The sequence below is a fragment of the Pseudomonas sp. UBA6315 genome, from assembly GCF_002438125.1.
Lineage (GTDB): Bacteria > Pseudomonadota > Gammaproteobacteria > Pseudomonadales > Pseudomonadaceae > Aquipseudomonas > Aquipseudomonas faucium.
On sequence record NZ_DJTF01000176.1, the window covers coordinates 1 to 41736 of the forward strand.

At 65.3% G+C, this 41736-nt stretch carries 36 protein-coding genes; 19 read left to right on the forward strand and 17 right to left on the reverse strand.

Annotated elements, in window-relative coordinates:
- Nucleotides 1–125: 125 nt before the first annotated feature.
- From B3E94_RS20455 to B3E94_RS20475, 5 genes are all read left to right on the forward strand, one after another.
- Nucleotides 126–719, forward strand: a complete 594-nt coding sequence (locus tag B3E94_RS20455) for a septation protein A (RefSeq protein WP_219824845.1) — start codon at nucleotides 126–128, stop codon at nucleotides 717–719.
- A gap of 1 nt (nucleotide 720) precedes the next feature.
- Nucleotides 721–1020, forward strand: coding sequence for a YciI family protein (locus B3E94_RS20460; RefSeq protein WP_008091826.1), 300 nt, complete (start codon nucleotides 721–723; stop codon nucleotides 1018–1020).
- Nucleotides 1021–1099: 79 nt separating this feature from the next.
- Nucleotides 1100–1777: a response regulator transcription factor gene (locus B3E94_RS20465; protein WP_176511321.1), complete on the forward strand. Its 678-nt coding sequence runs from the start codon at nucleotides 1100–1102 to the stop codon at nucleotides 1775–1777.
- A gap of 115 nt (nucleotides 1778–1892) precedes the next feature.
- The gene (locus B3E94_RS20470; protein ID WP_176511322.1) at nucleotides 1893–2309 is read left to right on the forward strand and encodes a Spy/CpxP family protein refolding chaperone; all 417 of its coding nucleotides are present in this window, start codon (nucleotides 1893–1895) and stop codon (nucleotides 2307–2309) included.
- 63 nt (nucleotides 2310–2372) lie between these two features.
- A complete protein-coding gene (locus tag B3E94_RS20475) occupies nucleotides 2373–3710 on the forward strand; it encodes a sensor histidine kinase (protein ID WP_286914931.1) in 1338 nt (445 codons plus the stop codon).
- 114 nt (nucleotides 3711–3824) lie between these two features.
- On the opposite strand, the gene B3E94_RS20480 is transcribed toward B3E94_RS20475, so the two are convergent.
- Nucleotides 3825–4382 carry an NAD(P)H nitroreductase gene (locus B3E94_RS20480; RefSeq protein ID WP_286914932.1) on the reverse strand — a complete coding sequence of 186 codons (558 nt, stop codon included), beginning with the start codon at nucleotides 4380–4382 and terminating at the stop codon, nucleotides 3825–3827.
- 102 nt (nucleotides 4383–4484) lie between these two features.
- Between B3E94_RS20480 and B3E94_RS20485 the strand changes: the two genes are divergently transcribed.
- A complete protein-coding gene (locus B3E94_RS20485) occupies nucleotides 4485–5939 on the forward strand; it encodes a TrkH family potassium uptake protein (RefSeq protein ID WP_176511325.1) in 1455 nt (484 codons plus the stop codon).
- Here B3E94_RS20485 and B3E94_RS20490 read toward each other — a convergent pair.
- On the reverse strand, nucleotides 5896–6960 hold the full coding sequence (locus tag B3E94_RS20490) for an AraC family transcriptional regulator (protein ID WP_286914933.1): 1065 nt from the start codon (nucleotides 6958–6960) through the stop codon (nucleotides 5896–5898). The two genes, B3E94_RS20485 and B3E94_RS20490, sit on opposite strands and share 44 nt — an antisense overlap.
- A 155-nt stretch (nucleotides 6961–7115) precedes the next feature.
- Here B3E94_RS20490 and B3E94_RS20495 point away from each other — a divergent pair, with 155 nt between their 5' ends.
- Nucleotides 7116–7427 (forward strand): DUF962 domain-containing protein, encoded by a 312-nt coding sequence (locus tag B3E94_RS20495; RefSeq protein ID WP_286914934.1) that lies wholly within the window; start codon nucleotides 7116–7118, stop codon nucleotides 7425–7427.
- Between the two features lie 6 nt (nucleotides 7428–7433).
- Here B3E94_RS20495 and B3E94_RS20500 read toward each other — a convergent pair whose 3' ends face one another.
- On the reverse strand, nucleotides 7434–8246 hold the full coding sequence (locus B3E94_RS20500) for a UDP-2,3-diacylglucosamine diphosphatase (RefSeq protein ID WP_236238390.1): 813 nt from the start codon (nucleotides 8244–8246) through the stop codon (nucleotides 7434–7436).
- 126 nt (nucleotides 8247–8372) lie between these two features.
- Here B3E94_RS20500 and B3E94_RS20505 point away from each other — a divergent pair, with 126 nt between their 5' ends.
- A complete protein-coding gene (locus B3E94_RS20505; RefSeq protein ID WP_286914935.1) occupies nucleotides 8373–9146 on the forward strand; it encodes a helix-turn-helix domain-containing protein in 774 nt (257 codons plus the stop codon).
- Between the two features lie 159 nt (nucleotides 9147–9305).
- On the forward strand, nucleotides 9306–10196 hold the full coding sequence (locus tag B3E94_RS20510) for a DMT family transporter (protein WP_286914936.1): 891 nt from the start codon (nucleotides 9306–9308) through the stop codon (nucleotides 10194–10196).
- Here the strand turns inward: B3E94_RS20510 and B3E94_RS20515 are convergent, their stop codons facing one another.
- Complete coding sequence (locus tag B3E94_RS20515) at nucleotides 10197–10478, reverse strand: SelT/SelW/SelH family protein (protein WP_236238387.1); 282 nt, start codon at nucleotides 10476–10478, stop codon at nucleotides 10197–10199.
- A gap of 67 nt (nucleotides 10479–10545) precedes the next feature.
- On the opposite strand from B3E94_RS20515, the gene B3E94_RS20520 reads away from it, so the two are divergent.
- Nucleotides 10546–12732 carry a patatin-like phospholipase family protein gene (locus tag B3E94_RS20520; RefSeq protein ID WP_236238386.1) on the forward strand — a complete coding sequence of 729 codons (2187 nt, stop codon included), beginning with the start codon at nucleotides 10546–10548 and terminating at the stop codon, nucleotides 12730–12732.
- Nucleotides 12733–12798: 66 nt separating this feature from the next.
- Here the strand turns inward: B3E94_RS20520 and B3E94_RS20525 are convergent, their stop codons facing one another.
- Both B3E94_RS20525 and recQ read right to left on the reverse strand, forming a co-directional pair.
- Complete coding sequence (locus tag B3E94_RS20525) at nucleotides 12799–13236, reverse strand: MarR family transcriptional regulator (protein ID WP_176511333.1); 438 nt, start codon at nucleotides 13234–13236, stop codon at nucleotides 12799–12801.
- Nucleotides 13237–13374: 138 nt separating this feature from the next.
- Nucleotides 13375–15519, reverse strand: a complete 2145-nt coding sequence (recQ, locus tag B3E94_RS20530) for a DNA helicase RecQ (RefSeq protein ID WP_286914938.1) — start codon at nucleotides 15517–15519, stop codon at nucleotides 13375–13377.
- Between the two features lie 243 nt (nucleotides 15520–15762).
- Here recQ and B3E94_RS20535 point away from each other — a divergent pair, with 243 nt between their 5' ends.
- Both B3E94_RS20535 and B3E94_RS20540 read left to right on the forward strand, forming a co-directional pair.
- Entirely contained in the window at nucleotides 15763–16350 is a 588-nt protein-coding gene (locus tag B3E94_RS20535) for a YecA family protein (protein WP_176511335.1), read from the forward strand.
- Nucleotides 16351–16357: 7 nt separating this feature from the next.
- Nucleotides 16358–16723, forward strand: coding sequence for a YbaN family protein (locus B3E94_RS20540; protein WP_176511336.1), 366 nt, complete (start codon nucleotides 16358–16360; stop codon nucleotides 16721–16723).
- A 5-nt stretch (nucleotides 16724–16728) separates the two neighbouring features.
- Here B3E94_RS20540 and B3E94_RS20545 read toward each other — a convergent pair whose 3' ends face one another.
- Nucleotides 16729–23676 carry a retention module-containing protein gene (locus B3E94_RS20545; RefSeq protein WP_286914939.1) on the reverse strand — a complete coding sequence of 2316 codons (6948 nt, stop codon included), beginning with the start codon at nucleotides 23674–23676 and terminating at the stop codon, nucleotides 16729–16731.
- A gap of 467 nt (nucleotides 23677–24143) precedes the next feature.
- Here B3E94_RS20545 and B3E94_RS20550 point away from each other — a divergent pair, with 467 nt between their 5' ends.
- From B3E94_RS20550 to B3E94_RS20560, 3 genes are all read left to right on the forward strand, one after another.
- Nucleotides 24144–25517, forward strand: coding sequence for a TolC family outer membrane protein (locus tag B3E94_RS20550; RefSeq protein ID WP_286914941.1), 1374 nt, complete (start codon nucleotides 24144–24146; stop codon nucleotides 25515–25517).
- A 76-nt stretch (nucleotides 25518–25593) separates the two neighbouring features.
- Entirely contained in the window at nucleotides 25594–27729 is a 2136-nt protein-coding gene (locus B3E94_RS20555; RefSeq protein ID WP_176517773.1) for a type I secretion system permease/ATPase, read from the forward strand.
- Nucleotides 27730–27738: 9 nt separating this feature from the next.
- Complete coding sequence (locus tag B3E94_RS20560) at nucleotides 27739–29094, forward strand: HlyD family type I secretion periplasmic adaptor subunit (RefSeq protein ID WP_286914943.1); 1356 nt, start codon at nucleotides 27739–27741, stop codon at nucleotides 29092–29094.
- Nucleotides 29095–29770: 676 nt separating this feature from the next.
- Here B3E94_RS20560 and B3E94_RS20565 read toward each other — a convergent pair.
- The 3 genes from B3E94_RS20565 to B3E94_RS20575 form a co-directional block, all read right to left on the reverse strand.
- Nucleotides 29771–30370, reverse strand: a complete 600-nt coding sequence (locus tag B3E94_RS20565; protein ID WP_286914944.1) for a tRNA-uridine aminocarboxypropyltransferase — start codon at nucleotides 30368–30370, stop codon at nucleotides 29771–29773.
- A 102-nt stretch (nucleotides 30371–30472) separates the two neighbouring features.
- Nucleotides 30473–32038, reverse strand: a complete 1566-nt coding sequence (locus B3E94_RS20570; protein ID WP_286914945.1) for a methyl-accepting chemotaxis protein — start codon at nucleotides 32036–32038, stop codon at nucleotides 30473–30475.
- Nucleotides 32039–32175: 137 nt separating this feature from the next.
- A complete protein-coding gene (locus B3E94_RS20575) occupies nucleotides 32176–33069 on the reverse strand; it encodes a LysR family transcriptional regulator (RefSeq protein ID WP_176517767.1) in 894 nt (297 codons plus the stop codon).
- Between the two features lie 223 nt (nucleotides 33070–33292).
- Here B3E94_RS20575 and speB point away from each other — a divergent pair, with 223 nt between their 5' ends.
- Both speB and B3E94_RS20585 read left to right on the forward strand, forming a co-directional pair.
- A complete protein-coding gene (gene speB / locus B3E94_RS20580) occupies nucleotides 33293–34243 on the forward strand; it encodes an agmatinase (protein ID WP_008090804.1) in 951 nt (316 codons plus the stop codon).
- Between the two features lie 132 nt (nucleotides 34244–34375).
- A complete protein-coding gene (locus B3E94_RS20585; RefSeq protein WP_286914946.1) occupies nucleotides 34376–35755 on the forward strand; it encodes a sodium:solute symporter in 1380 nt (459 codons plus the stop codon).
- A gap of 60 nt (nucleotides 35756–35815) precedes the next feature.
- On the opposite strand, the gene B3E94_RS20590 is transcribed toward B3E94_RS20585, so the two are convergent.
- Both B3E94_RS20590 and ptrR read right to left on the reverse strand, forming a co-directional pair.
- Nucleotides 35816–35944, reverse strand: coding sequence for a PA1414 family protein (locus B3E94_RS20590; RefSeq protein WP_008090807.1), 129 nt, complete (start codon nucleotides 35942–35944; stop codon nucleotides 35816–35818).
- A 124-nt stretch (nucleotides 35945–36068) separates the two neighbouring features.
- Entirely contained in the window at nucleotides 36069–36962 is an 894-nt protein-coding gene (gene ptrR / locus B3E94_RS20595) for a putrescine utilization regulator PtrR (RefSeq protein WP_236237606.1), read from the reverse strand.
- 107 nt (nucleotides 36963–37069) lie between these two features.
- Here ptrR and B3E94_RS20600 point away from each other — a divergent pair, with 107 nt between their 5' ends.
- Nucleotides 37070–38239, forward strand: a complete 1170-nt coding sequence (locus tag B3E94_RS20600; protein ID WP_286914947.1) for a YbfB/YjiJ family MFS transporter — start codon at nucleotides 37070–37072, stop codon at nucleotides 38237–38239.
- A gap of 122 nt (nucleotides 38240–38361) precedes the next feature.
- Here B3E94_RS20600 and B3E94_RS20605 read toward each other — a convergent pair whose 3' ends face one another.
- The 4 genes from B3E94_RS20605 to B3E94_RS20620 form a co-directional block, all read right to left on the reverse strand.
- The gene (locus tag B3E94_RS20605) at nucleotides 38362–39288 is read right to left on the reverse strand and encodes a DMT family transporter (RefSeq protein WP_176517763.1); all 927 of its coding nucleotides are present in this window, start codon (nucleotides 39286–39288) and stop codon (nucleotides 38362–38364) included.
- A gap of 106 nt (nucleotides 39289–39394) precedes the next feature.
- The gene (locus B3E94_RS20610; protein WP_286914949.1) at nucleotides 39395–39790 is read right to left on the reverse strand and encodes a transcriptional regulator; all 396 of its coding nucleotides are present in this window, start codon (nucleotides 39788–39790) and stop codon (nucleotides 39395–39397) included.
- Nucleotides 39791–39865: 75 nt separating this feature from the next.
- Nucleotides 39866–40120 carry a BrnA antitoxin family protein gene (locus tag B3E94_RS20615; protein ID WP_176517761.1) on the reverse strand — a complete coding sequence of 85 codons (255 nt, stop codon included), beginning with the start codon at nucleotides 40118–40120 and terminating at the stop codon, nucleotides 39866–39868.
- Nucleotides 40098–40376, reverse strand: coding sequence for a BrnT family toxin (locus B3E94_RS20620; protein ID WP_176517760.1), 279 nt, complete (start codon nucleotides 40374–40376; stop codon nucleotides 40098–40100). Before B3E94_RS20620 ends, B3E94_RS20615 begins: the two co-directional genes overlap by 23 nt.
- A 225-nt stretch (nucleotides 40377–40601) precedes the next feature.
- On the opposite strand from B3E94_RS20620, the gene B3E94_RS20625 reads away from it, so the two are divergent.
- Entirely contained in the window at nucleotides 40602–40874 is a 273-nt protein-coding gene (locus B3E94_RS20625) for a hypothetical protein (RefSeq protein WP_236237609.1), read from the forward strand.
- A 125-nt stretch (nucleotides 40875–40999) separates the two neighbouring features.
- Here B3E94_RS20625 and B3E94_RS20630 read toward each other — a convergent pair.
- Nucleotides 41000–41736 (reverse strand): helicase-related protein (locus B3E94_RS20630; protein ID WP_286914952.1); only part of this gene is annotated, 737 nt, incomplete at its 5' end.

A 41736-nucleotide genomic window follows, 5' to 3' on the forward strand; every position in this document is an offset into this window, starting at 1 on the left:
CCGTGGGCGACAGGGCGCCGTCGGAGGCCGTGCTGTGACAGTGCAGATCAACATTCATGGAGGAGCGCTTTCGCTGGAATCGATGTTTGTTATTATGCCGTCACATCCCGATTCTGGCTGCCATTGTGAAACAATTCATCGATTTCATCCCGCTGCTGCTGTTCTTCATCGTCTACAAGCTCGACCCACGGCCCCTCGACGTGGCCGGCCACAGCTTCGAGTTCGGCGGCATCTACAGCGCCACGGCGATGCTGATCATCAGTTCGCTGGTGGTGTACGGCGCGCTGTTCCTGCGCCAGCGCAAGCTGGAAAAGGGCCAGTGGCTGACGCTCGTCGCCTGCCTGGTGTTCGGCGGCCTGACCCTGACCTTCCACAGCGAAACCTTCCTCAAGTGGAAGGCGCCGGTGGTCAACTGGCTGTTCGCCCTGGGCTTTGCCGGCAGCCACTTCATCGGCGACCGGGTGCTGATCAAGCGCATCATGGGCCACGCCCTGACCCTGCCCGATGCGGTATGGACGCGCCTGAACCTGGCGTGGATCGTGTTCTTCATCTTCTGCGGCGCCGCCAACCTGTTCGTCGCCTTCACCTTCCAGGCCTTCTGGGTCGACTTCAAGGTGTTCGGCAGCCTGGGCATGACCGTGATCTTCCTGGTGGCGCAAGGCGTGTACCTGTCGCGCCACCTGCACGACGACCCCTCCACCTCCAAGACCAAGGATTGACATGCTCTACGCCATCATCGCCAGCGACGTCGCGAACTCCCTGGAAAAACGCCTGGCCGCGCGCCCGGCGCACATCGAGCGCCTGCAACAGCTCAAGGCCGAAGGCCGCGTGGTGTTGGCCGGCCCGCACCCGGCCATCGACAGCAACGACCCCGGTGAAGCCGGCTTCAGCGGCAGCCTGATCGTCGCCGAATTCGATTCGCTCGCCGCCGCCCAGGCCTGGGCCGATGCCGACCCGTACATCGCCGCAGGCGTTTACGACAAGGTGATCGTCAAGCCTTTCAAGCAAGTCTTGCCGTAATCGATAAAATTTGCGGCGTCTGCTGTATCTTTGCCACTGGCGGACACGTCAGACGCCGTCGATTTGAATTGAGTGAGTCATGAGCGAGCTGTTACTGATTGATGATGACCAGGAACTCTGCGAGCTGCTCGGCAGCTGGCTGACCCAGGAAGGTTTTGCCGTTCGCGCCTGCCACGACGGCCAGAGCGCGCGCCAGGCGCTGGCCGAACATGCGCCGGCAGCCGTGGTACTGGACGTGATGCTGCCCGACGGCAGCGGCCTGGAATTGCTCAAGCAGCTGCGCAGCGAGCATGCCGAACTGCCGGTGCTGATGCTCTCCGCCCGCGGCGAGCCGCTGGACCGCATCCTCGGCCTGGAACTGGGCGCCGACGATTACCTGGCCAAGCCCTGCGACCCTCGTGAGCTCACCGCACGCCTGCGCGCCGTGCTGCGCCGCAGCCACCCGACCGCCACCACCACGCAAGTGGAGATCGGCGACCTGGCCTTCAGCCCGGTCCGTGGCGTGGTCAGCATCGATGGCCGCGAAATGAGCCTGACCCTGTCCGAGAGCCGTATCCTCGAAGCCCTGCTGCGCCAACCCGGCGAGCCGCTAGACAAGCAGGAACTGGCGCAGATCGGCCTGGGCCGCAAGCTGACCCTGTACGATCGCAGCCTGGACATGCACGTGAGCAACCTGCGCAAGAAGATCGGCCCGCATGCCGATGGCCGCCCGCGCATCGTCGCCCTGCGCAGCCGCGGCTATTACTACAGCCTCTGATTGGCCCAGGCCGTCGATCTTTACCGAGCCTTTACCCTCCCCTGACTGCGCCTGACCTTGATCTCCCTAGACTGGGCTCATCCGGTAACCACCGACCTTGGAAAGGAGAGACACCATGCGCAAGACCCTTATCGCCCTGATGTTCGCCGCCGCCCTGCCGACCGTGGCCATGGCCATGCCTGAAGGCGGCCCGCGCCACGACGGCCCGCATCACCGCGGTGATGCGCCTTTCGCCCAGCTGGACCTGAGCCGCGACCAGCGCCAGCAGATCGGCAAGCTGATGGGCGAGCAGATGAAAGACCGCCGCGACATCACCGAGCGCTACCTGGCCAAGCTGCCAGCCGCCGACCAGAAAGCCATGAAGGACGAGCTCAAGGCCAGCCACGACAAGACCGACACCCAGGTCCGCGCGCTGCTCAAGCCCGACCAGCAGAAGAAGTTCGACGAACTGCAGAAAGCGCGTGAAGCACGCAAGGCCGAATGGAAGGAATTCCAGGCCTGGAAAGCTGAAAAAGCCGGCAAGGCCCAGTAAGCTGTCCTTCCCCGATGCCCGGCCCGCCTCCCCAGCGGGCCGGGCTTTTCCCGTTTACAGGAGGTGCTCTTGCGTTCTCTGTTCTGGCGCATCCTGGCGAGCTTCTGGCTGGCCATCACCCTGGTTGCCGGCCTGTCGATCCTGCTCGGCCACATGCTCAACCAGGACGCCTGGATCCTCAGCCGCCACCCGGGCCTCAATACCCTGGCCAGCCATTGGGCCAAGCACTACGAACAAGAGGGCGTGGAGGCGTCCCAGGCATTCCTGGAGCGGCGCAAGGAGCGCTACAAGATCGACGTGCAGGTGCTCGACGACGGCGGCGCGGCCATTGTGCCCGGCACCTTCCCGCGCCGCGCGGCAGCCTTCGAGGCGCGCCAGCACAATGACCAGCGCCGCCTGCCGTGGCGCCGCCTGACCGAGGAATACACCAGCCCCGAGAGCGGTGAAACCTACCTGCTGATCTACCGCATCCCCCACCCCGAACTGGACGCCTGGCACCGCGAAAGCCTGCTCTGGCCGCTGAGTGCGCTGGGCATCGCGCTGGTGGTCCTGACCCTGTTCAGCCTGCTGGTGACCTTGTCCATCACCCGCCCCCTGAGCCGCCTGCGCGGCGCCGTGCACGACCTGGGCCAGGCCACGTACCAGCAGAACAGCCTGGCGCGCCTGGCCGCCCGGCGTGACGAGTTCGGCGTGCTGGCCAAGGACTTCAACAAGATGGGCGCCCGCCTGCAGAGCCTGATCGGCAGCCAGCGCCAGTTGCTGCGCGACGTGTCCCACGAATTGCGCTCGCCCCTGGCCCGCCTGCGTATCGCCCTGGCCCTGGCCGAACGGGCCGAGGCCGAGCAACGCCAGGCGCTGTGGCCGCGCCTGACCCGTGAGTGCGACCGCCTGGAAGACCTGATCAGCGAGATTCTGACCCTGGCCCGGGTCGATGCCGAACAGGCCCATGCCGAACCTGTCGACCTCAACGCCTTGCTCGGCAGCGTGCGCAAGGATGCCCAGCTCAGCGCGCCGGAGCAGGAGGTGAAGCTCGAGGCCCAGCCGGGCTTGACCTTGCAGGGCTGGCCGACGCTGATCGAGCGCGCGCTGGACAACCTGCTGCGCAATGCCTTGCGCTTCAACCCTGCCGGGCAGCCGATCGAGATTCGCGCCGGGCGCGAGGAAGGCCGGATCGTGGTGAGCGTGCGTGACCATGGGCCGGGGGTGGCGGCGGAGCACCTGGCGCAGTTGGGTGAGCCGTTCTTCCGCGCCCCGGGGCAGGAAGCGGCGGGGCATGGCCTGGGGCTGGCGATTGCGCGCAAGGCGGCGGAGCGCCATGGCGGTAGCCTGGTGCTGGCCAATCATCCACAGGGTGGGTTTGTTGCCCGGCTGGAGTTGCCTGTGACGGTTACGACCATTTGATGGCTAGTGGCGGCTGCTGCGCAGCCCATCGTCGGCAAGCTGGCTCCCACAGGTACAACGCTGGCCATGTGGGAGCCGGCTTGCCGACGATGGGCCGCGCAGCGGCCGCATGCATCACTCGCCCCAGGCGCTGACGAACTCTGCAGTTTCCAGCACCGGCGCGGTGCGCGGCTCGGCCATCGGCGTGCCGACATACAGATAACCGATCACTTCCTCGTTCTCGGCCATGCCCAGGCCCTTGTGCACAAAGGCATCGAAGGCCATGTCGCCGGTACGCCATACCGCGCCGATGCCCTGGGCATGGGCGGCGATGAGGATGCCATGCGCCGCGCAGCCCGCTGCCAGGCGCTGCTCCGACTTGGGCACCTTGAAGTGGTCCTGCAGCTTGGCGATCACCACGATCAGCAACGGCGCACGCAACGGCATCGCACGTGCCTTGTCCAGCGCAGCCTGGCTGGCCTCGCCCTTGTTTTGCAGCGCCTGGGCGAACAGCTCCCCGAGTTGCTCGCGGCCCTGGCCTTCGATGGTCAGGAAGCGCCACGGCCGCAGCTGGCCATGGTCGGGCGCGCGCAGTGCGGCCTGAAACAGCGCCTCGCGCTGGGCGGCATTGGGCGCCGGTTCAGTCAGGCGTGGCACGGAAACACGGTTGAGCAATGCGTCGAGAGCCTCCATCGGCTACCCTCCTGGCAGGTAAATGTGCGGCCATTCTAGCGTTTACATCACCAGACCCATAGGTAGAATGGCGCCCTTCCGTTCAGAGTCAGAGCAGATCACATGGCGTTGCCGACCTTAAGGATCATTGGTTTCATCATCGGCATCTTCCTCATCACCCTGGCAGTCAGCATGGTCGTACCCATGGCGACCCTGGTGATCTTCGAGCGCACCGGCGACATGCCGTCGTTCCTCTGGTCGAGCCTGATCACCTTCATCGCCGGCCTGGCCATGGTCCTGCAGGGCCGCCCCGAGCATGTGCACCTGCGCCCGCGCGACATGTACCTGCTTACCGTCAGCAGCTGGCTGGTGGTGTGCGTGTTCGCCGCCCTGCCGTTCCTGTTGACCCAGCACATCAGCTACACCGACGCCTTCTTCGAAAGCATGTCCGGCATCACCGCCACCGGCGCCACCGTGCTCAGCGGGCTCGACAGCATGTCGCCGGGCATCCTCATGTGGCGCTCGATGCTGCACTGGCTCGGCGGCATCGGCTTCATCGCCATGGCGGTGGCGATCCTGCCGCTGCTGCGCATCGGTGGCATGCGCCTGTTCCAGACCGAATCGTCGGACCGCTCGGAAAAGGTCATGCCCCGTTCGCACATGGTCGCCAAGTCGATCGTCGGGGTGTACGTCGGTTTTTCGGTGCTCGGCGCCCTGGCCTTCTGGTGGGCCGGCATGAGCCCGTTCGATGCCATCAACCATGCCATGTCGGCGATCTCCACCGGCGGCTTCTCGACCTCGGACCAGTCCCTGGCCAAATGGGACATCCCGGCGGTGCACTGGGTGGCGGTGGTGGTCATGATCCTCGGCAGCCTGCCGTTCACCCTGTATGTGGCCACCCTGCGCGGCAACCGCAAGGCACTGATCCGCGACCAGCAGGTGCAAGGGCTGCTTGGCCTGCTGGTGGTCACCTGGCTGGTGCTGGGCACCTGGTACTGGGCAACCACCAACCTGCACTGGCTGGATGCCTTGCGCCACGTGGCGCTGAACGTGACCTCGGTGGTCACCACCACCGGCTTCGCCCTGGGCGACTACAGCCTGTGGGGCAACTTCTCGCTGATGCTGTTCTTCTACCTGGGCTTCGTTGGCGGCTGCTCCGGCTCAACTGCCGGCGGCATCAAGATCTTCCGCTTCCAAGTGGCCTACATCCTGCTCAAGGCCAGCTTGAACCAGTTGATTCACCCGCGCGCGGTGATCAAGCAGAAGTACAACGGCCACCGCCTCGACGAAGAGATCGTGCGTTCGATCCTGACCTTCTCGTTCTTCTTCGCCATCACCATTTGCGTCATGGCCTTGCTGCTGTCGCTGCTGGGCGTGGACTGGATGACCGCACTGACCGGCGCCGCCGGCACCGTTTCGGGCGTGGGCCCGGGCCTGGGCGAGGTGATCGGCCCGTCCGGCAACTATGCCTCGCTGCCGGACGCGGCCAAGTGGATCCTGGCCAGCGGCATGCTGCTCGGGCGCCTGGAGATCATCACCGTGCTGGTGTTATGTATGCCGGCGTTCTGGCGTCATTGAGCACCACCGCTTCCGCCCCGCCCAGGCGCGCGCGGTACTCGCTGGGGGTCACATCGAACCAGCGGCGGAAGGCCCGGTAGAAGTTGCTGGGGTCGGCAAAGCCCAGCAGGTAGGCGGTTTCCAGCAGGGTCATGCCCGGTTGCGCGAGGTATTGCTCGGCAAGCTCGCGGCGGGTGTCATCCAGCAGCGCCTGGAAGCTCGTGCCCTCCTCCTGCAGGCGCCGCTGCAAGGTGCGCTGGGACAGGTGCAGGGCCTGAGCCAGGGTTTCACGCTTGGGCTCGCCCTGGGGCAGGATGCGGCACAGTACCTGGCGCACGCGGTGGGTGACCCGGCTTTCGGAAAACCGCGCCAGGTACTCGCCGGCAAAGCGATCGTGCAGCACCGCCATGGCTTCGTTGGCCGTGGGCAGCGGCGCTTCCATGTCGGCGCGTTCGAAGATCAGCGCATCATGAACGGCGCCGAACACCAGAGGTGAATGGAACGCTACCTTGTAAGGCTCGATGTTTTTCGGTTGCGGGCCCTGGATCAGCACCCGCCGGGGCTGAATGGGGCGGCCGCTGAGCCACTTGCTCAGGGCCAGCGCACACGCCAGCGAGGCCTCCGAGCTGTGCCGGGTCGGCGGCAGGTGGTCGCCATGCACGGTAAGAATCAGCGAGTAGCCTTCAGGCCCCAGGCGAAAGCTCAGGTCGGAGCTTTCGGCAATGATGCGCTGGTAGCGCACCAGCCGCTCGAAGCCTTCGGCCAGGGTGCGGCTGGACATCAGCGCATAGCCCACCACATGGAACGAGGCCGGCCGCACCACCCGCGCCATATTCAGGCCGATGGCTTCATTGCCGGACAACTCCACCGCCAACTGCCACAGGCGGGTCATGGAGTCTTGCGGAAACCGTGCGTCGGGGTCGTCGAGGGCGGCAAAGTCGAGCCCTAGCTGCTTGAACATGGCACGGCAATCGAGCCCTTCCAGCTCGAGTGCCTTGACGATCCCTGATGCCCAGCTGGCTGACGTGGTTCTCTCACTCATGACAGGCTTCTTATGCTCTGACCGCATCATGCGGTGAACCTAAGGATACTCATTTGGCGCCCATTGTCACTGGCCGGCTCCGCCAGTGACTCTAGACTCGATTCAGGCTCCACGCCGTGTATCCTGTCAAAAAGTGATAATCCCGGAGCATTGCGATGAACAGCAGCGCGCAGTACCGCAGTTTTGCCGAGTTCTATCCCTATTACCTGGGCGAGCACAGCAACCCCACCTGCCGGCGCCTGCACTTCGTCGGCACCAGCCTGGTCATTGCCCTGCTGGCCTATACCATCGGCAGCGGCAAGTGGCTGCTGCTGCTCGCCGTGCCGCTGTTCGGCTATGGATTTGCCTGGGTCGGGCACTTCTTCTTCGAGAAGAACCGGCCGGCCACCTTCAAGCATCCGCTGTACAGCCTGATCGGCGATTTCGCCATGTTCCGCGACATCCTGCTGGGCAGGATCAGCCTCTAGCGCGCCTCAGGCAGGCTCACGCAGCGCGGCGGCCTGCTCGGCCAGCCGCGCCTGGGCATCGGCCAGCCGGTACAACTCGATGCTACCGTCCCAGTGCTCGATCAGCGCCGTGCACGACTCCACCCAATCGCCACAGTTGAGGTACTCCACCTCGCCGACCTTGCGGATTTCGGCATGGTGGATATGCCCGCACACCACCCCCTGAAAGCCGCGGCGGGTACATTCGTGGGCAATGGCATCCTCGAAATCGCTGATGAAGTTCACCGCACCCTTGACCTTGTGCTTGAGGTACGCCGACAGCGACCAGTAGCCATAGCCGTAGCGCGCTCGCCAATGGTTGAGCCAGCGGTTGAGCACCAGGGTGAATTCGTAGGCGCGGTCGCCAAGAAAGGCCAGCCAGCGGTGGTAGCGGGTGATGACATCGAACTGATCGCCATGGATCACCAGCAGCCGCCGGCCATCGGCCGTGAGGTGCTCGGCCTCGTCCACCAGCTGGATGTTGCCCAGAATCAGCTTGGAATAGCGGCGCAGGAATTCGTCATGGTTGCCGGTGACGTAGATCACCTCGGTGCCGCGCTTGCTCATGGTCAAAAGCCTGCGGATGACGTTGGTGTGCGCTTGCGGCCAGAAGATGCCGCCGCGCAGTTTCCAGCCGTCGATGATGTCGCCGACCAGGTAGATGCGGTCGGCCTGGTAGCCCTTGAGAAACTGCGACAGGTGCTCGGCCTGGCAGTCGCGGGTGCCCAGGTGCACATCGGAAATCCACAACGTGCGCACGCGCTGCTTGCGCGAGGGGCGGGAGAGTTCGGCGTGGGTCATGGGCGGGCTCCGGCGCTGTTTGCTGGAGACTGGCAGGCGCAGATGACAGGTTGGTGGCAGCCATGTGACGGGTGATGGGGCGTGAGGATTGGGGCACAATGGTCGCCTGCCCCGCGAGGACGCCCCATGACCGCCGGCCCGATACTTTCCCTGCGCCACTACCGCCACGACCTGATCGCCCACAGCCACGAACACCCGCAACTGGTGTTCGGCCTGGGTGGCCGCCTGGACTTCGAAGTGCAGGGCCATGAGGCGCGGCTCGACCGCCAGCGCCTGATGGTGGTGCCCGCCGGCACCCATCACAGCTGCGGCAGCGAAACCGGCAGCCACTGCCTGGTGCTCGATGTGCCGGGCGAGCATTGGCTGCTCGAGCAACTGGGTGAGCACGCCGATGCCAGCCGGCGCCTGCTCGACCGCCCTGCGGCCCTGGGCCTGGACAACCGCCAGCAGCAACTGGTGGATTGGCTGGCCAACAGCCCGGTCGACGACCCCTTGATTGCCCGGCAGGGTGCAGTGCTGCTGCTGGCCAGCCTCAGCCCCACGGCTTCGGCCATTGTCACGCCCAGCCAGCGCCTGCCCTATGCCGCGTTCGACCGCTACATCGAGCAGCAGGCGGCGTACCCCCTGCAGGTCGCTGACCTGGCGCGCATCGCCGGGCTGTCCACTGCGCGGCTGCATGCGCGCTTCAGCGCCGAATGCGGGGTAACGCCGATGGACTACATTCGCCAGCGGCGGTTGCTCAAGGCGCGGGAGCTGGTCACCGGCACGGCGCTGCCGCTGGGGGAGATCGCCGCGCAGGTGGGGTACGGCTCGCAGAGCGCGTTTTCGGCGGCGATGCTGCGGGCATTCGGCTGCACGCCGCTGGCGTTGCGGCGAGAGTCTGGCGACAACGGGCGCTAGGTTGGCGACAGATGTTGTTTGCCTGAGCTTTTACACTGTGCCTGTACCGGCCCTATCGCCGGCAAGCCGGCTCCCACAGATGCTTAGCAGACTGTACCTGTGGGAGCCGGCTTGCCGGCGATAGGGCCCGCAACTCCAACGAAGATCGCAAGGACCACCATGAACCACCGCACCGCCCTCGGGGCCCTGCACATCGGCGCACTGTTCTTCGGCCTGACCGGCGTGTTCGGCAAGCTCGCCGCCAGCGCCAGCCCGGCCATCATCGTCTTCGGCCGCGCCGCCTTCGCCGTGCTTGCCCTGGCCCTGTTCGCCAGCTTCACCGGCCCCGGCTGGCAGCGCCTGAGCGGGCGCGACATGCGCCGCCTGTTGCTGGGCGGGGTATTGCTGGCCGGCCACTGGGTCAGCTTCTTCATCGCCGTCAAGGTCGCCGGCGTGGCCATCGCCACCCTCGGCTTCGCCAGCTTCCCGGCGTTCACCGTGATTCTCGAAGGCGTGCTGTTTCGCGAACGCATCCGCCGCAACGAAGCCTTGCTGGTACTGCTGGTGAGCATCGGCCTGGTGCTGGTGACGCCCTCCTTCGACCTGGCCAGCGAGGCTACCGGCGGCCTGCTCTGGGCCCTGCTCTCGGGCTTGCTGTTCTCGCTGCTGTCACTGACCAACCGCGCCGGCTCCGGCCGCCTGCCCGCGGTGCAGGCGGCGCTGTGGCAAAACCTGGTGGTCGGCCTGTGCCTGCTGCCGGTGGCCGCGCCGGGCCTGGCGGCGGTGGCGCCCATGGACTGGCTGTGGATCGGCCTGCTCGGCATCTTCTGCACCGGAGTCGCCCACAGCCTGTTCGTCGCCAGCCTGGCTGTGATCAAGGCGCGCACCGCCGCCGTGGTGTTCGGCATGGAGCCGGTCTATGGCATCGCCGTGGCCTGGGTGGTGTTCGCCGAAACGCCCACCCTGCGCATGCTGGCGGGTGGGGCTTTGATCATCTTCGCCATCGTGCTGTCCAGCCGCCTGGCGGCCGAGCCGCCGAGCAAACCGCGGGCCCTGGCCGAAGGCGCCTGATCAGCGGTCGTTGTGGCCCAGGTCGCGCTGAGGGTCGATCTGGTCACGCACCCGCTGCTTGAGCACCTTGGCCTCGGGGAAGCCGCCGTCGGCCTTGCGCTCCCAGATCTGCACGCCTTGGCAGGTGATGCGAAACACACCGCCGGTGCCAGGCTCCAGGGCCACCCGGCCAAGGTCGTCGGCAAAGGTGCTCAGCAGTTCCTGGGCCAGCCAGGCCGCGCGCAGCAGCCACTGGCACTGGGTGCAATAGGTGATGACAATTTCTGGCTTGCTATCGGCCATGGCCAAGTCTCCTGAGGTATGGGGCCGCTTATACTAGCGGTCTTTGGCCCAGGGTTTGAGACTCACGATGCACCGCCTGCTGTTCTGCCTTTTGCTGACGCTCACCTCCATGACCGCGCTCGCCGCCGAGCCCGCCCGCCCCAAGGTCGGGCTGGTGCTCTCCGGCGGCGCGGCGCGGGGCCTGGCCCATATTGGCGTGCTCAAGGCCCTGGAAGAACAGGGCGTGCGCATCGACGCCATCGCCGGCACCAGCATGGGTGCAGTGGTTGGCGGGCTGTATGCCTCCGGCTACAGCGTCGAGGAGCTGGAAAAGCTCGCCACCACCCTGGACTGGCAACAGGCGCTGTCCGACGCCCCGCCACGCAAGGATGTGCCGTTCCGGCGCAAGCAGGATGACCGCGACTTTCTGGTCAAGCAGAAGCTGAGCTTTCGCGATGACGGCAGCCTGGGCCTGCCGCTGGGCGTGATCCAGGGCCAGAACCTGGCGCTGCTGCTGGAAAGCAAGCTGGCCCACACCGCCGACACCCGCGACTTCGACAAGCTGCCGATCCCCTTTCGCGCCGTGGCCACCGACATCGCCAGCGGCGAAAAGGTGGTGTTCAGCCGCGGCCACCTGCCCCAGGTGATCCGCGCCAGCATGTCGATCCCCGCGGTGTTCGCCCCGGTCGAACTGGACGGCCGGCTGCTGGTGGACGGCGGCATGGTCGACAACATCCCGGTGGACGTGGCCCGCGAGATGGGCGTCGACCTGGCCATCGTGGTCGATATCGGCACCCCGTTGCGCGATCGCAAGCAACTGGCCACGGTGGTCGATGTGCTCAACCAGTCGATCACCCTGATGACCCGGCGCAACTCCGAGGAACAACTGGCCAGCCTGCACCGCGACGATATCCTGATCCAACCGCAGCTGGCGGCCTTTGGCGTCACCGATTTCGGCCGCGCCCAGGACATGATCGACGCCGGCTACCGCGCAGCGCGCCTGCTCGAGCCGCGCCTGGCTGCGCTGCGCCAACCCGAGGGCGATGCCGAGCTGGCAGTGGCCCGCTCACCGCGCCAGCGCACCCCGGTGATTACCGCGATCCGGGTGGAAAACGACTCCAAGGTCAGCGACGATGTGATCCGCTACTACATTCGCCAGCCGATCGGCGAGCCGCTGGAGCTCGACCGCCTGCAGACCGACATGGGTACCCTGTATGGCCTGGACTACTTCGACCGGGTGCAGTACCGCGTGGTGCACAAGGGCGAGGACAACACCCTGGTGATCAACGCCCGCGGCAAACGTGGCGGCACCGACTACCTGCGCCTGGGCCTGAACCTGTCGGATGACCTGCGCGGCGACAGCGCCTTCAACCTCGGCGCCAGCTACCGGGTCAACGGCATCAACCGGCTCGGCGCCGAGTGGCTCACGCGCGCGCAGATCGGTGACCAGCAGGAGCTGTACAGCGAGTTCTACCAGCCGCTGGACGTGGGCTCGCGCTATTTCATCGCGCCCTACCTGGACTTCAGCTCGCAGAACATCGAAGCGACCCTGGACAACGACCCGGTCGCCGAATACCGGCTGGAGCGCTATGGCTTTGGCCTCAACCTGGGCCGGCAGATCGGCACCTACGGCGAAGTGCGCCTGGGCGCGGGCAAGGCCTGGGGGGAGGCCGAGGTGCGCATCGGCGACCAGGATCTGCCGAAAGTCAGCTTCAACGAGGGCTTCTACGAGCTCAAGTACTCGTTCGACACCCTCGACAACGTGTACTTCCCGCACAGCGGCGAAGACATCGGCCTGACCTTGCGCAAGTACGACAAGTCGCTGGACTCCGACGACAACTACCGCCAGTGGCTGCTCAACCTGGACAAGGCGTTCAGCTACGGGCCGAACACCTGGGTGCTGGGCGGGCGCTACGGGCGCACGCTGGATGCCACCGAAGTGGTCACTTCGAGCTTCGTGATTGGCGGCGCGCGTGAGCTGTCGGGGTTCAGGCAGGACTCGGTGTCAGGGCAGAACGTGAGCCTGCTGCGCATGGTCTATTACCGGCGCCTGACGCCACGGGCCTACCTGCCGCTGGACTTCCCGCTGTACATCGGCGGGTCGCTGGAGCGCGGGCGGGCGTGGAACAACGACAATGAGTTCGACAGTGGGTATATCAATGCAGCCAGCGTCTTCCTGGGGCTGGAGACGCCGTTGGGGCCGCTGAACCTGAGTTATGGCGCCAACAGTGCGCATGAGCAGGCGGTGTACCTGAACCTGGGGCATACCTTCTAGGCCGCAATCGCCGGCAAGCCGGCTCCCACAGGGTTTGCTGCAAACCTTGTGGGCGCCCTCGGTAATTCAGGATTTTTCCAGGTTGGCCAGAATCTTCGCATGCACGCGCATGCACACTTCGAGGTCCGCCTCATCCACCCCGGTAAACAGCTCCAGGCGCAAGGCATTGGCGATGGTCTCGATCTGCTCGATCAACGGCTTGGCCGGCGGGCACAGGAGGATCTTCTTGGCCCGGCGGTCTTCCATCACCGCCTGGCGTCGCACCAGGCCCTGGTTCTCCAGGCTGTCGAGCAGGCGCGCCAGGGTCGGGCCTTCGACGCCGACGCTCTGGGCCAGCTCACGCTGGGTCGGCGCCTCTTCGAAACGGGCAAGATGCAACAACACCAGCCAGCGCGCCTGGGACAGGTTGAGCCCGGCCAGGCGGCGGTCCAGCTCGGCGCGCCAGCCCCGGGACATCTGGGCCAGCTGCATGCCGAAGCGGTGTTGGTTGTCGGTCAGGGGCATAAGCAACTCATGAACTAGAACTAATTATTAGTCAGCTAACCATGTCCCGTGGCATCAAGCAAGGCTGCCCGCCGCGCAAACGATCCCTATTCGTCAAAAAGGATGACAAAGGTCAGCAGATGTCCGAAATGTCTTCAATTACAGCTCGAACTCCGCTGCCAATGCTGCGCGAATGCAGTACAGCACGCCTTCTGGAACCCGCGCGCCGAACAACGGGGCAATCGCCGATACCGGCGGCAGCTCCCCTTCGCCGTCGAGGAAGGCGTCCTGCACCTCCATCATCAGGTCTTCCGGCAGGTCCAGTGCCTGGTCCAGGCTCAGCTCCTGGCGGCCAATGGCTTCGGCCAGCAGGCTGTAGACGTTCTTCTCGCTGCAGTTGAGCTGGCCGGCGATCTGCGCCGGGGTCATGCCGGCACGGGCCAGGCTGACCAGTTCGTGGCGCAGGTCGAGCACCACTTTCGGCGCCTCCTCGGTGCCACCGGCGCCATTGAGCACTTCGAGGAAGGCCTGGCCGTAGCGCTCCAGCTTGCGCGCACCCACGCCACTGACCTGGGCCATGTCGCTGAGGCTGGTCGGCTGGCTGCGCAGCATCTCCAGCAAGGTGGAGTCGGGGAAGATGACGTAGGGCGGCACGCTGTGCTCCTCGGCCAGCTTGCGGCGCAAGGTGCGCAGGGCTTCCCACAGTTCGCGTTCCTCGGCGCGCACCAGCTGGCTGGCCGGGCTGCCGCCGCTGGAAGAGGTCTTGGCCACGGTCTGCGGCTTGAGGTCGCGACGCAGCTGCAGGGCCACCTCGCCACGCAGCAGCGGCCGGCAGCTGTCGGCCAGGCGCAGGCCGCCGTAGCCTTCCAGGTCGATGTCCACCAGGCCGCGCGCCACCAGCTGGCGGAACAGCGAACGCCATTCGGCCTCGGCCAGCGACTTGCCCACGCCGAATACCGAAAGCTTCTCGTGGCCGAAGTTGCGCACCTTTTCGGTGTCCTTGCCCAGCAGCACATCGACCAGGTGGCCCACGCCATAGCGCTGGCCGGTGCGGAACACCGCCGACAGGGCCTGGCGCGCAGGCTCGGTGGCGTCCCAGGTCTGGACCTGGTCGACGCAGTTGTCGCAATGCCCGCAGGGTTGCTCGAGCACTTCGTCGAAATAGGCCAGTAGCGACTGGCGCCGGCAACGCGTCTCTTCGCACAGTGCCAGCATGGCGTCGAGCTTGTGCTGCTCGACGCGCTTGTGGCGCTCGTCGCCCTCGGAGTTCTGCAGCATCTGCTTGAGCATCACCATGTCCTGCAGGCCGTAGGCCATCCAGGCGTCGGACGGCAGGCCGTCACGGCCGGCGCGGCCGGTTTCCTGGTAATAGGCTTCCAGCGACTTGGGCAGGTCGAGGTGGGCGACGAAGCGCACGTTGGGCTTGTCGATGCCCATGCCGAAGGCAATGGTCGCGACCATGATCAGCCCTTCCTCGTTGAGGAAGCGGTGCTGGTTGGCGGCCCGCGTTTCGGCGGCCAGGCCGGCGTGATACGGCAGCGCCGGGAAGCCCTGCTCGCAAAGGAAGGCCGCGGTCTCGTCGACCTTCTTGCGCGATAGGCAATAGACGATGCCGGCGTTGCCACGGCGCTCGCCGAGGAAGGCCATCAACTGCTTGCGCGGCGCCTCCTTGGGCACGATGCGGTAGAAGATGTTCGGCCGGTCGAAGCTCGACAGGAAACGCTCGGCGCCCTGCAGGTGCAGGCGCTGGACGATTTCTTCGCGGGTACGCATGTCGGCGGTGGCGGTCAGGGCGATGCGCGGCACATGCGGGAACAGCACGGCCAGTTGGCCGAGCTGCAGGTATTCAGGGCGGAAGTCGTGGCCCCATTGCGACACGCAGTGGGCCTCGTCGATGGCGAACAGGGCGATGTCCAGCCCGCGCAGGAACTCCAGCATGCGCGGCTGCACCAGGCGCTCCGGCGCCAGGTACAGCATCTTCACCTCGCCACGGCGCAGGCGGGCGGCCAGGTCGCGCTGCTGTTCGGCGCTCAGGGTCGAGTTCAGCGCCGCGGCGGCAACGCCCAGCTCGTCGAGGGTGGCGACCTGGTCGTCCATCAGCGCGATCAGCGGCGAGACCACCACGGTCAGCCCCGGGCGCAGCAACCCCGGCACCTGGAAGCACAGCGACTTGCCGCCACCGGTAGGCATCAGCACCAGGGCGTCGCCGCCGCTGGCCACGCATTCGATAATCGCTGCCTGGCGCCCACGGAAACTGTCGTAGCCGAAGATATCCTTGAGAACGCGCTGAGCCTGTTCGAGCATGTGCAACTCCAAATCGCCGTACCATCCTGGACACAGGCTGGACGAAAAAACCGCTCCGCACACGCCAAATGCGTAAGCGGCTTTTGCCAGATGGCCGGGAAACCCTGCCCCTGCATGAAAATCGCGGAGTATACCGCAGAGCCGCTTGGCGCAGGATGCCCGGGTGACAGACGTTCCCTTTGCACCGCCGTCGCCGCAAGGTGCTAGAATTCACTATCGTTTATTCCCCAAGGTAGCCCTGTAATGTCCTTCGCCGAGCAACTGACCCGCCTGCAAGCCTTCCTCGACGCCGATGAGCTGCACGAAGAAGCGCTGGACTACGTCGCCGCCCACGGCTACCTGACCGCGCTGTCGATCTGCTCGGAAGACGTCCCCGAGCGTGAATGGATCGACGCGCTGTTCGCCGAAGAGCCCCATTACGCCAGCGATGCCCAGCGCACCGAAATCGAAGCGACCCTGGTAGCGCTCAAGGGCCACATCGCCCGCCAGCTCGCCAGCGACGAAGAATTCGACCTGCCCTGCGAGCTGGACCTGACCGAAGAACCGGACGATTCCGACCTGCGCGGCTGGTGCATCGGTTTCATGGAAGGCGTGTTCCTGCGCGAGGAAGCCTGGTTCGAGAACGCCGAAGAGGAAGTCAGCGAGATGCTGCTGCCGATCATGGTCGGTTCGGGCCTGTTCGACGAACAGCCAGAGTTCGCCGACATCGCCAGCAACGCCAACTTGCAGGACGACATGATCGTGCAGATTCCGGAGGCGCTGAGCGCGCTGTTCCTGCTGCTGCACGCCCCTGAAGAGAAGCCGGCGCTGCTCAAGCCACGCCACCACTGAGCCCGCCGTGCGCTACCTGTTGCTGGCCATCGGCTGGCTCAGCGTCGCGCTGGGGGTGTTGGGGATCTTCCTGCCGGTGTTGCCCACCACCCCTTTCCTGCTGCTGGCGGCCGCCTGCTTCGCCCGCAGCTCGCCACGCTTTCACCATTGGCTGGTCAATCACCCGAAGCTCGGGCCGTGGATTGGTGACTACCTCAGTGGCGAAGGTATCCCGCTCAAGGGCAAGGTCTACGCCATCGGCCTGATGTGGGCGAGCATCGGCCTGTCGTGCTACCTGGTGCCGCTGTTCTGGGCGCGGGCCTTCATGCTCACCAGCGCGGTGCTGGTGAGCCTGTACATCCTCAGGCAGAAGACCTTGCGCAGGCCTGGCTGATCAGCTCACACGGTGTCCACCTTCAACGAATGATCATTGAGCATGCCGTTGATGATCGTCGCCGTATCATGCCCCGCCGATATCACCCCGCCCGCCCCCGCTGTCACCCCGTAATGCTGGGCCAGATCGACCCCCGCCAGGTCGATGGTCTGCACCGGCGCCGCGCCCGGTGCACTGGCAACCTCGATGGTCGACACCACATTGGTGCCGGTGCCGCTGACCTTGAAGTGCAAGTAGTCATCCAGCGTGGCCGCCGTGGCATGCTCGCTTTGCAGCAGCTGCGACAGGTCCAGCTTGTCGCTGCCCGGGGTGAAGTCAGTGACCGTGTCGTGGCCGCTGTCACCTTTCTGCCAGACGAAGGTGTCGTTGCCGTTGCCGCCGGTCAGGGTGTCGTTGCCCGGCCCACCGATCAGGATGTCGTTGCCATCGCCGCCCTTGAGCACATCGTTGCCCTTGCCGCCATTGAGCACGTTGTCGCCGCTGTCACCGATCAAGGTGTCGCCATAGTCGGAACCGACCAGGTTGTGGATGCCATTGAAGGTCTGCAGGCCGGCACCGCCGGTGTCCTGGGCACCTTCATGGCTGAGGTCGATGGTGACCGCGCCCTTGGCCTGGACGAAATTGGCCGTGTCATGCTCAACCTGGCCAACAGCCCCGTGAGCTTCCAGTGAGGCAACATCCATCAGGTTGGAAAGGCCCGCAGCCGCATGGCTGTCGGCTCCCATATCGTGAGCGGCCGGCTGCTGGGCATTGGCCTGGTCGAGCACCAGGCTCAGCTTGTAGCTCTCCCCTGCCTTGCCATCATTCACCGGGTTGCTCAGGTGAATGCTGTACACCCCGTCGTGGCTGGCCGTGATGCTGTCGCCGGCGGCGATGGCCTGGTAGCTGCCCCCGGCATCCTTCCATTCCATCACCAGGTTGCCATCCTGCGGCTGGTGGTTCAGCTGCAGGGTTTCGCCCTTGTGCAGGCTGACGTTCAGCACCTCCTCGCTGCTGGCCTGGGCGCTGCCCATCGCGCCCAGGTAGCCCAGCACCACCAGCGCCGCCGTCATGCTGCCGGCATCGAAGCTGAACGCACCGCGGTCCACCATCCGCGTCTCCAGGCCGCGGCCGTAGCCATCACCACATTCGGCGATCGAGTTGTCATGCACGTTGATGGTGATGGTCGTGGTGCTCTCGTCGCCGTCGCCATCGCGGAGGGTGTAGACGAACTTGTCGACCGCATCGCGCGGCGCGGCGACGTTGGGGTCGGAGTGGTAGACCGCATTGCCCCGGGCATCCAGGGTCAGGTAGCCGTATTGGCCGTACACGTGAGTACCCAGCTGGCCGATGGCCGAGGTGGAGGTATCGCCACCGGCGCGCACACCGACCACGTACCCACAGTCGCTTGGCACATCGGCACCGATCACATCGTTGGCCAGCACATTGCCGCTGACCTCCTCGCCCTTGGCGACGCTCACGTAGTCGCAGTGGGCCTGGGGCACATCGTCGACGATGGTGATGTTGACGGTGCTGGTGGTCCAGTTGCCGACCGTGTCCTCCACCCGGTAGGTGAAGGATTCCGTCACCGTATTCGCACCGTCGTTGGCATGCACCGGCGAATTGGCCGGCGACGTCAGCGTGTAGGTGTAGGAACCATCGGCATTCAGGTGAATCTGCCCATACTGGCCGACGGCATTGCCGACCAGGGTGTAGGTTAGCGCCCCGACACCACCGCCGACCTGCCCGACCAGGCTGCCGGAAGCGGTTTCCGCAGTCGAGCATGGCTGGCTGCCGGTGACGCTGCCGGGCGCCAGGTCGTGGCCATCCTGGTTCAGGTCCAGAGCTTTCTCGTACACCGCCACACCACCGTCGCCACAAGGGTTCAGCGAGTGGTCGTGGACGTTGACGGTAACGGTCGCCGTGCTCTCGTCGCCGTCGGCGTCGCGGAGGGTGTAGACGAAGCTGTCGAGTGCATCGCGCGGCGCCACGGCATTGGGGTTGGAGTGGTACTCGGCATTGCCCTGGGCATCGATGGTCAGGTAGCCGTACTGCCCATACACCTGCGTGCCCAGCTGGCCGATGGCCGAGGTGGAGGTGTCATGGCCGGCACGCACGCCGACCACATAGGCACCATCGCTCAGGGTGTCGGCGCCGACCACGTCGTTGTACATCACGTTGCCGCGCACCACGTCACCCTTGCCCACGCTGACGAAGTCGCAGTGGGCCTGCGGCACGTCGTCGACGATGGTGATGGTCACGGTGCTGGTGGTCCAGTTGCCTACGGTGTCTTCCACCCGGTAGGTAAAGGATTCCGTCACCGTATTCGCACCGTCGTTGGCATGCACCGGCGAATTGGCCGGCGACGTCAGGGTGTAGGTGTAGGAGCCGTCTGCGTTCAGGTGCATCTGGCCGTAATGGCCTACGGCGTTGCCGACCAAGGTGTAGGTCAAGGCGCCCACGCCGCCGGCAACCTGCCCCACCAGGCTGCCATTGGCAGTCTCGCGCGTAGAGCTCGGGTCGCTGCCGGTGACGGTGCCGGCGGCCAGGTCGTTGCCGTCCTTGTTCAGGTCCAGCGCGCTTTCGTACACCTTGACCCCACCGTCGGTGCAAGGCTGCAGCGAATGGGTGTGCACGTTGATGGTGACGGTGGTGGTGCTCTCGTCGCCATCGGCGTCGCGGATGGTGTAGACGAAGGTGTCGAGCGCATCCCTGGGCGCCACGGCATCGGGGTTGGAGTGGTACTCGGCGTTACCCTGGGCGTCGATGGTCAGGTAGCCGTACTGGCCGTGCACCTGGGTGTTGAGCTGGCCGATGGCAGACGTCGAGGTATCGCTGCCGGCACGCACGCCGACCACGTACTGGCCGTCGCTGCGCACATCGACGCCGACCACGTCGTTGAGCATCACGTTGCCGCGCACCACATCACCCTTGCCGACGCTGACGTAGTCGCTGTTGGCCGTGGGCACGTCGTCGACGATGGTGATGACGATGCTGCTGGTGGTCGAGTTGCCCTGCGAGTCCTGCACCTGGTAGGTGAAGGTTTCGGTGACCGTGTTGGGCCCATCGTTGGCATGGGTCGGGGAATTGGCCGGCGAGGTCAGGGTGTAGGTGTAGGAACCGTCGGCATTCAGGTGAATCTGCCCGTATTGCCCCACGGCATTGCCGACCAGGCTGTAGGTCAGTGCACCGACGCCGCCGCTGGTGGAGCCCACCAGGGTGCCGGAGGCGGTCTCCTGGGTGGAGTTCGGGTCGCTGCCCGTGACACTGCCGGCCGCGAGGTCGTTGCCATCCTTGTGCAGGTCCAGCGCCTTCTCGTAGACGGTGACGTCGTGATCTTCGCAGGCCATCAGTGCCGTGTGCACGTTGATGGTGATGGTGGCGGTGCTCTCGTCGCCATCGGCATCGCGGATGGTGTAGACGAAGGTGTCGACGGCATCGCGCGGCGAATTGATGTTGGGGTTGGAGTGGTACTCGGCGTTGCCCTGGGCGTCGATGGTCAGGTAGCCGTACTGGCCGTTGACCTGCATGTTGAGCTGGCCGATGGCCGAGGTGGAGGTGTCATGGCCGGCACGCACGCCGACCACATACTGGCCGTCGCTGCGCACATCGGCGCCGACCACGTCGTTGAGCATCACGTTGCCGCGCACCACATCGCCCTTGGCCACGCTGGCGTAGTCGCAGTGGGCCGTAGGCACATCGTCGACGATGGTGATGACGATGCTGCTGGTGGTCGAATTGCCGAGCGAATCCTGCACCTGGTAGGTGAAGGTTTCGGTCACGGTGTTCGGGCCGTCGTTGACATGGGTCGGGGAATTGGCCGGCGAGGTCAGGGTGTAGGTGTAGGAGCCATCGGCATTCAGGTGAATCTGCCCATATTGGCCCACGGCATTGCCGACCAGGCTGTAAGTCAGTGCGCCGACACCGCCGCTGGTCGAGCCCACCAACGTGCCACTGGCCGTTTCGCGGGGTGAATCCGGGTTGCTGCCGGTGACGCTGCCGGCGGCCAGGTCGTTGCCATCCTTGTGCAGGTCCAGCGCGTTCTCGTATACGGTGACGTCGCGATCCACGCAGGCCATCAGGCCGTTGTGCACGTTGATGGTGATGGTGGTGGTGCTCTCGTCGCCATCGGCATCACGGATGGTGTAGACGAAGGTGTCGAGGGCATCGCGCGGCGAGGCGATGTTGGGGTTGGAGTGGTACTCGGCGTTGCCCTGGGCGTCGATGGTCAGGTAGCCGTACTGGCCATTGACCTGGGTGTTGAGCTGGCCGATGGCGGATGTCGAGGTGTCGCTGCCGGCACGCACGCCTACCACATACTGGCCGTCGCTGCGCACATCGGCGCCGACCACATCGTTGTACATCACGTTGCCGCGCACCACATCGCCCTTGGCCACGCTCACGTAGTCGCTGTTGGCCGTGGGCACATCGTCGACGATGGTGATGACGATGGTGCTGGTGGTCGAGTTGCCGAGCGAATCCTGCACCTGGTAGGTGAAGGTTTCGGTGACGGTGTTGGGCCCATCGTTGGCATGGGTCGGCGAATTCGCCGGCGAGGTCAGGGTATAGGTGTAGGTGCCGTCGGCATTCAGATGAATCTGCCCATACTGGCCAGTCGCATTGCCGACCAGGCTGTAGGTCAGCGCGCCGACACCACCACTGGCCGAACCGACCAACGAGCCGGAAGCGGTTTCCTGGGTGGAGTTCGGGTCACTGCCGGTGACCGTGCCGGCGGCCAGGTCGTTGCCATCCTTGTGCAGGTCCAGGGCTTTTTCGTACACGGTGACATCACGATCCTCACACGCCATCAGGCCGTTGTGCACGTTGATGGTGATGGTGGTGGTGCTCTCGTCGCCATCGGCATCGCGGATGGTGTAGACGAAGGTGTCGAGGGCATCGCGCGGCGAGGCGATGTTGGGGTTGGAGTGGTACTCGGCGTTGCCCTGGGCATCGATGGTCAGGTAGCCGTACTGGCCGTTGACCTGCATGTTGAGTTGCCCTTGCGCCGAGGACGACGTATCGCTGCCTGCGCGCACGCCGACCACGTAGTGGCCATCGCCGCGGGTATCGGCGCCGACCACGTCGTTGTACATCACGTTGCCGCGCACCACATCGCCCTTGGCCACGCTGACGTAGTCGCTGTTGGCCGTCGGCACGTCATCGACGATGCTCACATGCAGGCTGCCATTGGCCATGCTGCCGTCGATGTCCTGGGCGACCACCTGGAACTGCTCGCTGATGCTGTTGCTGCCCTGGCCTGCAGGGTGCTGTTCGTTGCCCACCAGGGTGTAGCTGTAGCTCACCACGCCCGTGCCGGGGTCATAGCCGGTGATCGTCAGGGTGTTGCCTTCGGCGGTGACGATCGACTGCGGGAAGCCCGCCGCCACGCCGCCGCTGACCACGCTGATGCCACCCACGCTCAGGCTCTGCAGGCCATCCGCTGCGGTCACCTTGAACGTGCCGTGCTGGGTCAGGGCGCTGGCATCGGGGGCGCTGCCGTCGTGCAGGTTCTTTTCGTAGACGGTGAGGCTGCCGCCCTGCGCATCGAGGCCGTCGAGGTGCACGGGGTCGTCGAGGTTGCTGATGTTCAGGGTCAGGGTCGCGCTACTGGTGTCGCCGTCGGCGTCCTTGATGGTGTAGGTGAAGGTTTCCACCCCATGGCCGCCACCGCCCAGGTTCTTGAAGTCCGGGTCGTTGACATCGAGGGTGTAGGTGTAGGAACCGTCCGCGGCCAGCACCAGCGTGCCGTAGGTGCCGGTGAAGGTGCCGGCGATCACCGGGCCGCCCGGCACCCGGTCGGCGCCCTGGATGTCGTTGCTCAGCACATTGCCGGTCAGCTCCACATGCTGCTCGGTGGCCGGCACCGGGTTGCTGTCATCCACTGCCCGGGGTACGTCGTCGCGGATGGTGATCACCAGTGTGCCCTGGGCGGCGTCGCCGTCGGGGTCGCTGGCCATCACCGGCAGGTTCTCGTTCAGCGCATTGGTGCCTGCGCCATCGGGATGCTGCTCGGCGCCGGTGAGGGTGTAGCTGTAGGTCACCACCCCGGTCGCCGGGTCGAAGCCAAGGATGGTCAGGGTATTGCCAAGGCCGGTAGTGATCGAGTGGCCGACACCGGTGACCACACCGCCAGTCACCACGTTGATGCCGCCCACACTCAGGTTGAACACGCCGTCCGGGGCCACCACGGTGAAGCTGCCGTGCTGGGTCAGGGCCGCCGGGTTGCTTGCCGAGCCCAGGGGCAGGTTGGCTTCGTCAAGGCCAGGGTCGCCGGGGTCGAGCGTCAGCCCGTGCAACTCGACCGGGTGGTTTTCATCGATTGGCGTTACTGGTGGGTTGGGGTCCACAGGTGGGTTGGGATCGACCGGCGGCTTGGTGTCCACCGGCGGCGTCGGCTGATCAGGTTGCAGGCCGCTGTCCGGGCCGGTGATCTCGCCGCCGGCCCCGGGCAGCCCGCGGCTGTGGTCACGCAGATCGCCAACTTCACGCTCGACCAAATCGGGGATGCCATTGAAGCCGGCCGTGGGGAAGCCCACCTGCGGGTCGACCCGCGCCGCCACCTCGCTAAGCAGGACAAAACTGTGCCCGCCGCCCAGCGCGCCCGGGGCGCTGCCCGCGTTGGGCCCGGCGGCGGGGGCTTCGCCGACGTCGCTGGGGTCGGCACCGGCGGCAATCGCCTGCTGGATCCGCGCCACATCGCTCAGTTGCGCGTCGCTGGGGGCGCCGTCGTGGGTCTGGGTGTGAGGGGCCTGGCCGGCCAGCAGGTCGGGGGTCATCTGCAGGCTGCTGTCGCGCCCCAGCGTCAGCTCTGCACCATTGTGCAAGTGCACCGCTACCGCACCGGCGGCACCGGTCTGCAACTGCTCGCCCGCGAACAGGCGGTCGCCTTCGATCAACAGGCGGCGAGTGCCGTCCTCGGCAACGGCAAACACCTGACCAACCACCTTGCTGACCACACCGATTAGCTTAGCCATGAGCGCACGCCTCCCCTTACCGATTGGCTTGTCAGCCAATGACGTCGCGGGTGGCGGCTCAGCGCCTGGAAAGCGAGTGTCTCAACACTGAGAATCGGGCTCTCCAGCTACTCCTTCGGCGATAGAGGTAATGTAATTGGGCCATCAGTCGATGCCAAATTATTGTCGCCAAATTACGCTTTTACCTGTTCATCCCGCGTCCTTAGCTGTAAAAAATCTGGAACTCTTGCGGACGCTTGAAAACCGCGTCCTCCAGCGGCTTCCAAATTTACCTGAATGAAACAATGTCTTGGTTTCGATAGACCGCATAAGTTTTTTTTCGCATATCTCTTATGAAAAAATCTTCTTAGCTCGCGCGTTAAATGTTCTTAGCTCTGTTGTTACAAACATGAAACGGTTTGAATGCCTTTTATCGTCACTTTTTTGACGAACAGCAGCACCTTTTAAAGACCAGGGAGAAGTACCCCATGCGCGTTTTCAACCCCATCACCAGTGCAATTCTGTTGGCCATGGCGTGCGCCAACGTTCAGGCGATGTCACTCAACGAAGCCGTCCAGAACGCCGTGGACCATCACCCGGAGATCAGCGCCAGCCGTAACAGCCGGCTGTCGGCCGACGAAGACGTGAAATTCGCGCGTGGCGGTTACTACCCCTCGGTGGACCTGGTTGCCGGCTATGGCCGTCAGCGCTCGGACAACCTCAACACCCGCACCGTGAACCCCGATGGCACCAGCAACCACGGCAAGGAAACCCTCAACTACACCCAGTCGGAGCTGCGCCTGCGGCAGATGCTGTTCGACGGTTTCAACACCCCTAACGAAGTCGGCCGCACCGAAGCGGTGGTCAACTCGCGCGCCTACTACACCCAGGCCACTGCCGAAACCGTGGCCCTGCGCGCCATCGAGGTGTACCTGGAAGTACTCAAGCGCCGTGAGCTGGTAACCCTGGCCAAGAACAACCTGCAAGCGCACATGCGCTTCAACGACCAGATCGGCCTGCGCAGCGAGCGCGGCGTGGGCAGCACCGCCGACCTCGACCAGTCCCGCGCCCGTCGCGCCCTGGCAGAAAACAACCTGGACACCGCCGAAGTCGACCTGGCCGACGCCGAGGCCAACTTCTACAGCGTGGTCGGGCGCATGCCCGACGAGCTGGAAGCCCCGGTCACGATCAAGGGCGAAGTGCCCACCGGCCTCGACCTGGCGCGCCAGGGCATGCTGGAAAACAACCCCTACCTGAAATCGGCCCAGGCTGACGTCAACGCTGCCGAGCAGCAGTACGAAGTGGCCAAGTCGCCCTTCTACCCGCGCCTGGATGCGGTGCTGGCCACCGGCGCCAACAACAACCTGGGCGGCGAGAAAGGCCACAGCAACAACGACTGGCAAGCCGGCGTCGAGCTCAACTACAACCTGTTCCGCGGCGGCAGCGACAAGGCTCGCCTGCAGTCGGACGCCCACAAGATCAACCAGGCCATGGACGTGCGCAACAACGCCCTGCGCGAGCTGACCGAAAACCTCAGCCTGGCCTGGAACGCCATGAACAACGCGCGCAAGCAAACCCCGACTGCCCGCGAATATGCCGAAACCACCCAGCGTGTACGCGCCGCCTACCAGGACCAGTTCGGCCTCGGCCAACGCACCCTGCTCGACGTGCTCGACAGCGAAAACGAGCTGTACAACGCCAACCGCCGCTATACCGAAGTGCGCTACACCGAGGAGTTCTCGATGTACCGGGTGCTGGCGACCATGGGCGAGCTGCTGAGCAAGCAGCGCGTTTCGCTGCCGCCCGAGGCCATTGCCCAGAGTGAAGTGCGCAACCAGGCCAAGCTGCCCGACATGCGCTGATCACCCGGCGCGGCAGGCGCGCGCACCCAGCGTCACACCCCATCCACCGAGGCGGGAGTAGTTCATCGTGACCAGTATGCAAAGTGCGCAGCCGCGCCCCGATGTCGATGACCCGCTGCTCGATGGTTTGCTGATCCTGTGCCGCCTGCATGGCTGCCCGGCCAGCCGCGCCAGCCTCAGCAGCGGCCTGCCCCTGGCCCAGCAACGCCTGGGCGCAGACCTGCTGCCCCGGGCGGCCGCCCGCGCCGGCCTGCAAGGGCGCGTGCTGGCCCGTGAGCTGGAGGCCATCTCGGCGCTCAACCTGCCGGTACTGCTGCTGCTCAACGATGGCCGCAGCGCCGTGCTGCAGCGCTGGGGCGAGGATGGCCGGGCGCTGGTGCTGCCGTGCGAGGCCGGCGGCGGCGAGCAGTGGCTCGAACGCGAGGCACTGGCCCAGGCCTACAGCGGGCACGCCTTGTTCGCACGGCCACGGCACACCCTGGAGAACCTGCGCGCACCGCTGCTGCCGCGGGTCGATGCCTGGTTCCGCGACACCCTGCGCCATTCCCGCTGGCTGTACGGCGATGCCCTGCTGGCCAGCCTGCTGATCAACCTGCTGGGCCTGATGGTGCCGCTGTTCGTCATGCAGACCTACGACCGCGTGGTGCCCAACCAGGCACTCTCGACCTTGTGGATGCTGGTCGCCGGCCTGTTCATCGGCACCGCCTTCGAACTGGTGCTGCGCATGGTCCGTGCGCACTTGCTGGACCAGGCCGGCAAGAAGACCGACCTGATCCTCTCCGCCACCCTATTCGAGCGCATCACCGGCATGGCCATGAAGGCCAAGCCCGCCACCATCGGCGGCTTCGCCCAGAGCATCCACGACTTCCAGGGCCTGCGCGAATTCCTCACCGCCGTGACCCTGACCAGCATCATCGACCTGCCGTTCGTGGCCCTGATGCTGCTGGTGATCGGCCTGCTCGGTGGCTGGCTGGTGCTGATCCCGCTGATCGCCTTCCCCCTGGCGGTGGGCTTTGCCCTGCTGATCCAGGCGCGCCTGCGCGACACCGTGGAAAAAAGCCTGAGCCTCGGCGCCGTGCGCCAGGCGCTGCTGATCGAAACCCTCGGCGGCCTGGAAACCCTCAAGGCCTGCGGCGCCGAGAGCGAGCGCCAATACCAGTGGGAACACACCAACGGCGCCATCGCCCGGCTCGACGCCCACGCCCGCAACCTGTCGTCGCTGGCCAGCAACGGCACCTTGTTCATCCAGCAGTTCTGCGGCATGGCCACCATCGTCGCCGGGGTGTACAGCATCATCGCCGGCAACCTCAGCGTCGGTGCCCTGGTTGCCAGCTACATGCTCGGCAGCCGCGTGCTGGCCCCGCTTGGCCAGATCGCCGGGCTGATCACCCGCTACCAGCAGGCGCAACTGACCATGCGCAGCACCGACGCGCTGATGGCCCTGCCCCAGGAGCGCCAGGCCGAACAACAGGCGCTGGAGCACACCGCGCTCAAGGGCGGCCTGGCCCTGAGCCATGTCAGCTTCCGCTACCCCGGGCAAACCAGCCCGGCGCTGCAGGACGTGACCCTGGCCATCAAGCCTGGCGAGCGCATCGGCATCATCGGCCGCAGCGGCTCGGGCAAGAGCACCCTGGGCCGGCTGCTGATGGGCTTTCATCACCCCGATGACGGCCAGGTCCTGCTCGACAACCTCGACCTGCGCCAACTGGACATCGCCGACCTGCGCAGCCAGCTCGGCTACGTCGCCCACGACCTGCCGCTGCTGGCCGGCAGCCTGCGCGACAACCTGACCCTGGGCGCCCGCCACATCAGCGATGCGCGCATGCTCGAAGTGGCCGAGCTGACCGGCGTCAGCGAGCTGGCCCGGCAGCACCCGCACGGCTTCGAGCGCCCGGTGGGCGAGCGCGGCCAGCTGCTATCCGGCGGCCAGCGCCAGGCGGTGCTGCTGGCCCGGGCGCTGCTGCTGGAGCCGCCGATCCTGATCCTCGACGAACCCACCAGCCACATGGACAACAGCAGCGAAGAACAACTGCGCCAGCGCCTGTCGGCCTGGGTGCCGGGCAAGACCCTGCTGCTGGTGACCCACCGCACCTCGATGCTCAGCCTGGTGGACCGGCTGCTGGTGCTGGACAACGGCAAGATCGTCGCCGACGGGCCGAAGGATTCGGTCATCGACGCCCTGCGCAAGGGCCGCATCGGCGCGGCGCTCTAGGAGGTTTGCATGTCCATCGGCCACAACGTGCGCAGTACCCATACAGGCTCCGACAAGCGCGCCGAGCGCGACTACATGCCGGAGCTGGCCGGCGCCACCCTGCAGGACTCGCCACGCCTGTCGCGCCTGACCGTGTGGCTGGCGGCGGCGCTGCTGCTGGTGGCGCTGGTCTGGGCGAGCCTGGCGAGGCTCGACGAGGTTACCGTCGGCGAAGGCAAGGCGATCCCTTCGAGCAAGGTCCAGGTGGTGCAGAACCTGGAGGGCGGCATCGTCACCGAAATCTTTGTGCGCGAAGGGCAGATGGTGGAAAAAGGCGCCACCCTGCTGCGCCTGGATGACACCCGCTTCAAGTCCAACAAAGGCGAAAGCGAAGCCGACCGCTATGCCTTGACCGCCCAGGTGGAGCGGCTGTCGGCCGAAGCCGAAGGCCGCCCGTTCGTGCTGTCTGACGAAGTGCGCGCCAAGGCGCCGCAGGTGGCCGAGGACGAAACCTCCCTGTACGACTCGCGCCAGCGCCGGCTGGCCAGCGAGAAGCAGACCCTCAACGAACAGCTGCGGCAAAAGACCCAGGAGCTGGCCGAATTCCGCTCCAAGGTCGATCAATACCGCTCGGCGGTGGGCCTGCTGCAGCAGGAGCTGGACATGTCCTCGCCGCTGGTGAGCAAGGGCGCCATCTCGCCGGTGGAGATACTGCGCCTCAAGCAGCGCACCGTCGAAGCCCGCGGCCAGCTCAACGCCACCAGCCTGGCCATCCCCCGGGCCGAGGCGGCGGTGGCGGAGATCCGCAGCAAGATCCAGGAGTCCGACGCGAGCTTCCGCTCCGACGCGGCCAAGGAACTCAACGACAAGCGCACTGAGCTTTCCAAGATCACCGCCACCAGCATCGCCATCGACGACCGGGTCAACCGCACCACGGTGGTGTCGCCGGTACGCGGCATCGTCAAGCTGCTCAAGGTCAACACCATCGGCGGCGTGGTGCAGCCGGGCAGTGACCTGGTGGAGATCGTGCCGATCGAGGACAACCTGCTGATCGAGGCCAAGGTGCGCCCGCAGGATGTGGCGTTCCTGCACCCGGGGCAGCCGGCGATGGTCAAGTTCAGTGCCTACGACTACACCATCTACGGCGGGCTCAAGGCCAAGCTCGAGCTGATCGGTGCCGATACTGTCACCGACGACAAGGGCAATGCGTTCTACCTGATCCAGGTGCGCACCGAGAAGAACCACCTGGGTGGGGATAACAAGCCGCTGCTGATCATCCCGGGGATGGTGGCCACGGTGGATATCATCACCGGGCAGAAGAGCGTGCTGGATTACCTGCTCAAGCCGGTGCTCAAGGCCCGGACCGAGGCACTGCGCGAGCGCTGAGTGGTCTGTACCGGCCCTATCGCCGGCAAGCCGGCTCCCACAGGTTTACCGCTGCTCGCGAGCGCGTGTGGGAGCCGGCTTGCCGGCGATGAAGCCAGTACTGCCGGCTAATCTGGCCCAGCCTCCCCCTTCAGCTGATCCAACTTCCCACACTGCTCACTCGCCAGGCGGCTGATGATCCTGATGGCCTGATGAATTCCGGCAGTGTTGCGAAAGCTCAGATGCAAAGCTCGAGGTAAGCATGCATGAAACTCCAAGTTAAGTTGGAGCTGCCACGCATCGTCGCCAAACAATTGGGTGGCAGCTGTACGCAGGTTGGCGAACCGGGAACTTGGAACCCGGCAGACCCGAAGGTCTCCCACGCACAGCCGCCATGGCACGAGGCTGCGGGCGCAAAAAAAGCGCCTGCAATCGTGTGGGGCGCTGTTGCGCCAAGTTATCCGGGTCGCCAAACCCGATCGCGGAATTTGCCGCGACGGAGGGAATTTATCTGCGTATGGCAACTATCGCAAGAATTAAGGCTATAGGAGATTTCATCTTGAGCACTCTGTAGCTGCGCTGGCCCTTTCGCGGGGCAAGCCCGCTGCCACAGGTTCACCACCTTCCTTGGGAATTGTGCTGTGCCTGTGGGAGCGGGCTTGCCCCGCGAAAGGGCCTGAACGGGTGTAATCACCCTTTAGCCTTCACCATGATTGCGCTCGAACGTCTCCACGCCCATGGCCTTGATCTGCCCCTCGATCAATGCCTCGAACGGCCGCAGCAGCGCATCGAAACTGGCGGGCTGCTCCAGCACATTCAACGCCTGCACCACCGCCTCCAGGGTCGACACCGCCCCCGGCTCCGGCGCCTTGCGCAGTCGATAGCGCGAGGGTGCCACCTGGCCCAGCGTCACCCTGGGCAACGCCGCCAGCAGCGGGTTCAGATACAGCATCTTGCGCGCCTTGCGCCAGGTGCCATCGGGCACGATCAACAGCAGCGGGGTGTCATCCGCTTCGCCATAGGCGGTCAGCGCCTGGGCTTGATCGCCTGGGAATAGCACTACCGGCCGATATCCCGGGGTGCCCAGCAATTCGTCGAGATCATCGAAAACCTCGCCGATGCGCAATTGGGCATTGACCAGGCCAAGCGCGGCCAGGCGGGCGGTGTTCAGGGCGTGGGCGGTTTCACTGGGGTGCTGCAACAGGACCACGCGGGTGCGGCTGTCGAGGGTGGGGATCAGTGGGCAAAGGCAGTGATCGAGCGGGCGCTGGCAGCGTTCGCAGCGGGGTCTGGGCATGGGGCTCTCCTTACGGGGCGCAGTTTGCCACAGAGCGGTGGGGCTGCGGGGGCTCGGCTTGTGTGCGATGTCGAGATCAACACCAAACCCCCGCCTGACCCCTCAGCGATTGAACCGCTCCGCCAGGCTGTGCAGGTACTCGGCCATGCGCTCGAGGTCCTGGCTGATTTGCGCCCCTTGCTTGGCCTGCCCCGCACTCTGATCGCACAGCTGGGCAATGCGCACGATCTGCTGGTTGATGTCTTCGGCCACGTGGCTCTGCTGCTCCGAGGCGGTCGCCATCTGCTGGCTCATGCCGGTGATGCGGCTCACCGCCTGGGCGATACCCGCCAGCGCCGATTGCACCGCCTCGACACTCTGCACGCTGTCGCGGGAAATCTGCTCGCCGCGGTTGGCCGTGCTCACCGCATGCTCGGCACCGCTGCGCAGCGAGGCGATGATCTGGTGGATTTCTTCGGTGGAGGTGCGCGTGCGCTGGGCCAGTGAGCGCACCTCGTCGGCCACTACCGCAAAGCCCCTGCCCTGCTCACCCGCCCGCGCCGCCTCGATCGCGGCATTGAGCGCCAGCAGGTTGGTCTGCTCGGCGATCGAGGTGATGGTATCGACCACGCTGCCGATCGACTGGGTCTGCTCGGCCAGGGCATTGACCGCCTGGCCGATGTCGTTCACCGCCTCGCTCATGCTGCCCATGGCCTTGAGGCTCTGCTGCGCCAGCTCGCTGCCGTGCTGGGCGAGCTGGTCGGCATCGCCTGCGGCATGCGCCGTGCTCTGCACGTTGTGCGTGACTTCCTGGATGGTCGCCGCCATTTGCGCGATGGCCGTGGCCGATTGGTCGGTCTCGCTGCGCTGGCGGTCGAGCATCTGGGCCTGGGCATCGGACAAGCCGGCCGACTGCGCAGCCCGCGATTTCACCCCGATACCCGCATCCACCAGGCGGGTCAGCGCCGTTTGCAGGCGGGCTTCCTCGCTGATGATCGCCAGGTCGAGCTGGCCGCGCAGGCCCGGGTTGTCGCTGTAGGTCAGGGCCACCAGCGGGCTGGTGAAGGCCTTGGGGTGTTCGGCGAGGGTGCGGCGGATGGCCTGGCTCTGGCGGTTCTCGACCAGGTACCAGGCCACCAGCAGGCTGGCCATCAGCACGCCCAGCGCCGCATAGGCCGGCAACCACAGGTAAGCTGCAGCAGACAGCAGCCCGGCGCCGATCAACGGCCAGCCCTGCCCCAGGCCATGCCCCACGCGGGCCGCCCATGGCACTGCCGGGCGCCCGCCGCGCAACCGCGCATACAGCGCTTCGGCGCGGCGGATCTGCTCGCGGCTGGGCACCGACCGCACCGACTCGTAGCCGCTGATGCGGCCGTTCTCGTAGATGGCGGTGACGTAGGCGCTGACCCAGTAGAAGTCGCCGTTCTTGGCGCGGTTCTTGACCACGCCCATCCACGGCTTGCCCTGCTTGATGGTCTCCCACATATGGCCGAACACCGACGGCGGCATGTCGGGGTGGCGCACCAGGTTGTGGGTTTGGCCGACCAGCTCGTCGTAGGTGAACCCGCTGATGGCCACGAACGCGTCGTTGCAATAGGTGATGCGGCTGTTGAGGTCGGTGGTGGAAATCAGACGCTGGTCGCTGGAAAACGTTCTTTCGTGCTCCGTGACAGGCAAATTCATGCGCATCTGGGCTGTCCTTGCTTGTATAGATGAGGGGAAAAATCATCAAGGCAAGTAAAGGTTTAGCAGAACGCCAGTACGAATGAGGTCAGGTTTTGTCGCGTAGTGGGTTCTCCCGACGGAATGCCCACTACCGGCCCAAGTCAGCCGACGTTGAGCTGGCTCTTGAGCAGGTCGCGGAAGGTCTGGATCAACGGTTCACGGCTACGGCCGCGGCGGATGATCAAGGAAAATGGCGCCTGATAGCCGAAAGTCGCCGGAGAAAGCACGCGCAAGTCGCCCTTGTCGACCCAGGCCTGGGCGTAGTGTTCGGGCAGGTAGCCGATGTAGGCGCCGGACAGGATCAGGATCAACTGCGCCTCCATGCTCTCCACCGTCGCCGCGCTGTGCTTGAAGCCGTGCCGGGCCAGCTCCGCCTGGCTCCAGTAACCGCGCCCGACCATGCGCTGCTGGGTGACCACAGGCTCCGGGATGCGCCGCTCGGCGTACAGCGGGTGGCGGCTGCTGCAGTACAGCCAGTGCTGCTCGCGGTACAGCGGCTGGTAGACCAGGCCGCTCATGCGCGAGGAGAACGCACCGATGGCCAGGTCGAGGCGGTTGTCCTGCACGCCGAGTTGCAGTTCGTAAGGGCTGGACACCGACAGGTGCAGGTGCACCGCCGGGTGTTCCTGGCTGTAGGCGCCGATGGCCTCGGCCAAGGGCAGCGCCCGGTCGCCGACCGTGGAGTCGATCACCCCGAGGTTGAGCGTGCCGCGCAACTCGCCCTTGAGCGCGGCGGCGTACTGCTCGAAACCATCCAGCTCGGCCAGCAGGCGCAAGGTCTCCTGGTGAAACAGCTCGCCCTTGCTGGTCAGGCTGAAGCCGCCGCGCCCGCGGTGGCACAGGACAATGCCCAGCGCCCCTTCGAGCTGGCTCATGTAGGTGCTGATGGCCGAAGTCGACAGGTTGAGCTCGCGCTGGGCATTGGCGAAGCCCTGGTGGCGCACCACGCTGATGAAGATGCGCAGCAGTTTCAGGTCGGGCAGGGTCGAGGCCATGGTGCAACGGTTCCGCAGGGTGGATTGCGCGCAGTCTAACCGCATCGGCGGCGGTTAGTTTAGAAATTCATGAAGTAAGTATTTGCCTGTAGCGATTTGTCGCAGGCACTACCTTGCGCAGACTTGGCCGAAATGTCCCTGCCCGCCGGCTGAACCACACTCGAGGCGCGCGGCGGCACAGGTTCGAACAAACAAAACAATCGACCGACTGATGAGGCCCACCGTGGACAAAGTTCTCCACCAACCACTGGGCGGCAACGAAATGCCGCGTTTCGGCGGCATCGCCACCATGCTCCGTCTCCCCCACCTGCAAAGTGCCCAAGGCCTGGACGCCGCGTTCATCGGCGTGCCCCTGGACATCGGCACCTCGCTGCGCTCCGGCACCCGCTTCGGCCCACGCCAGATCCGCGCCGAATCGGTGATGATCCGCCCGTACAACATGGCCACCGGCGCCGCGCCGTTCGATTCGCTGTCGGTCGCCGACATCGGTGACGTGGCGATCAACACCTTCAACCTGCTCGACGCCGTGCGCATCATCGAAGAAGCCTACGACGAGATCGTCGAGCACAACGTCATCCCCATGACCCTGGGTGGCGACCACACCATCACCCTGCCGATCCTGCGGGCTCTGCACAAGAAGCACGGCAAGATCGGCCTGGTGCACATCGACGCCCACGCCGACGTCAACGACCACATGTTCGGCGAGAAGATCGCCCACGGCACCACCTTCCGCCGCGCGGTGGAAGAAGGCCTGCTCGATTGCGACCGCGTGGTGCAGATCGGCCTGCGCGCCCAGGGCTACACCGCCGACGACTTCAACTGGAGCCGCCGCCAGGGTTTCCGCGTGGTCCAGGCCGAAGAGTGCTGGCACAAGTCGCTGGAGCCGCTGATGGCCGAAGTGCGCGAAAAAGTCGGCGGCGGCCCTGTGTACCTGTCGTTCGACATCGACGGCATCGACCCGGCCTGGGCCCCTGGCACCGGCACCCCGGAAATCGGCGGCTTGACCACCATCCAGGCGATGGAGATCATTCGCGGCTGCCACGGCCTGGACCTGATCGGTTGTGACCTGGTCGAAGTCTCCCCGCCTTACGACACCACCGGCAACACCTCGCTGCTCGGTGCCAACCTGTTGTTCGAAATGCTCTGCGTGCTGCCGGGCGTCGTGCGCCGCTGACACTGCTACACCCGGGCAGGAGCCATCTGGGAGGGCCACTGAGGCCCGCCAACACAAGACAAGACCGCCTGGCGCCGTGAACGCGCCCGGGCGGTCGATCTCGCCATAATAAAGATAATCGGGAGACCCCCAATGGCCTTGGACATCATCGTTGTAATGATCTATGCCGCCGGCATGCTCGGGCTGGGCTGGTATGGCATGCGTCGGGCAAAAACCCACGAAGATTACCTGGTAGCCGGGCGCAACCTCGGCCCGACCCTGTACATGGGCACCATGGCCACCACCGTACTGGGCGGTGCTTCCACCGTCGGCACCGTGCGCCTGGGCTATGTCCACGGCATCTCCGGCTTCTGGCTCTGCGCAGCCCTGGGCCTGGGCATCATCGCCCTGAACCTGTTCCTCGCCAAACCGCTGCTGCGCCTGAAGATCTTCACCGTGACCCAGGTACTGGAGCGCCGCTACAACCCGATGGCACGCCAGGCCAGTGCGGCGATCATGCTCGCCTATGCGCTGATGATCGGCGTGACCTCGACCCTGGCCATGGGCACCGTGCTGCAAGTGCTGCTCGACCTGCCATTCTGGATGTCGCTGCTGCTTGGCGGCGGTGTGGTGGTGGTGTACTCGACCATCGGCGGCATGTGGTCGCTGACCCTGACCGACATCGTCCAGTTCGTGATCAAGACCGTGGGCCTGATGTTCATCCTGCTGCCGGTGTGCCTGTACAAGGCCGGTGGCTGGGACACCCTGGTAGCCAAGCTGCCGGCGGCCAGCTTCGCCTGGACCAGCATCGGCTGGGACACCATCATCACCTACTTCCTGATCTACTTCTTCGGCATCTTGATCGGCCAGGACATCTGGCAGCGGGTGTTCACCGCCCGTGACGAGAAGGTCTGCCAGCGTGCCGGTACCACCGCCGGTGTGTACTGCGTGCTGTACGGCCTGGCCTGCGCCCTGATCGGCATGGCTGCGCACGTGATCATGCCGGACCTGGTCAACCCCAACAACGCCTTCGCCGAGATGATCAAGACCCAGCTGCCTGAAGGCATCCGTGGCCTGCTGATGGCTGCCGCCCTGGCCGCGATGATGTCGACCGCCAGTGCCGGCCTGCTGGCTGCATCGACCACCCTGACCGAAGACCTGCTGCCCAAGCTGCGTGGCGGCAAGCAGTCGAGCCTGGGCATCAACCGCCTGTTCACCCTGCTCACCGGCCTGGTGGTGCTGGCTATCGCCCTGGCGGTGAACGATGTGATCAGCGCCCTGACCCTGGCCTACAACCTGCTGGTGGGCGGCATGCTGATTCCGCTGATCGGCGCGATCTTCTGGAAGCGTGCGACCACCGCAGGGGCCATCTGCAGCATGTCGCTGGGCTTTGCCACCGCGCTGCTGTTCATGTTCAAGGACGGCCTGGATGCCAACACGCCGATCTACTACAGCCTGGCAATTGGCTTGGTGAGTTTCGTAGTGGTGAGCCTGCTGTCGCGCAAGGAAGTCGGTGCCGTGAAACTGGCCTGATAACCTGCACAAACGAAAAGGCCGCTGCATCGAAGCTGATGCGGCGGCCTTTTTGCTTTTTCAGCGGCGACGCGGCTGGCGCCGGCGCTGCTCTTCATCAGTCGGGATCGGCACCGGCTGCAGGGGTGGTGGTATGAGCCCCAGCGCGACAGCCAAGTCATGGAGCCAGTTGAACATTTGGTTTTTCATAGTGCCCCCTTGACGGGTCAGCCTCACGGTCAATCAATCCTGCGATGTTTCATACAGATCATAGCCCTATGTCCTGTATTACGCATGCCCTTGTTCCTACAGATGGGGTCGAGTTTGACGCGGATCAAGCCGAAACGGCGCATTCCGACGATTGGTTAATCGTTTCGCTTTGTTGCAAATCGATCCACGCCTGCAAATTCGCCCCGCACATGCCCTGGCGCCACATCAACCAGGTTTGCGCATGATCGAACGGCGCCTGCAGGCGATGGGCGCGTACCCGGTCGCGGCCTGGCAGGCTGTCGAGCATTGATTGCGCCATCAGCGCCACCCCTGCGCCAGCGATCACGCAGGCCAACATGCTCTGGTACGACTCGATTTCCATCACCCGGCCCATGGGCGTGTGGGCATGGGCATACCAGGCCTCCAGGCGCATGCGGTAGGAGCAGCCCTGGCGGAAGGTGAACACCGCCTTGCCGGCCACCTCGCGGGCACTGTGCACCGCCGGGTGCTCGGGGCTGGTGATCAGCACCAATACCTCGTCGCACAGGCGCACCCCATCCAGCCCGGCCAGGCTCGGCGGGCCATCCACCAGGGCGGCATCCAGGCGATGGCTGAGCAGGCCTTCGAGCAGTTCGCCACTGGGCGCCGCCTGCACTTGCAGGTTCACCGCCGGGTACGCCTGGTGGTAGCGGGCCAGCAGTGCCGGCAGGTGGATGGCCGCCGTGCTGTACATGGTGCCGAGCACGAAGTTGCCGGCCGGCTGGCCACCCTGCACCGCCGCCACCGCTTCATCATGCAGCGCTTGCAGGCGGTTGGCGTAATCCAGCAAAACCTTGCCTGCAGGCGACAACTGCAGGCGCTGGCGCTCACGCAGGAACAGCTCGACGCCCAGTTGCTCCTCGAGCTGGCGCAGGCGCGTGGACAGGTTCGACGGCACCCGGTGCAGCCGCTCGGCGGCGCGGGTCACCGAACCTTCCTCGGCGACAGCCTGGAAGATGCGCAGTTGGCTGAACTCCATGGCGTTCTCCTAAACTGAATAACTTCATCATCATTATTCAATTTTACTGAAAGTCAATCCGCCCTACCCTGCCATCCATCGCTCAACGTTTGCGCAGGAGTATTCCCATGTCGCCGCTCGTACAACTGCTGGCCAGCGCCGTGGCCTTGATGATGGCCATGGGCATCGGCCGCTTCGCCCTCACCCCGCAACTGCCGCAGCTGATTGCCGAGGGCCAGTTCGACCTGACGGCTGCCGGCCTGGTGGCGGCCGCCAACTACCTGGGCTACTTCATCGGCGCGGCCGATGCCATGTTCGCCCGCCGGCCCAGTCAGGTCAGGCTGCGGCTGCAGGGCGGGCTGTGGCTGTGCGTGCTGCTGACCCTGGCCTCCTGGGCCGCCGATGGCTTCTGGAGCCACCTGCTGCTGCGCTTCGGCACCGGCGTGGCCAGCGCCTGGGTTTTGGTGATGATCACCAGCCTCAGCCAGCAGATCGCCAATGCCAGCCAGCGCCAACGCCTGGGTGCCCTGGTGTTCGCCGGGCCCGGCGTGGGCATCGCCGTTACCGGGCTGCTGGCACTGGCAGCGCACCTGCTGGGGCTGAGCTCGGCGGCGTTGTGGTTGGTATACGCGGTGGCGGCGCTGGCCATGCTGCTGGCCGTGCGCCCATGGCTGCCGCGTGCGCTGGAGCCCGCCGTAGTGCCCAGCAGCGGGCAACCGGGGGCGACACGCAGCGTCGGCATTGGCCGCCTGGCCCTGGTGTATGCGTTGTATGGCGTGGGTTACATCCTGCCGGCCACGTTCCTGTCGCAAATGGCCAACCAGCAGTTTCGCGGGCAGTGGATGGCTGACCTGTTCTGGCCGGCATTCGGCGTGGCTGCGGCGCTCGGCGTGGTGCTGGTGAGTGCGCGGCGCTCGGGCCGCACGTCCACCTGGTTGACGGCCACCTTGTGGCTGCAGGGGCTGGGCGTGCTGGCCTGCCTGATGGGAGGCGGGCTTGGCCTGGCGCTGGGTGTGGTGCTCTGCGGCACACCGTTTCTGGCCTGCATGCAGCTGGTGATGCAGCGCTCGCGGGAGCTGGCGCCGCATGCGACGCAGCGCAATGCCGGGCTGCTGACGGCCTGCTTTGCGCTGGGGCAGTTGAGTGGGCCGCTGCTGGCTGCCTTGAGCAACCATTACAGCGGGGGCTTGCAGCCGGCGCTGGTGTTGGCGGCTGCTGGGCTGGGGCTGGCGGGGGTGCTGGTGCTTGTGGGGAGCCGCAACCCCAATGCTTCCCTGGTTACCGGTCGGGTAGCTTGATGAACCGGGGTGCCTGAACCGGCCCTATCGCCGGCAAGCCGGCTCCCACAGGCTGCCCACAATGCTCAAGCGTTGTGAGTGACCTGTGGGAGCCGGCTTGCCGGCGATGAGGCCAACACTGATCAACCGACAAACCTGCGCAATTGCTGCCGCACCCAGGGCTCGGCGCTGACCAGGATCACCCCCAGCAACACCATCACCGCCCCGAGCACAAAGTTCACGCTCAACGGTTCATCCAGCAGCAACACACCAAAGGTCACCCCGAACAACGGCGTGATGAACGAAAACACCGCCAGGTTCGAGGCCAGGTACTTGCGCAGCAACCAGAACCACGTCAGGTAGCTGACGAACGACACCATGATCCCCTGGAACAGCACGCTGCCCACCGCCAAGGGCGTCATCGCCACCTCGCCGATCTGCCCGCTGAGCAAGGCAATCAGCAACAGCCCGGCAAAGCCCACCGCCAACTGGTAGAACAGCGTCAGCGTCACCGGCGCCTCCGACAGCCGCGAGCCGCGCACCACCACGGTGGTCGCGCCCCACGCCAGGCCAGCCAGCACGCCCAGGGCATCGCCGAGCAGCATGCGCCCGTCCATCTGCTCGAACGACACACCCCCGGCGAACGCGGTAGCAATGCCGCCGAACGCCAGCAGGATGCCCATCCACTGCAGCCAGCGCAGGCGCTCGCTGGGCAACATGAAGTGCAGCCCCAGGGCGGTGAATACCGGCGCGGTATAGAGAAACACCGACATATGCGCCGCCGAGGTCAGCTTCAGGCCCTCGGCGATGAACAGAAACTCCAGGCCAAACAACCCACCGGCCAGCAGCCCGGCGCGCCAGGTCGTGCCCACTTGCCCCCAGCCACCGCGCCAGCACAAGAGCAGGCCCACCAGCACGGCGGCCAGGCCATTGCGCAGGGCGGCCTGCATCACCGGGGCGATATCGACCGCCGCGGTCTTGATCAGGACTTGCTGGCAACCCCAGAGCAGGCACAGGCCCAGCATCACCTGGAAGGCAAAGGCGTCAGGGTTCTTGCGGGCCGCGCTCATGGGCGGCCCTCCAGGGTGATCGATGGCATGGGCAAAGGCTCGGCAGTGTTCAGGAAAGACCGATTATCGGTTTTCCTGGCCCACCCTTGCCAGTCTCAAAACGACTTCAAGCGATCTGCGCCTTGGCAGACACCCGGTCGAAGGTGGCTTCATCCAGGCCATCTTCCTGTTCGTCCAGCACCTGGCGCGGGTGTTCGAAGCCCGGAATGCTGCTGTCCAGCAGGCTCAGCAGCCGCGAACCGCGCTCGGTGAGCACGAAATTCTCGCCATTGCCGCCGTCCTCCGGCGCCCGACTGTCAATGAAACCGCGCTCAAAAAGTAACTTTTCGTACTCGCAGGCGCGAGTTTTCAGGTGGTCGATGTCCCCCACCGGCTGCCCTTCGGCGGCCAGCGCCGCAGCGTGCTGCTCGGCATAGGGGCGAGGCGTGAAGTTGTGACCGGCACCGTTCTGCACCTCGTGCAGCAAGCGCTCGATCAGGTCCCAGTCGTAAGTGGTGCTCATGGCGATGGCCTCTTGCTGTGGACGAAGGGGTACACAGCTTGGGACACATGGGGGATCGGCGGCGTTCCGAAAGAATCAGCGATCTCGCTGCTGGGCTTGCATGTACTGGCGCAGCAACTGGTTTATCCGTGTCTGATACCCCGCCCCTTGCGCCTTGAACCAGGCGAGCACATCGGCGTCGAGCCTGATCGTCACCGTTTGCTTGGCAGGTACGCGCAGCTCAGCCTGCCGGAAAAAGTCTTCACCCAGCTCGGGGATATCCGAGGTATCAATATCCTTGTCGTCCTGCCGGGCCAGCCGCGCCCAGTCAGTTTTCGATGTATTGGTCATAATGTTTGGCCTCCCATTTGGTGGCTTTGCGTGCGGAAATGATCCGAATGATTTCACCTTGCCGTTCCGTGTAAACGACCACGCCTATCAGTGACTTCAACCAGCCAAGGCTGACCCAGCGTTCCTCTCCATATTCCACGCAACTATCTCGGCGAATCAGCATGGGGTGGTTGAACATGTCCGGAACATCGCTGAAGTCGATGCCATGCTTGCGGATATTGATCTGGTTTTTCGCCTCGTCCCACTCAAAGAACATGGGACGCTCCGTATTTACACTTGTACATACGATACCTCCTGTTTGACAGCGAGGCTAGTGAAGGGCGGTCCAGGCATCAAGATCGCCACACGGCTTTTCAGTGCCGTTCAGAAAAGGACTACGACAACGCGCGATTTCTTCTCGGCCACCATCGGTCGCGAGCACTGAACTTGCCGGCCCACGCACACCTCCACCGGGCATACCCACTGCCGGAGGTAGTTAAGGATGAAACCGCTGCTGCGCATCGCCTGTGCCACTGCCCTGTTCTGCGCCCTGCCCGCCTGGGCCTGCACGCCGGAAGAAGCGACACAGAAACGTGAGGAGCTGGCTGGGCTGGTCAGTCAGCTCACCGAGCAGAACCCGCAGAAGGCCAAGGAGATCAATGATGAGCTCCAGGGGATGGAGCTGGGGACGGCCAGCAAGGACTTGCCCGACAAGTGTCAGCTGATCGATCAGCGGATCAAGGAATTGAAGACGGCGGAGAAGAAGGCTGAATAGTTGATGTGAGTGGCGGCCTCTTCGCGGGGCAAGCCCGCTCCCACAAAGTCACCACAGCCATTGAAGCCTGTGGTGTACCTGTGGGAGCGGGCTTGCCCCGCGAAGAGGCCGGCACCGATTAAGCCTTACTCAGCCGCAGGCTTGCGCTTCTTCAGCGGCGCCAGGCCGTCGGCGCTGGCCAGTGGTGCGTTGGCCTTGGGCTTGGCGGTGGGCTTGCGCTTGGCCGTGGCCTTCTTGTCGCCGCCCTTCTTCTCGACCTTCTTCTTCTTGGTGCCGGCAGCCTTGCCCGACGCCTTGACCTTCTTCGGCCCGTTGTAGGTGCCTTTGACTTCCTTGATCACCCGGCGCTCGAACTGCTGCTTGAGGTAGCGTTCGATGCTGGACATCAGGTTCCAGTCATTGTGGGTGATCAGCGAAATCGCCAGGCCTTCGCCGCCCGCACGGCCGGTACGGCCGATGCGGTGCACGTACTCGTCGCCGCTGCGCGGCATGTCGAAGTTGATCACCAGGTCCAGGCCGTCGATGTCCAGGCCGCGGGCGGCCACGTCGGTGGCCACCAGCACCTTGGAGCTGCCCTGCTTGAAGCGCTCGATGGCCAGCTTGCGGTCCTTCTGGTCCTTCTCGCCGTGCAGCACGAAGGCCTTCACGTCCTTGGCCACCAGGTGGCCGTAGATGCGGTCGGCCAAGGCGCGGGTGTTGGTGAAGATGATCGCCTTGTCGAAGGTCTCGTTGGCCAGCAGCCACTGCACGAGCGCTTCTTTATGCTGGTCGTGGTCGGCGGTGATGATCTGCTGGCGGGTGCCTTCGGCGGGCTGCGAGAAGCTGTTGAGCATCACGTGCTCAGGGGCTTTTAGCACCCTGC

Excerpts from the sequence above, each read along its gene's own strand:
- B3E94_RS20515 (WP_236238387.1), bottom strand. The coding sequence starts at position 10,478 with ATGGCCGATAGCAAGCCAGAAATTGTCATCACCTATTGCACCCAGTGC.
- B3E94_RS20600 (WP_286914947.1), top strand. The coding sequence starts at position 37,070 with ATGTCGCCGCTCGTACAACTGCTGGCCAGCGCCGTGGCCTTGATGATG.
- B3E94_RS20575 (WP_176517767.1), bottom strand. The coding sequence starts at position 33,069 with ATGGCCTCGACCCTGCCCGACCTGAAACTGCTGCGCATCTTCATCAGC.
- B3E94_RS20565 (WP_286914944.1), bottom strand. The coding sequence starts at position 30,370 with ATGCCCAGACCCCGCTGCGAACGCTGCCAGCGCCCGCTCGATCACTGC.
- recQ (WP_286914938.1), bottom strand. The coding sequence starts at position 15,519 with ATGCTCGAACAGGCTCAGCGCGTTCTCAAGGATATCTTCGGCTACGAC.
- B3E94_RS20460 (WP_008091826.1), top strand. The coding sequence starts at position 721 with ATGCTCTACGCCATCATCGCCAGCGACGTCGCGAACTCCCTGGAAAAA.
- B3E94_RS20585 (WP_286914946.1), top strand. The coding sequence starts at position 34,376 with ATGGCCTTGGACATCATCGTTGTAATGATCTATGCCGCCGGCATGCTC.
- B3E94_RS20550 (WP_286914941.1), top strand. The coding sequence starts at position 24,144 with ATGCGCGTTTTCAACCCCATCACCAGTGCAATTCTGTTGGCCATGGCG.
- B3E94_RS20525 (WP_176511333.1), bottom strand. The coding sequence starts at position 13,236 with ATGCCCCTGACCGACAACCAACACCGCTTCGGCATGCAGCTGGCCCAG.
- B3E94_RS20555 (WP_176517773.1), top strand. The coding sequence starts at position 25,594 with ATGCAAAGTGCGCAGCCGCGCCCCGATGTCGATGACCCGCTGCTCGAT.
- B3E94_RS20610 (WP_286914949.1), bottom strand. The coding sequence starts at position 39,790 with ATGAGCACCACTTACGACTGGGACCTGATCGAGCGCTTGCTGCACGAG.
- B3E94_RS20495 (WP_286914934.1), top strand. The coding sequence starts at position 7,116 with ATGAACAGCAGCGCGCAGTACCGCAGTTTTGCCGAGTTCTATCCCTAT.
- B3E94_RS20485 (WP_176511325.1), top strand. The coding sequence starts at position 4,485 with ATGGCGTTGCCGACCTTAAGGATCATTGGTTTCATCATCGGCATCTTC.
- B3E94_RS20465 (WP_176511321.1), top strand. The coding sequence starts at position 1,100 with ATGAGCGAGCTGTTACTGATTGATGATGACCAGGAACTCTGCGAGCTG.
- B3E94_RS20605 (WP_176517763.1), bottom strand. The coding sequence starts at position 39,288 with ATGAGCGCGGCCCGCAAGAACCCTGACGCCTTTGCCTTCCAGGTGATG.
- B3E94_RS20490 (WP_286914933.1), bottom strand. The coding sequence starts at position 6,960 with ATGAGTGAGAGAACCACGTCAGCCAGCTGGGCATCAGGGATCGTCAAG.
- B3E94_RS20505 (WP_286914935.1), top strand. The coding sequence starts at position 8,373 with ATGACCGCCGGCCCGATACTTTCCCTGCGCCACTACCGCCACGACCTG.
- B3E94_RS20520 (WP_236238386.1), top strand. The coding sequence starts at position 10,546 with ATGCACCGCCTGCTGTTCTGCCTTTTGCTGACGCTCACCTCCATGACC.
- B3E94_RS20510 (WP_286914936.1), top strand. The coding sequence starts at position 9,306 with ATGAACCACCGCACCGCCCTCGGGGCCCTGCACATCGGCGCACTGTTC.
- B3E94_RS20620 (WP_176517760.1), bottom strand. The coding sequence starts at position 40,376 with ATGTTCTTTGAGTGGGACGAGGCGAAAAACCAGATCAATATCCGCAAG.
- ptrR (WP_236237606.1), bottom strand. The coding sequence starts at position 36,962 with ATGGAGTTCAGCCAACTGCGCATCTTCCAGGCTGTCGCCGAGGAAGGT.
- B3E94_RS20545 (WP_286914939.1), bottom strand. The coding sequence starts at position 23,676 with ATGGCTAAGCTAATCGGTGTGGTCAGCAAGGTGGTTGGTCAGGTGTTT.
- B3E94_RS20480 (WP_286914932.1), bottom strand. The coding sequence starts at position 4,382 with ATGGAGGCTCTCGACGCATTGCTCAACCGTGTTTCCGTGCCACGCCTG.
- B3E94_RS20590 (WP_008090807.1), bottom strand. The coding sequence starts at position 35,944 with ATGAAAAACCAAATGTTCAACTGGCTCCATGACTTGGCTGTCGCGCTG.
- B3E94_RS20560 (WP_286914943.1), top strand. The coding sequence starts at position 27,739 with ATGTCCATCGGCCACAACGTGCGCAGTACCCATACAGGCTCCGACAAG.
- B3E94_RS20500 (WP_236238390.1), bottom strand. The coding sequence starts at position 8,246 with ATGACCCACGCCGAACTCTCCCGCCCCTCGCGCAAGCAGCGCGTGCGC.
- B3E94_RS20625 (WP_236237609.1), top strand. The coding sequence starts at position 40,602 with ATGAAACCGCTGCTGCGCATCGCCTGTGCCACTGCCCTGTTCTGCGCC.
- B3E94_RS20570 (WP_286914945.1), bottom strand. The coding sequence starts at position 32,038 with ATGCGCATGAATTTGCCTGTCACGGAGCACGAAAGAACGTTTTCCAGC.
- B3E94_RS20470 (WP_176511322.1), top strand. The coding sequence starts at position 1,893 with ATGCGCAAGACCCTTATCGCCCTGATGTTCGCCGCCGCCCTGCCGACC.
- B3E94_RS20615 (WP_176517761.1), bottom strand. The coding sequence starts at position 40,120 with ATGACCAATACATCGAAAACTGACTGGGCGCGGCTGGCCCGGCAGGAC.
- B3E94_RS20535 (WP_176511335.1), top strand. The coding sequence starts at position 15,763 with ATGTCCTTCGCCGAGCAACTGACCCGCCTGCAAGCCTTCCTCGACGCC.